Origin of the sequence: Blautia sp. AM28-27, from assembly GCF_003480905.1 — a bacterium.
GTDB lineage: Bacteria > Bacillota > Clostridia > Lachnospirales > Lachnospiraceae > Fusicatenibacter > Fusicatenibacter saccharivorans.
This window is the reverse complement of sequence record NZ_QUJK01000012.1, coordinates 1-57,671: the sequence shown is the minus strand read 5'-3', so window position 1 is coordinate 57,671 and position 57,671 is coordinate 1. Positions and strand designations below refer to the sequence as shown.

Sequence of the window (57,671 nt, the reverse complement as noted above, 5' to 3'; positions counted from 1 at the left end):
GGTACAATCGGAAAGAATAAGATACGAACGTAATAAACACAATGAGGAAAGGGGAATTTGCCATGAGAGCGCAGAACCTTACACTGTTAACCGATTTATATGAACTTACCATGATGCAGGGCTACTACGAGAACCCGTCCGATCAGATCGTGGTATTTGATGCATTTTACAGAAAGAATCCATGTGGCGGCGCATACGCCGTATGTGCAGGACTTGAGCAGGTAATCGAGTATGTCCGCGATCTTCACTTTTCACCGGATGACATCGACTATCTCCGTTCCCTCCATATTTTCAACGATGATTTCCTGGAGTATTTAAGAGGCTTCCATTTCACCGGAGATATCTATGCGATCCCGGAAGGAACCGTCGTATTCCCAAGAGAGCCGCTCTTAAAAGTTGTCGCTCCGATCATGGAGGCACAGCTTGTAGAGACCGCGATTCTGAACATGATCAACCATCAGAGCCTGATCGCGACGAAAGCATCCCGCGTTGTTTACGCGGCAAAGGGCGACGGCATCATGGAGTTTGGACTCCGCCGTGCGCAGGGACCGGATGCCGGCATTTACGGCGCGCGTGCTGCCATGATCGGCGGCTGCATCGGAACCTCCAATGTCCTGACAGGACAGATGTTTGATGTTCCGGTCAAGGGAACCCACGCACACAGCTGGATCATGAGTTTCCCTGATGAATACACCGCATTTAAAACGTATGCGAAACTGTATCCGGAAGCATGCATTCTTCTTGTAGATACGTACGATGTTCTCGAATCCGGCGTTCCGAACGCCATCCGCGTTTTCAAAGAGATGAGAGAAGCGGGCCTGCCGATGAAAGGCTACGGCATCCGTATCGACAGTGGTGACCTGGCTTACCTGTCGAAAAAAGCATATCAGATGCTCGAGGCAGAAGGTTTCGGCGATGCCATCATTTCCGCATCCAGCGATCTCGACGAGTACCTGATCGACAGCCTCAAAACCCAGGGCGCGAAGATTAATTCCTGGGGTGTCGGCACAAATCTGATTACCTCCGGTGACTGGCCGGCATTCGGCGGCGTTTACAAGCTGGCAGCAGCAAAAGATAAAGATGATGCAGAATTCATACCGAAGATCAAGCTGTCCGAGAACTCCGAGAAAGTAACAAACCCGGGCAATAAGACGATTTATCGTATTTATGATAAAGAAACCGGAAAGATCCGTGCCGACCTGATCTGCCTTGCAGACGAGACCTTCGACGAGAGCAAAGATATGATCATCTTCGACCCGATCGAGACCTGGAAAAAGACGAAGATCAAAGGCGGAACCTACACCTTACGCGAGCTCCTCGTTCCGATTTTCCAGAAGGGCGCATGCGTCTACACTTCTCCATCCGTCATGGAGATCCGCGACATCTGCACCAGAGAGAAAGATACCCTCTGGGAGGAGTCCAAACGTCTGGTCAATCCGCATGAGGTTTACGTGGATCTGTCCGACAAGCTGTACCACATCAAGAGCGACCTGCTCGAGGAGATGAGCATGAAGGCTCTCGGCGAGCAGTAAGAAAGGAAGTCAAATGTTAAATATAGGAAGAAAGCAAAAGCTGGTAGTAGTAAAGAAAGTAGAATTCGGTATTTATCTTGGGGAGACCCGGGAAGCAGGCGAGAAGGAACGTGTTCTTCTGCCGATCAAACAGGTGCCGGAAGGAACAAAAGAGGGAGATGAGCTGGAAGTATTTCTGTACCGCGATTCCAGCGACCGTCTGATTGCGACAACCAGAGAGCCGAAGCTGGTGCTTGGAGAGCTGGCTGTCTTAAACGTAGCTGCTACCGGAAAGATCGGAGCATTTCTGGACTGGGGTCTGGAAAAAGATCTGTTTCTTCCGTTTAAACAGCAGACCCGCCGCCTCCATCCAGGTGATGAGGTTCTGGTTTCCCTCTACATCGACAAGAGCGACCGTCTCTGCGCAACGATGAAGGTTTACCATTTCCTGAAAACCAATTCTCCGTACGTCATAGGCGATATCGTAAAGGGAAGAATCTACGAGATCAGCGGAAACTTCGGCGTTTTCGTTGCTGTTGATGACCGCTACTCCGGCCTGATTCCAAAGAGAGAAGCACAGGCAGACTATCATGTCGGCCAGGAACTTGAGTGCCGCGTTACAGAAGTCAAAGAGGACGGAAAACTCTCCCTGTCCGCACGCGGAAAAGCGTACGAGCAGATCGCAATCGATGCAGAGAGCGTTCTTTCTGTGATCGAGGAATTTGCAGGTGTCCTTCCATTTGATGACAAAGCATCACCGGAAGTGATTCAGAGAGAATTCGGCCTCAGCAAAGCAGCATTTAAGCGCGCGGTCGGCCATCTGATGAAAGAAAAACAGGTTGTCATCCGCGACGGTAAAATCTGGACGGCAGAAAAAGCAAAATAAGAAAAAATCGGGCACTGGACAGGAAACGCATCCTCTCCGGTGTCCGTTTTTTTGTGTCAGACAGCAGATAAAATTTTGAAGTTTTTTCTGCGCCCGGTTTGCGGTTGCGCGAAGAGAGGATTGCGCTTATAATATGATCTATATGACAAAAAATGACACAGGATCTGATGGAGAGCGATGAAGAAAAAGAAAAGTAAGAAAAAAACATCTTTTATTTCCAAAACCGCAATGACGGTTTTGACGATCATTCTGATTATTCTGTTTTTCTGCATTATGTCGATGGTCGAGAAAATACAGGGAACGGCCCGCGTTGTCAACTATGCCGGTCTGGTGCGCGGAAAAACGCAGCGGATTATCAAGCTGGAGGATGCGGGAGAACCGCAGGATACGATGATTGCAGACATCAACGCTTATATCGACGGTCTGCGGAACGGAAGCAGCGAGCTGGATCTGGTGCGCCTGGATGACCGGGATTTTCAGGATAAGATGACTGAGCTGGCATCGTATTTTGAAGAGCTGAAGGCAGAGATTCTGCTGGTGCGTGAAAAAGGATATGAGAATACCGCGATTATCGAAAAGAGTGAGACCTTTTTCAAAATCTGTGACGAGGCGACGGGCCTTGCGGAAGCGTATTCGCAGAGAATGGCGTCTTCGCTGAAGAAGCTGGAGCAGGTGGTAGTAGGAGATATCATCGGTCTGGTGTTTGTCATCGGCATGGAGCTGATCAAGGCCGTCCGCTATGCGGCGGTGAACCGTATTCTGCAGAAGAAAGTCTATCTCGATGAGGCGACGGGCCTGCCAAATAAAAATAAATGCGAAGAGATTCTGGAGGGAAGCGACGGAGGAGAAGAAAATTCCGGCGTGTATGCGGTCTGCGTGTTTGACCTCAACAATCTGCGCACGATCAACAACAGTCTGGGTCACGACAAGGGAGACGAATATATCCGTTCCTTTGCCGTTCAGCTTCGAAAAGCAGTCCCGGAGGAGTATTTCGTCGGAAGAAACGGCGGAGATGAGTTTCTTGCCATTCTGCGCGGACTGAACCGCGAAGAAGTGGAAGCGTGCATGAATCACATCCGCACGCAGACGGCAGAATATTCCCGCCAGCACCCGGAGATGCCGATCAGCTACGCCGGAGGCTATGCACTGTCCACGGAATTTGAAGACTGTGATATCCGGGAACTGTTCCGCCATGCGGACCAGAACATGTATATCGACAAAAACCGCGCGAAGATGGAAGAAGCCGCCGCAGAGCGGAAGATCAGCCTGGAAGCGCTGGACGTCGTAAAGAAAAAGGGATACCATTTTTCCAACTGTATTTACTGCAATGCAAGACAGGACCAGTACCGGATTCTGCGTGCCGTTTCGGGCTTTTTCCTTGCCGAGGACGGCAGCTATACCGGTGCGGCCGAGCATATTGTGCAGGGCATCACGGATGAGGAAAAGAGAAAGGAAACGCGTAGAATGCTGGATCTTACCCATCTGAAGGAGTGCTATCAGAAGGGAGAAGAGAGCGTAGAAATTCTGTGCGAGTATCGGGAGGGCAGCGAAGGGGAAGCGCTCTGCCGGGGAAAAGTCACCATTCTGTTCTACGACGCGGCCGAGGATGGCGGACTGCACCATTTTCTGATGGGCTTTGAGCGGTTCCGCTCCAATGGGGAAGCTGCTCGGAATGAAAAAGAACAGCTCGACCAATACTATGAACAGATGAAACAGTCGATCATTGAAAACAGCCACTACGCCGAGGCACTTCTCGAGACGGCCGAGGCCGTGTTCGCCGTTGATCTGACGAATGATTCGCTGGAGCAGATTTTTTACCACAGCGGGCAGAAGAAATTTGACCTCAATATAGATCTGCCGTGTTCCTACGAGAAATACTGCGGGGAATGCAGTGCGTTTGTCGCGGAGGAGACATTGGAATCATACCGCATTGTGGATTCCTCGAAGAAACTGCTGCAGCGCTTTGAAAACGGAGATAAGCAGGTAGTCGTGGAGTATCAGGAAACAGATGAGTCCGGCAGAAGAATATGGCTGCAGAAGACGGTTCTTATGTCACAGGATACCGTCTACGACCGAAAGACAAAGCGGGAGAGCGTTGTGGTACACGGCATGATCCTTTTCCGTGATACGTCAGAGTTCCACAGCCGGGAAGAGAGGGAGAAGATACAGCTTCAGGATGCCTTTAGAGCTGCAGACAGTGCAAGTCGTGCAAAAACAGAATTTATGAACCGCATGAGCCACGATGTGCGCACGCCGATCAATGGCATTATGGGCATGCTGGATATCATCCGCAAAAACCGGCAGGATGAGGCAAAAGTGGACGACTGCCTCGATAAAATCAATCTTTCCGCAAGCCATCTGCTGGCACTCGTCAACGATGTGCTCGATATGAATAAGCTGGAGTCCGGAAAAGAGACGATCGAGAGCGCTTCTTTTGATCTGACGCATCTGATGGATGATGTGGCATCCCTTGTCAATGCGCAGATTACGGAGATGGGCATTACCCACCGTATGCACCGCGGTGAGCTGACGCACACGAGACTGATCGGCAGTCCGCTGCGCCTGCGGCAGATTATGCTGAATCTCTTCAGCAATGCAATCAAGTACAACAAGCCGGGCGGAACGATCGATACGTATGCGGGCGAAGTCTCCTGCGACGGAACCCGGGTCGTCTACGAGTTCCGCATCATGGACAGCGGCATCGGAATGAGCAGCAAATTTATCGAAAAAGAGCTGTTCCATCCGTTCACACAGGAGAAGTCCGGTGCGAGAACGCAGTACAAGGGAACGGGCCTTGGCATGTCGATCGTCAAAGAACTGATCGAAAAAATGCAGGGCACGATCGAGGTAACGAGCCAGCAGGGCGTCGGAACGACGTATGTATTCCGGCTTCCGTTTTACATTGACTGCGAGGGACAGCGGATTCAGGAAGTAAAGACACGGATCGCAGGAAAAGAGCTTGTCCGTTTCCACGTTCTGCTTGTCGAGGATAATGAGATCAACATGGAAATCGCCGAGTTTTACCTGACCGATCACGGTGCGACGGTGGAAGAGGCATGGAACGGCCGCGAGGCGGTCGAAAAGTATGCGGCGAATCCGCAGAAATTTGATGTGATTTTAATGGATCTGATGATGCCTGTGATGGGCGGTCTTGAGGCAGCGCGGCAGATCCGCACCATGGAGCTTCCGGAAGCAAAACAAGTCCCGATCATCCCGATGACGGCGCAGTCTTCCGAAGAGAGCAAAGAGGGATGCCGCGCGGCGGGCATGAACAGCCATCTGACCAAGCCGATCGAGCCGGACAGCCTGGTGCAGACGATCTTGGAGACAACGGAACATGCCTTTGGAAAATAGAGGAGAAAACGATGAGTTTTACGCATTTACATGTACATACCGAATACAGCCTTCTGGACGGATCGAACAAGATCAAAGAGTACGTTGCCAGAGTCAAGGAGCTTGGCATGAACAGCGCCGCGATCACCGATCACGGCGTCATGTTCGGCTGTATCGATTTTTATAAAGAAGCCCGCGCGCAGGGCATCAAGCCGATCCTCGGCTGTGAGGTTTACGTGGCGCCGGGTTCCCGTTTCGACCGCGAAACCAGCCGCGGAGAGGACCGGTACTACCATCTGGTTCTGCTGGCGGAAAATAATACGGGCTATTCCAATCTGATGAAGATTGTTTCGGCGGGCTTTATCGATGGATTTTACTATAAGCCGCGTGTCGACATGGAGATTCTGGAAAAGTATCACGAGGGCATTATCGCGCTTTCCGCCTGCCTTGCAGGTGAGGTGGCGCGTGCGATGGTGCGGAACCAGTACGAGATGGGAAAAGAGGCCGCACTGCGGTATGAGAAGATTTTCGGAAAAGGCAATTTCTTCCTGGAACTGCAGGATCACGGCATCTCGGAGCAGCGGATGGTCAATCAGCAGCTGATGCGCCTCTCGGCAGAAACCGGCATCGAGCTGGTGGCGACGAATGATATTCACTACACGTACGCAGAAGATGCGGATTCCCACGATATTCTTCTGTGCCTGCAGACCGGAAAGAAGATCACGGATGAGGACCGCATGCGCTACGAGGGCGGACAGTATTTCGTGAAATCCGAGGCGGAGATGGCATCGCTCTTCCCGTATGCACCGCAGGCAATCGAAAATACACAGAAAATTGCAGACCGGTGTAATGTGGAGATCGAATTTGGTGTCACAAAACTTCCGAAATTCGATGTGCCGGAGGGATACACTTCCTGGGAATACTTAAATAAGCTCTGCTACGACGGCCTCGAGGAACGGTATCACCCGGCGACAGATGAACTGAAGGCGCGGCTGAAATATGAGCTTGATACGATCAAAACGATGGGTTACGTCGATTACTTCCTGATCGTGTGGGATTTCATCAAATTTGCGCGCGACCACGACATCATGGTCGGACCGGGACGAGGATCGGCGGCCGGAAGTATTGTTTCCTACACCCTTGGCATCACACAGCTGGACCCGATGCGGTACCAGCTCCTGTTCGAGCGTTTCCTGAACCCGGAACGAGTTACCATGCCTGATATCGATGTGGATTTCTGCTTCGAACGCCGCCCGGAGGTCATCGACTATGTAACGAGAAAATACGGCAAGGACCGCGTTGTACAGATCGTCACATTCGGTACACTGGCGGCGCGCGGTGTCATCCGCGATGTCGGCCGTGTGCTGGATATGCCGTATGCACAGGTCGATTCGATTGCGAAGATGATTCCGAATGAACTGAATATCACGATCGACAAGGCACTGCAGATGAACCATGAGCTGCGGGAGCTGTATCAGGGCAATGAAGAGGTTGCACATCTGATCGACATGTCACGGAGACTTGAAGGTCTGCCGCGCCACACGTCGATGCACGCCGCCGGTGTTGTCATCGGCTCGCGTCCGCTGGTGGAATTTGTGCCGCTCTCGCGAGGAAGCGACGGAACGATCGTCACGCAGTTCACGATGACGACGCTCGAGGAACTGGGACTTCTGAAAATGGACTTCTTAGGACTTCGGACCCTGACCGTCATTCAGAATGCGACAAAGCTCGCAGAGCGTTACAGCAATAAGAAAATTGATCTGCTTCACATCAATTACAACGATCCGAAAGTGCTCGGTATGATCGGCGCATCGAAAACGGTCGGTGTGTTCCAGCTCGAGAGTGCGGGAATGAAAAACTTCATGAAGGAGTTAAAACCGCAGAGCCTCGAGGATATCATCGCCGGAATTTCCCTGTACCGTCCGGGCCCGATGGATTTTATTCCGCAGTACATCAAAGGAAAAAACAACCCGGAATCCGTTACGTACGATACACCGCTCTTAAAACCGATTCTGGAGCCGACGTACGGCTGTATCGTCTACCAGGAACAGGTTATGCAGATCGTACAGGCACTGGCGGGCTATTCGCTTGGACGGGCCGATCTGGTGCGCCGTGCGATGTCGAAGAAAAAGGCATCTGTCATGGAAAAAGAGCGCCAGAATTTCGTTTATGGAAACGAGGCCGAGGGCGTGCCGGGCTGTATCAAAAACGGCATTGATGAGAAGACAGCGAACAAGATCTACGACGAGATGATCGACTTCGCGAAATACGCCTTCAACAAATCCCATGCGGCGGCGTACGCGTTCGTATCGTACCAGACGGCATGGCTGAAATACTATTACCCGGTTGAGTTCATGGCGGCTCTGATGACCTCCTGCATCGATAACCCGGGAAAAGTCGCAGAGTATATCTTGAGTTCCCGCCAGATGGGCATTTCCATTCTGCCGCCGGACATCAACCGAAGCGAAGGAAAATTCACGGTGGACGGCCAGGCGATCCGCTATGGCATGGCGGCGGTCAAAGGCATCGGAAAGCCGGTCATGGAGGCGATCGTGGAGGAGCGGAGTGCAAACGGACCGTTCCGCTCGTTAAAGGATTTCGCGGAGCGTCTGAGCGGAAAAGAAGTCAACAAGCGGACCGTCGAGAACTTTATCAAGGCGGGCGCATTCGACTGCTTCGGCGTGACGAGAAAGCAGCTCATGTTCGTCTACGCCAATGTGCTCGATGATGTGGCGCGCGAGAAAAAAGATTCGTTAAGCGGCCAGATGAGTCTGTTTGACTTCGTAGATGAGACGACCAAACGGTCGTATGAAACGGTGTACCCGGATGTCGGAGAATACGAAAAGAGTGATCTTTTGGCGCTCGAAAAAGAGGTGCTCGGCATCTACGTCAGCGGTCATCCGCTAGAGGAGCAGGAGGAGTGCTGGCGGAAGAACATTTCCGCGGTAACGACAGACTTCCAGCCGGATGAGGAGACGGGTTTCCCATCCGTCACCGACGGCGCGAAAGAGATTGTCGGCGGCATTATCACGGATAAAAAAATCAAATATACAAAGAATAACAAGACAATGGCATTTCTCACACTCGAGGACCTCGTCGGCAGTATGGAAATCGTCGTATTCCCGCGCGATTACGAGAAAAACGCAGCGATGATGCAGACCGATGCGCGTGTCTTCATCCAGGGCCGTGTTTCCGCGGAGGATGATAAGCCGAGCAAGCTGATCTGCGAGAAAATTTTCCCGTTTGCAGGCATCCCGAAAGAGCTCTGGATCCAGTTCCCGGACAAGGAAACGTACGAGAGAGAAGTGGCGGATCTGTACCAGATGCTGCATGAATCCGACGGCAAGGACAGCGTGATTCTCTACATCAAATCGATCAAAGCGATGAAAAAACTGCCGCCGAGCCGCAATGTGCAGGCAGATGCCCGTCTGGTGGCGTCACTTCAGGCAAAATTCGGTACCGGAAACGTGAAAGTTGTAGAAAAGAGTATTGAAAAAAGGGCCTGAATGCTTTAAAATAAAACTGTGTGTGATTAATAAATAAAACTACTCGTTTATTAATGTGTGTGATGAGATGGAGGAATTCATATGGCAACGACTAACAAGGTAAAGACAATCGGAGTGCTTACCAGCGGTGGTGATGCACCAGGTATGAACGCAGCGATCCGTGCAGCCGTAAGAAGAGGTCTGCAGAAGGGCGTTCAGATGAAAGGTATCCTGAAAGGCTACGACGGACTGATGAACGAAGAAATCATCGACATGACAGCCCGCGATGTATCCGACACCATCGAGCGCGGAGGTACCATCCTTTATACCGCCCGCTGCGCAGAGATGCGTACACTGGAAGGCCAGAAACGTGCTGCAGATGTCTGCAGAAAACACGGCATCGACGGACTGGTAGTTATCGGCGGAGACGGATCTTTTGCAGGAGCGCAGAAACTGGCAGCTCTTGGAATTAACACCGTAGGTGTACCGGGAACCATCGACCTGGATATCGCCTGCACAGAATATACCATCGGTTTTGATACCGCGGTAAACACTGCAATGGAAGCCATTGATAAAGTAAGAGATACTTCCACTTCCCATGAGAGATGCTCGATCATCGAGGTTATGGGACGTAATGCCGGATATATCGCTCTGTGGTGCGGTATCGCAAACGGCGCAGAGGATATTCTTCTTCCGGAGAAATACGATTACGATGAGCAGAAGATCATCAACAACATCATCGAGAACCGTAGAAAAGGCAAAAAACATCATATCATCGTAAATGCTGAGGGCATCGGCCATTCCACCAGCATGGCGCGCAGAATCGAAGCTGCAACCGGCATCGAGACCCGTGCAACGATCCTTGGACATATGCAGCGTGGAGGAAGCCCGACATGTAAAGACCGTGTATATGCGTCCATCATGGGTGCTTACGCAGTTGACCTTCTTCTGGAAGGCAAAACAGACCGCGTTGTTGCATACAAGAACGGTGAGTATGTAGATTACGATATCGATGAGGCACTGTCCATGACAAAGACTCTGCCGGAATATCAGTGGGAGATCGCAAGAGCTCTTTCTTATAACTATACGAAATAAAAAAATATCACGAAACAGACTGTTTTTAGCAAGCAGTCTGTTTCATTGGTATAATAGCGGGAATAAAAATGTTTCCGCGGACGGAATAGAGAGACAAAATAAAAAAACAGGAGGAACTTAACAATGGTTACCTGGAACAATCTTGATAAACTGGCTTCTTTTGAGGAGTTGAAAAAAGTGGAGCGTGTCAATCTTGCCGAGGTGATGTCCGGCGAAAACGGAGCAGAGCGCGTAAAATCTTACAGCGTTCCGATGGCAGAAGGACTTGCGTATAACTACGCAGCAAAACAGGTGAATGAGGATGTCCTTGCCGCACTCGTAAAACTGGCAGAAGAGGCACAGCTTTCTGAAAAATTTGAGGAGCTTTACAACGGTGCTGTCATCAACACCGGAGAGAACCGTCTCGTGCTTCATCAGCTGACCCGCGGCCAGCTCGGAAACACCGTTACGGCAGACGGCGTAGACAAACGTGCTTTCTACGTAGAGCAGCAGAACCGCATCGCAGAGTTTGCGAACAAAGTACATGCAGGTGAGATCACCAACGCAGCAGGTGAAAAATTCACCACCGTTGTGCAGATCGGTATCGGCGGAAGCGACCTTGGCCCGCGTGCGATGTATCTGGCTCTGGAAAACTGGGCAAAGAAAAACGGCTGCTTCAAAATGGAAGCAAAATTCATCAGCAACGTTGACCCGGATGACGCAGCAGCTGTTCTGAATTCGATCGACGTAGCACATTCCATCTTCGTTCTGGTATCCAAATCCGGAACCACACTGGAGACTCTGACCAATGAGTCCTTCGTAAAAGACGCTCTGAAAAATGCAGGCCTGGATGCATCCAAGCATATGATCGCCGTTACCAGTGAGACTTCTCCGCTGGCAAAGAGCGACGACTATCTGGCAGCATTCTTCATGGATGACTACATCGGAGGCCGTTATTCTTCCACATCCGCAGTCGGCGGCGCTGTTCTGTCCCTGGCTTTCGGACCGGAAGTATTCGCAGCATTCCTCGAGGGCGCTGCAGCAGAAGATAAACTTTCTGCAAACAAAGACGTATTACAGAACCCGGAGATGCTCGATGCGCTGATCGGTGTTTACGAGAGAAACGTTCTTGGCTATCCGAGCACTGCAGTTCTTCCGTACTCCCAGGCACTGAACCGTTTCCCGGCTCACTTACAGCAGGTAGATATGGAGTCCAACGGTAAATCGGTCAACCGCTTCGGCGAGCCGGTCAATTACCCGACCGGTCCGGTTCTCTTCGGCGAGCCAGGTACCAACGGACAGCATTCCTTCTATCAGCTGCTGCATCAGGGAACTGATATCGTTCCGCTGCAGTTTGTAGGCTTCCGCAATAACCAGATGGAGACCGATGTCGACATCCAGGGCAGCACCAGCCAGCAGAAACTCTGCGCAAACGTAGCAGCTCAGATCGTTGCATTTGCCTGCGGTAAAGCAGATGAGAATAAAAACAAAAACTTCGAAGGCGGCCGTCCGTCCAGCATCATCATCGGAGATCAGGTAAATCCGAAGACGCTGGGAGCACTGCTTGCACACTTCGAGAATAAGATCATGTTCCAGGGATTCCTGTGGAACGTAAACAGCTTCGACCAGGAAGGCGTCCAGCTTGGTAAAGTCCTTGCAAAACGCGTTCTGGCTCATGAGACAGACGGAGCACTGAAGGTATTCAGTGATCTGCTCAATATCTAAAAGCGTTATTTTCTGATCAGAAAAGGCGTCCTGTGAAAAAAATCTCCCGGAAAAACTCCGGGAGATTTCAGACTATAGACAAAGCCCTGCTTTTGCAGGGTTTTTTCATTTTCAGATTATCCCAGCTTCGCCGGGAGAGACGAGGAAACCGTGGTCTGGTGCTTTTGACGGAATTGCCGCGGGGTGATCTGGTACCGCTTTTTAAAGGTGCGGATCAGATGACTGCAGTCCGCAAAGCCGGTCTCGGCTGCAATATAGTTCAGGTCATAGTCGGTAAAAAGAAGCAGGTTTTCAACCTTGTTCAGGCGGATAAACTCGATATACTGCTTACAGCTCTGCCCGTAATGCTTCAGAAAAAGTTTGGCAAAATAGGAGTAGCTCATGTTGTATTTATGTGCCAGTGCCTCGATATTGATGTTTTCCTGGGAATGGCGGTCGAGATAGACGAGGATATCCTGCATACTCTGTTCCTCACTCTCGGAAATCGATTCGGGATTGAAACAGATTCCCTGGCAGTGCCAGATACGCAGAAGCCGGAGAAACAGTGTGGAAAAGAGAGAATAGATATAGGCATCATAACCGTATTTCTTTTCAAGAGCCTCCCTCTCAAGGGTTACAAAAAAATCATGGAGATTCAGCTCTGAGAGATCTTCCTGCGTAAACAAAAGCGAAGGATAGGTCATCGTGGCGATTTTATGGAAAGCAAAGCTCAGGTTCGGAAGGTAGCTTCCGGTGAGCTGGATGCGGTTCAGGTTGAATTTGATACAGAAATAGCGGAATGGCCGATCCTGGTCTGCGGCAAGTGCGTGGACCGTCTGTGGAGGAAACAGGATGAAAGAGCCCGGTTTTATGTGGTAGACGGAATCGTTGCAGCTCACGAGAAGAGAACCTTCCTGCAGATAAAGAACCTCCGTAAAATAGTGCCAGTGGGATTTGACCGGCATGGAAAAACTGTCGGAGCAGCAGGAAAAGGCTTCAATCGGCGAGTGCAGGATGTCACTGTATTCAAAAAGATTCTTCAACGGAAAAGTCCCCCTTCAGGTAAAAAATATTCAGTATTTTTCTGGGAATATCAGTTTCGGAAAAATAGAAACATTCTATTTTTGTACAGTCGCATTATATCATATCCAAATGAAAATTGATACAATGGCGAAAGCATTTGAAAGAAAATTAATGCTGAATTTGGTAACTCAATTTCCTAAGATAAGGGGGGATATGAAAACATGAAAAGCAACACGAAACAATTCCCGAAAAACAAAATTGCGTGGCTGTGGGAAAACATGGAGGGAAAACGGGCGCTGTACTTTGTCGGTATTCTCGGAACCGTTTTGTACAATATTCTGCAGCTTACGATTCCCTATTTTTCGGGAAAAATTGTGGATCTGTTTTTAACTGGGGAGAACGCGGCGACAAATCTTCAGGTACACCGTGACCTGCTTTACCGCTTGCTGTTTGCGATGGTCGGCTTTACGTTCCTGCGTGTTATCGTTGTTTATGGCAGCTGTATGATCTATGAGACGGTGTCGCAGAGTGTTCTGTACCGGGTGCGGAATTATCTGTACGACAAGCTTCAGCGTCAGGATATGACGTTTTACAGTACCTATCGGACAGGAGATCTGATGACACGGCAGACAGGAGACCTGGATGCGGTGCGTCACATGGTTGCATGGGTTGTACGAATGGTGGTTGAGTCATTTTCTCTGTTTGCTGCAGCGGCCGTTTTCTTCCTGTATACGAACTGGAAGCTGGCACTGTGCGTTCTTGTGATTTCACCGTTTGTATTCTGGATTATCTATCTGTTCCGGAACCGCGTTGCCCCGATGCATGCGGCGCTGCGTGAAAAACTGGCACAGATGAATACATGCGCACAGGAGAATATTTCCGGAAACCGCGTTGTCAAAGCGTTTGCAAGAGAAGATTACGAAATCGAGAAATTCGACCGTGCCAATACCGACTATGCGGAGACGAATAAGGCAACCGGAATGGTATGGCTGAAATTTTTCCCGATTGTCGAGAGTATTGCGAACCTGATGCCGGTTGTCCTGCTCGCAGTCGGCGGTGTTTTTATGATCAGAGGACAGCTTACTATGGGAGACTATGTGGCATTTTCAGGCCTCATCTGGGCAATCGCCAATCCGATGCGTCAGATGGGAAATATCATGAACGAATTTCAGCGGTTCTCAGCAGCGTCGAAAAAGGTCATGGAGCTGTATTACTCCGAACCGAAAATCAGGGACGAAGAAAATGCCGTTTCCCATCCGGAGCGGTTTGAAGGCAAAATCGAGTTTGATAACGTTTCCTTCCAATACGAGGATGGTGATTTGCCGGTTCTGCACAATATTTCCTTCACGGCCCATCCGAACGAGACGGTTGCGATCATGGGCGAGACCGGCTGCGGCAAGACATCGCTGATCAATCTGATCCCGCGGTTTTATGAGCCGACAGAAGGACAGATCCGGATTGACGGAATTCCTGTAGAACAGCTGAAGCTGTATGATCTCCGAAAACAGATCGGACTTGCCACGCAGGATGTTCTGCTGTATTCTGACACGATCGAGGGAAACATTGCCTACGGCGATGATTCGATCAAGATGAACGAGGTTGTCAAGTTTGCAAGGTATTCCGCTGCGGCAGATTTCATTTCAAAGATGCCGGAGGGCTACGATACCCTGGTCGGAGAGCGCGGTGTTGGTCTTTCCGGAGGCCAGAAGCAGAGAATTTCTCTGGCAAGAGCACTGGCGATCCGTCCATCGGTTCTGATTCTTGACGATACAACATCGGCGGTTGATATGGAAACAGAGAAACAGATTCAGCAGTCCTTACGGGAGCTTGATTTTCCATGTACCAAGATTGTGATTGCACAGCGAATTTCGACAACGAAAACAGCGGACAAGATTATTGTTCTGCAAAATGGCTATATTGAAGAAATGGGAACACATGAGGAACTGATGGAGAAGAAGGGTTACTATTATGAACTGGTGAAGCTGCAGACCGGTGTGGATGAACTGTAGGAGGGGAAGCAATGGCAAAAAATACATACAAGCAGGATGAAGTGCTCGAAGAGCCGTTTGACATCAAGCATCTGCTCAGAGCTTCATCCTATATCAAAAAATATGCAAAACGGATGGTTTTTGCGATCCTTTTGAGTGGCATCGGCGGTGCGTCCGGCTATGTGGCGCCGATGGTTATCCAGCGGGCGCTGGACCTTGCAATTCCGGAGAAAAACGAGAGGCTTTTATTTTCTCTTGTGGGAATGCTGGTCGGCATCTATCTGGTGAGCGTGATCTTCACAACAATCCGAAGCCGCATTATGGTGGATGTCAGTCAGAGTATCATCTATGATATCCGAAAAGATTTGTTTGCACATCTGCAGGAGCTGCCGTTCCAGTATTACGATGACCGCCCGCACGGCAAGATCCTGATTCGGGTTGTCAACTACGTCAACTCGGTATCGGATATGCTGTCAAATGGTCTGATCAACATCGTTCTGGAGAGCTTCAACCTTCTGTTTATCGTGATTTTCATGTTTCTGGTTGATGTGCAGATGGCATTTGTCGTGCTCTGCGGCGTGCCGGTGCTGTGCGTTTTCATGGTCTGGATCAAGAATAAACAGAGACGTGCATGGCAGGCAGTTTCGAACAAGAACTCAAACCTGAATGCCTATCTGCAGGAGAATATTGTCGGAGCCCGCATTACGCAGATCTTTGCACGAGAGGATGAGAATGCGGAGATTTTCAAAGATCTTTCCAAGGATTGCCGCAGAACATGGAATACAGCAGTTCGCTATTCCAACCTGGTATGGCCGGGTATCGATTCAATTTCCGTCTGCGTGCGTGCTGCCATTTTTCTGTCCGGTCTGATCCTTTTCGGGCAGGGAAATAAGTCGGTTGGTACGATTGTAGCGATTTCGAGCTATGCATCGTATTTCTGGCAGCCGATCATGAACCTTGGAAACATCTTCAATAACTTTATCAACAACATTGCGTATCTGGAACGTATCTTTGAGACGATGGATGAGCCGGTGACGGTAAAGGATGCAAAAGATGCCGTTGAAATGCCAAAAATCCGCGGTGAGGTGACCTTCGATCACGTAAATTTCTCGTACGATGCGTCAAAACAGATCTTAAACGATGTTTCGTTTACGGTAAAACCGGGTGAGAGTGTGGCGCTTGTCGGACCGACCGGAGCCGGAAAGAGTACGATTGTCAATCTGATTTCACGGTTTTACAATGTCAATGGCGGTCGCGTCCTGATCGATGGACAGGATATCTCGCAGGTGACCATTCATTCCCTGCGTGAGCAGATGGGTATTATGATGCAGGACAGCTTTATTTTCTCGGGAGATATTGAGGATAATATCCGTTACGGAAAGCTTGACGCAACGCATGAGGAGATTGTGAAGGCGAGCAGAACTGTCTGTGCGGACGAGTTTATCAGCAAAATGCCGGATCGCTATCAGACGGAGGTAAGGGAGCGTGGTTCCATGCTGAGCCAGGGACAAAAGCAGCTCATTTCGTTTGCGCGTACCCTGCTTTCCGATCCGGCCATTCTGATTCTCGATGAGGCGACCTCAAGCATTGACGTACAGACCGAAAAAGCACTGCAGACGGGACTCAATGCCATGCTGAAGGGCAGAACCTCATTTATCATTGCGCATCGTCTGTCTACGATCCGCAACTGCGATAAGATTATGTATATCGATAACGGCGGTATTATGGAGAGCGGAACACATGATGAGCTGATGGCAAAGAAAGGCCATTATTATAAACTGTATACAGCACAGCTTGATGAAGTACAGAAAGCGGGCTGATCAAAAAAAGATCATAAAAAAGATTATAAAAAAGGCTTCTGCCAGCGGATAAAAATCCGTGGCAGAAGCCTTTTGCCGTTTCTTGTTCGTGTCGCTTTTTGCGCGTGTCGCCGAAGCGACCCGCCGCAGGCGGAAAATTCGGCAAAGCAGGAGTTCTTCTTATTTTCCGGAGAAGTATTTCTCTTTGATGATCTCAACCGGCATATCCTCGCCAGTCCACAGTTTGAAGGAAGCAGCTCCCTGGTATAACAGCATGTACATACCGTTTCCGGTCTTGCATCCAGCCTCTTTTGCCTCACGCAGCAGGCGGGTTTCCTGCGGATTGTAGATCACATCGAAAACGAAGAGGTCTTTGTGGAACATCGTTGTGTCGGTGATGATGGTGTTCTCGGTTTTTGGAGCCATTCCGACGGAAGTTCCATTGACAAGAATGGCGCTGTCTGCGATGGATGCGCGAAGGACTTCCGGATCGGAGAAGTCGTGCAGGGTAACCCTGCAGGAAGTACGCTCATTGAGTTTTGCAACGATTTCCTCGGCTCTTCCGAAGAAATTGTCTCTGACGTTGAATACATTGATCTCAGCCACGCCGTCGAGGGCTGCCTGTACCAGGATTGCAGTAGCAGCGCCGCCGGCACCGAGCAGAGTCATCTTTTTGCCGATGATGTCTACGCCGTTTTCTGCAACTGCTCTCATGAAGCCGACACCGTCGGTGGTGTAAGCGGTGAGAACGCCGTTGTCGTTGACGATGGTATTACATGCGCCGGAGATCTCCGAAGCAGGAGAAACCTTGTCTGCCAATTTGCACATAATATTTTTGCCAGGCATGGTGATGTTCCAGCCTCTTGCACCCATGGTGCGGAGTCCTTCGACTGCCTGCGGCATTTTGTCTTCCGGTACATCAAAGGCAAGGTAGCTATAATCAAGGCCGAGCTGGTCGCATGCTTCGTTGTGCATTTCCGGAGAAACACTGTGTGCAACCGGGCTTCCGAGTAAACATAATAATCCGGTGTGTCCTGTGATGTGTTTTGACATAATTTGAAATCCTCTCTCTCCTCGTATTTCCGCATGATGATAAATCGTGCTGTAGCACTTTAAACTGCTACTATATGAAGTGAATTATACTCCAGATGCCGAAAGAAAGCAAGAAAAAAAGAGGAAATAACGCAAAGTTCATTTCCTCTTTTCGTGTTGGTTTTTGATTAAGGTTTAAGATGGAAAAGATTCGCCCGGAAATCAGATTCCAAGTTTCTCTTTCATGTAGTCAACCGGAGTATCTTTTCCGGTGTACAGCTTGATTGCGATGAGTGCCTGGAACAGCATCATGCCCATGCCGTTGAATACTTTCTCACATCCTGCTTCTTTTGCCTGTTTCATCATAACGGTTTCGCGCGGAGCGTAAACGGTATCCGTTACGATGAGATCTTTTTTAAAGAAGGAAGGATCAGGAATGTTGGAAAGGTCTTCGAGTGGATGCATTCCTACGCCGGTAGCATCGCAGAACAGGTCAGCTGCGTGCATTTTTTCTTTCAGGAGGTCTTTGTCTGCCAGGTCGTTCATGGTAGCCTTGCAGTTGGTGTTCTTATTGATCAGATCAACAATTTCCTCTCCACGGCTGTAGAATTTGTCTTTGATGTTGAAGATTTCAATTTCTGCAACGCCATCCAGAGCACCGCGCACTGCAATTGCAGTAGCAGCACCGCCGGTTCCGATCAGGACCATCTTCATTCCCTTGAAATCGATGCCTTCTTCGGTCAGTGCCTGCCAGTATCCCATACCATCGGTGTTGTAGCCTTTCAGTTTGCCGGTTACCTGACCGTTTTCGTCGCGGAGGTTGACTACGGTGTTGATAGCGCCGCATAACTTAGCTGCTTCATCTACCTCGTCCAGATATTTGTGGACAACAGTTTTGTTTGGCATGGAAATATTGGAACCGAGCATTTTCAGCGCGCGGATACTCTGCACAGCATCTTTTAAAGAATCGTTATCAACTTCGAAAGCAAGCTGAATGACGTCATCTCCGTTTTTGTCGTATGCAAGGTTGTGGGTTGTCGGAGACTGGGTGTGACGGATCGGGTAAGCCATTAATCCAACTAATTCGGTATGTCCTGTAATATTTGGCATGATATTTTCCTCTTTTCTGTTTTTTTATATTGTGTAAGAAAGTGATTCAGTGATTACTCAAGCGGCTCCAGATGCAGGTAGCCCTGGGACTCCAGTACATTCAGGATCGCGCGGCCTTCCATGGTACCTTCCATGATGCGGCGTGCGCGGACGGAATCGCCGATGGTATAAATATAAGTATGGGTATCAGCGAATGCTTCCTGAAGCTCCGGCAGAATCGGGTTATTGGAGCGCATTCCAAGACAGTTGAATCCGTAATCGAAGGTGAGATCCTGGATGGTTCCGTCCGGAAGCTTTACAGTGAATGCGTTTTCTTTTACTTCCTGAAGAGCAGTGTTGACATATTCTTTTACACCATATTTGTCGTGTGTCTCACGCATGGAGCATTTGGTGATCGGGTCTGCAAGCATACCGATCTGCGGCAGCATATCGATGATGGTACACTCGGCGCCTCTCGGTGCAAAGTATTCAATAACGTCAAGTCCTACGGAACCGCCGCCGACTACAACGACTTTCTTGCCCTGACAGGCTTCTTCCGGATATTTTCCGGCGTTTACATTGTTGATCATACCAAAGATGGTATTTACGTTTCCGGCATCGATGTTCTCTTTCAGGCCTTTGATCGGCGGAACAAGCGGAACGGAACCGGTGGAGTTTACAATGATGTCCGGTTTGAACTGTTTGATCTTATCCACCGTAGCTTCGGTGTTGAGGAAAATATACAGGTTTTTCAGTCTGGCGGCTCTTGCCTCAAGGTATTTCGGGAAGTCTTTCATACGGCTCTTGCTTGGAAGATCAGAGATGAAAGTGGAAAGACCGCCGATGTGGTCGTTTTTCTCGAGTACGAAAACGTTGCATCCGACTTCTGCAGCGGTGCAGGCTGCTTCCATACCGGCAGTACCGGCGCCGACAACAACAACGTTACAGTTTTTGTTCACTTTCAGTGCTTTGTAAACATCGCCTTCCGGAACAGCCGGGTTTACGGTACAGCGGATCGGGCGGTTGACACCGATACGATTTCCGGCACATCCGACGTTACAGGAGATGCATTTTCGAAGGATATCTTCCTCGCCGTTTTCCACCTTCTTTACCCAGTTCGGCTCAGCGATCAGGCCGCGTCCCATGCCGACGATATCAACATCGCCGCTTTCCAGAACTTTTTCAACGACCTTCGGATCACGGTAGTTACCAGCGTTGATGACCGGTTTTTTGAATTTGTCTTTTACGGCTCTTGCCATGTAGGAACGCCATCCATCCGGCAGGAAGTTGGAATCGATCTGATACTGCAGGGATGGGTTGAGACCGCAGGATACGTCGTACATATCTACGAACTCATCCAGGTACTCCAGGTATTCCAGGGTATCTTCCAGTGTGTTTCCGCCCGGAACACGCTCCTCGGCAGAGATACGAACGATGATCGGGAACCACGGTCCGACGTTTTTACGTACTTCTTCGAGGACCATACGCGGGAAGCGCAGGCGGTTTTCTACAGAACCACCGAATTCATCGGTTCTTTTATTGTAATACGGGGAGATGAACTGGCTCATCAGGTAGGAGTGGCCGCAGTGGATTTCAATGGCATCAAAGCCGATGGCCTGCACACGTTTTGCAGCTTCGCCGTATTTTTTCACGGTTGTCATGATTTCTTCTTTTGTCATCGGGCGAGGGGTTTCTCCGCCGGCTTTTGTCGGGATGTTGGAAGAAGAAACGGTTTCCATACCGGTTCTTGCGGAAGATGCGGAAGCTCCGGCGTGGTTGATCTGGATCGCTACGGTAGCACCGTTTTTATGAAGGTTTTCGACTAACTGATAGTAGCGCGGCATAAAGCTGTCGTGGTCGATACGGATCTGGCTGGTTCCGTTGGAACCGACCGGGTACTCGATGTTGGCGTTCTCCAGAATAATAAGACCAACGCCGCCTTTTGCGCGGAGAGAGTAGTAGTTCATATGACGGTTACTCATTTCACCGCTTGTCTCACCGTAGTTGGTTCCCATCGGGGTCATTGCAATACGGTTTTTAATCGTTGTTCGTTTGATGGTAATTGGCTCGAAAATTTTTGGGTAAGCACTCTTCATGAAAATTTCTCCTTATTCATTACATGAGCGGTAATCCTCTGTTTGTGACAAATCCATCATAACTCTTTCGACTAAAAATTAACAATATCTTTCAGATAAACTTTTGATACGTTTTCGCTATCGTTTCTGGACTTTTCGATAATGTCAGCGTGCTGTTTCATGTATTCGGTAAACCGTTCGACAGCCGGAAGCCGGTAGCGGTTCTTCATCCAGAACATAAAAGTCTGATGATAAATCTCGAGACCTTTCAGTGTGTGGATGCGGATACCGTCTGCCTGTTCCAGAATATCGGTTCGCGGCATGAGCGCGATGCCGAAGTTTTCGCGTACCAGTGCCACAATCGAATATTCATCCGGGCATTCCATGATAATATTCGGATGAAGCTGATATTTGCGGTAGAGATGACCGGTGTAGGCCCCCATCCAGGATGCGCGGTCGTAGCCGATCACCGGATAACGGGTAAGCTTTACAAGCGGAACCTCCGGTTCATCGGCAATCGGATGCTGTTCCGGGGACACGATGACAAGCGGCTGCTGGATCAACGGAAAAAACTCCATGTCGTCGCGCTTTAAAAAGCCGCCAAACCCAAGATCGAGTTCGCCGGATTTCACCTTCTGTGCAATGGCCGGGGTATGGTTCTGCCAGAAGCTAAAGGCAACATTTTTGTTTTCTTCTTGGTCCAGAAAGGTGCGGACATTGTGCGGAATATAATGTCCGGCAAGTGGAAAAATATAACCGATGTTGATTTTTCCGCCACCGGAGGCGAGCTCTTTCATCTTGCCTGCCGCAATGTCACAGTCGCCTGCGATCCGGTCTGCATGCTCCAGGAAAAGACGGCCGGCATTGGTAAGGACAACACCGCGCCCTTTCTTTTCAAACAGCGTGATTCCAAGCTCACTTTCAAGGGCGGCCATCGAACGGCTCAGGGATGGCTGGGAAATATAAAGCTCCTCTGCCGCCTGGTGATAATTTTCCAGCCGGGCGACCTTTCGGAAATAGAGAATCTGATTCAGTGTCATGTGGTTTTTCCTCCTGAAAAAATGGTTCCGTAAGAAAGTCTTTGCTTCCTCTTATTATGATAACTCAAGTATACCATATCAATGCATTCAATGCATTGATTTTTTCCTTTAAAAGCATTAGACCGCACACACTTTCACTGTTAAAATAAAGGCAAATGTTATTTTTTTAACATTCACGAAACTGGTAATCTGTTGTTTGTGACAAAACAAAAGGATGAACCGAACAGAGGAAAAAGACAATTTGACCTCAACACATGATCTATTTAAAAAGGAGAGAAACCATGAACAAGAAATACCTGCCAAGTGCATTAATTTTGTACTTGAACTACTTTATCCACGGTGTTGGATGCTCTATTCTGGGCCAGGCAGTCATCAAAGAGGCTCTGGCAGCAGCATGGGGAGTGGAAGCAATGGCAATTACCGCAATTTCCGCAGCACTCGGTCTTGGCCGTCTGATCGCACTGCCATTTGCAGGTCCTCTGTCCGACAAACTCGGACGCCGCATTTCCACTGCAATCGGAAGTGCTTCCTATGCAATTTACCTGATCGGCCTTGCTCTTGCATTTCATGCAGGAACACACGGCGGTTACACCATCGCTTACGTATGCGCCATCATCGGCGGTATCGCAAACTCCTTCCTGGATACCGGTATTTACCCGGCAGTATCCGAGATTATTTACAAAGCTCCTGGCGTTGCTACCATGGGAATCAAATTCTTCATCGCAATCGCTCAGATGCTGCTTCCATTTGTTCTTGGTGTAGCTGTTACTTCTACAGCAGCAGGCCTTACCTCCTACAATCCGTTATTCTACGGATGCGGAATCGCTTATATCGTACTTTTCGTACTGGTATTCCTGTTCCCGTTGCCAGATGCTGACCAGAAAGCATCCGGCAAAAAAGAGGGTCTGATCGACAGTCTGAAACATACTCATTTCTCCTTCGAGTCCATCGCTATGATCCTGATCGGATTCACCTGCACCGGTACTTTCCAGCTGTGGCTGAACTGTGCACAGAACTTTGCAAAAGAGAATGTAGGCTGGGCTGATCCGTCCATCATGCAGACCTACTATTCTGCAGGAACCATGCTGGCACTGATCGTAACAGCATTCCTGACCAGAAAAATCAAAGACGTTCGTTTCATCGTTGTTTACCCGGCAATCTGCCTTGTAACCATGATCGCAGTCCTGATGGGACAGAGTAAACCGCTGATGATCGCCGGTGCTTTCATTATCGGATGGGCAGGCGCAGGCGGATTGCTTCAGATCGCAACTTCCGTTTGCAACATGCTGTTCCCGAAAATCAAAGGAACCGTAACCGCACTGGTTATGATTGCATCTTCTCTTTGCAACTACACGATCCTGACCGCAGCATCTAAAATGCAGCCGTCCGGCGTTATGACTATGAACATCGTTCTGACCGCAGTTGGTGTTGCGCTTGGACTGTTTGTAAACATTCGCTATAAAAAAATGGTTGAACTTGCACAGCAGGACAACTAAAATGAGATTGAGGATTGCAGGCGTACGAAGTACCAGGTAATCCGGGCGTGAAAAAGAAAAGCCTGCAAAGAAAAGTCAGGATTAATATTGAAGAAAGAAGGAAAAACACATGAATACAGTAAAAGTTCGTGATATTGAAATCGGTGCCGGTGCACCGAAGATCATCGTTCCGATCGTAGGCGTTACCAAAAACGATATCATCGAAGAAGCAAAAACTTTCCATTCGATTCCGGTTGACGTTGTAGAATGGCGTGTAGACTGGTTCGAGGGTGTATTCGACTTTGCACAGGTAGAGGACGTGTTAAAAGACCTCCGCGAAGCACTCGGCAATATTCCGATTCTGATGACGTTCCGTACCTCCAAAGAGGGCGGCGAGAAAGCTATCGAGCCGGAAGCATACGCTGAGCTGAACATCAAGGCAGCACAGACCGGATACGTTGATCTGATCGACGTTGAGATCTTCACCGGAGATGAGATCGTAAAGAAAATCATCGACGGCGCACACGCTGCAGGCGTAAAGGTTGTTGCTTCTAACCATGATTTCTTCAAAACTCCTGCAAAAGCAGACATCATCTACAGACTGCGCAAGATGCAGGATATGAACGCAGACATTCCGAAGATCGCTGTTATGCCGCAGAATAAGAAAGACGTTCTGACCCTGCTTGCAGCAACAGAGGAAATGACCACCAATTATGCGGACAGACCGATCATCACCATGTCTATGGCAGGCACCGGTGTAATCAGCCGTCTCTGCGGTGAGGTGTTTGGTTCTTCCATGACCTTCGGCGCGGCGAAGAAAGCATCCGCACCGGGTCAGATGGGTGTGAATGATCTGAGCACCGTTCTGGATCTGCTTCACAAAGCCATGTAACCGTTTTTTCTTTGGGGGACACCGGTATTTTTAGCTTTGCTGTTGATGCCGATGTCCCTTTTGTATTATTGTTCTGTTATAAATTTAACGGAGGTATGCCTTTTATGAAGAGAGTATTTCACTGGCTGGATGAAAACTTGGAAGAATTTCTTCTTGTGATCGGTCTGATCGCCATGACGCTGATCATGGGAATTCAGGTTTTCTGCCGCTACGTCCTTGGCATGTCGCTGTCGTGGTCGGAAGAGCTGACCAGATATATTTTTATCTGGTGCGGTTTTTTAAGCGTCAGCTACTGCAGCAAAAAATGCCTTTCCATCAAGATCGAGCAGTTTGTTGCGATTTTTCCGCGGAGAGGAAAAGCCGTTTTCAAAATTGTGAATCATACGTTTGAACTGATTTTTTTCATCTATATGATTCCGTTTGCTTTTTCTTATATGATGTCGTCAGTTAAAAGCGGCCAGCTTTCCCCGGCCTGCAAAATCCCGATGTACTTTATCCAGGCAGCACCGCTTGTCTCCTTTGTACTGGTTGCATTCCGTGTTTTGCAGCGGTGGATGATCGAGTTCCGTGTGGCACGCGGTGAGAACGTTTTCGACCCGGCCCATCCGGAGCGAAATACGCCGGAATCCTTCATTGAGGCAAATGCCGGAGCAGATAACACCACAGAAAATGCTCTGAACGCGGGTATCGACAACCGCATCCATACGATTAAAAATTCGAATGAGGAGGAACGCTAATGCCGGTCGTAGTATTATTTCTGATTTTTGTTGCATTGCTGGTCATCGCTGTTCCGGTATCGATTACCCTTGGAATCACATCTGTGCTTCCGTCGGTGTTTGACCCGTCTTTTACGGTAGGAGCCAAATATCTGATCCGTGCCATGTTCGGAGGACTCGATTCCTTCCCTCTGCTGGCAGTTCCGATGTTCGTCCTCTCCGGTATCATCATGGCTAAGGGGGGCATCTCCAAAAAACTGTTTGATGTCTTTGCCTATTTTCTCGGAAAATTCACCGCAGGTATGCCGTGCGCCGTTATCGTCACCTGCCTTTTTTACGGTGCGATTTCCGGTTCCGCTCCGGCGACCGTTGCCGCTGTCGGAAGCATGACAATCCCGATTCTGACTACCCTTGGTTATGATCTGACATTCTCCACAGCGATTGTGGCAGTTGCCGGCGGCCTTGGCGTTATCATTCCCCCGAGTATTCCGTTCATCATGTACGGTATGGCTTCCGGCGCTTCGGTCAGTGACCTGTTCCTTGCCGGAATTGTACCGGGTCTGATGATCGGTCTGCTGCTGATGGTTTATGCCGTTTATCACTGCAAACGGTATGGGGAGGACAAAGAGAAGATCCATGCAGAAGTCAAAGTGCTGCATGACAAAGGCCTGCTTCGCGTTTTAAAAGAGAGCTTTTTTGCACTGCTCAGTCCGGTGATCATCCTTGGCTGTATCTACAGCGGTGTCGCTTCCCCGACTGAGGCGGCTGTTATCTCCGTATTCTATGCATTGATCATCAGCCTTTTTGTGTACAGGAGTATCCGCATCCGCGACATCTGGTCCATTCTGGTTGAGGCGATTCGTACCTTCACCCCGATCCTGTTTATTCTGGCGGCATCGACGGCATTTTCCCGTGTGCTGACGCTGATGCAGGTACCGCAGACGGTCAGCGAGTTTATCCTGAACAACTTCCACAGCCCGGTTGCGATCCTTCTGATCATCAATGTATTCCTGCTGATTGTCGGAATGGTTATGGATACGACACCGGCGATTCTGATTCTGACGCCGATCCTTCTGCCGATTGTACAGGCGATCGGCATGAATCCGATTCAGTTTGGTGTCATCATGGTTGTCAACCTTGCGATTGGTTTCGTAACACCGCCGATCGGCGTCAACCTGTTCGTGGCAAGCTCCCTGACCGAGGTTCCGGTCATGCAGATCGCAAAGAAGGCTATGCCGATGATCGGTTTCTTCCTCGCGGCACTGCTGTTGATTACATTTATTCCGGCAATTTCGATTGGAATTTTATAGGGAGGAGCGAAGGACGATGAAAAAGATGACAAAAAAGAAAAAGCTTTTCCGAAAAGTGACGGCACTTGCCGCTGTCATTGCGCTTGGCGCATCGCTTGCCGGCTGCGGCTCTTCCGATGGAGAGACGACACAGCGCTATTCCTGGCCGCTGGCAACGGCGAGCCCGGAGGACACGGTAACGCAGATCTTCGCTGAGAAGTTTGCGGAAGAGATTTCAGAGCTGAGCGATGGAAGGATGAAAATTCAGGTTTACGCAAACTCAACGCTCGGCGGCGACCGCGATCTGCTTGAAACGTGTGCCGATGGTGATATTCCGTTTGTCGTACAGAATACGGCACCGCAGGTTTCCTTTATGGGTGATCTTGCTGTGTTTGATTTGCCGTGTGTGTTTGATTCTCTTGATGAATGCCGTGAGAAGATTGATAATCCGGAGTTTTACGAGCTGATCAGCAATGTTTACACAGAGGGCGGCTATCACCTGCTCGGTATGGCGGATCAGGGATTTCGTGTCATGAGTACGAATAAGCCGGTTTACAGCTTTTCGGATTTCAAGGGCCAGAAGATCCGTACCATGGAGAACAGCTACCATCTGGCATTCTGGAAAGCCATCGGTGCCAACCCGACGCCGATGAGCTTCAGTGAGGTTTACATCGGCCTGCAGCAGCACACGATTGATGCGCAGGAGAACCCGTATGAGGTCATCGTTTCGAATAATCTGTATGAGCAGCAGGATTACGTAGTGGAAACGAACCATCTGCCGCATCTGATTTCCCTGATTGTCAACGACGATTTCTTCAAGGATCTGCCTGCAGACGAGCAGGAGATCATGACAGAGGCCGCAAAGATTGCGACCGAGTACGCAAGAGAGCAGTCCGATGCCCGTATCGCCGACAAGATCGCGACAATCGAGGAGAGCGGAACGAAGATTCTGACACTCGATGACCAGACAAGAGCGGAGATCCGAGAGGCATCGAAGAGCGTGTATAAGTCGATTGAGGAGAATATTGATCCGGCAATTTACAATGCTTATATGGATGGCATTGAGTAAGAAAAAGAAAGATGAAATTCCCGACAGCAAGGCACAAAAAACGACGCTTTGCCGCCGGGAATTTTTGCGTCCGCCAAGTGGGGGGGGATTCGCAAAGATTGCCTTGCACAGTCGAAACGGCAAGACTATAATGGGGCTCAGAAGATTTAAAAAATTAGGACCAGAGGAGGTACAGAAATGATTTTTGAACACATGGACCGGATTGTATTTGCAGGAGATTCCGTAACGGATATGGAGAGCGCACAGCCGGTGGGGGAAGGTTTATTTGAAAATGTTGGAAAGAGTTATGTCAGAATCGTCGAGAATATGCTTGCGGCATTTTACCCGGAGGTGTATCTGCGTGTGACAAACTCCGGTATTGGCGGAAACACAAGCCGCGATCTGCTGCAGAGATTTGACCGCGATGTGGTATCTCTGAAACCGGACTGGGTTTCCATCTGCATCGGTATCAACGATGTCTGGAGACAGTTCGACAGCCCGGCTATCCCGGACGAGCAGGTATCCCCGGAGGAGTACCGTTTCAACGTCGAAAAGATGATTCTTTCCGTAAAAGACAACGTAAAAGGTATTTTCCTTATGACCCCATACTACATGGAGCCAAATGGAGAGGACTGGATGAGAAAACGCATGGACACCTACGGGGCCATCTGCAGTGAGCTGGCTGAAAAATACGGCTGCCGCTTCATCGACCTGCAGGCCGTATTCAATGATTATTTCCAGTACCGCCATTCTTCCTACATCGCCTGGGACAGAATCCATCCGAACCAGATCGGTGCGACGGTAATCGCTCGGGCATTTCTGGAAAAATGTGGATTTGATTATCATCACAGACCGGGAGAGGAATAAAAAGGCTGATAAATCTGTTTTGCTCCTGTTCTGTCTGAAAACAGCCGATACAGTCGAAAAAAAGAGAAAAAGAACGGTAAAATTCTGCTTAAATGACCAAATTTAATTGCTGTTTTGGGCTGGCTATGGTATATTATGACTATAGTGTACTTATGCTTGCATTAGGATGGACATTACATAGCAGGACATAAAATAAAAGAGAACAGGAGAGATAAACACATGTATCTGGAAGAGTATAAGAGATGGCTGGAAGCTGACCTGGAAGACGCAGACCTGAACCCGGAGCTGGCACGGATTGAAGGAAACGATGAGGAGATCAAGGACCGTTTTGCTGTATCTCTGAAATTCGGAACCGCAGGACTTCGTGGTGTACTTGGCGCAGGAACAAACCGTATGAATATCTATGTAGTGCGTCAGGCAACACAGGGCCTTGCAAACTGGGTAAAAACACAGGGCGGAAACCAGACCGTAGCCATTAGCTATGACAGCCGTATCAAGAGCGATGTTTTCGCAAAAACAGCAGCAGGCGTTCTGGCTGCAAACGGAATCAAAGTTAGAATTTACGATGCACTGATGCCGGTACCGGCACTTTCCTTTGCAACCCGTTACTATAACTGCAATGCAGGTATCATGGTAACTGCATCCCACAACCCGGCAAAATACAACGGCTACAAAGCCTACGGCCCGGACGGATGCCAGATGACCGATGATGCTGCAGCAATCGTATACGCAGAGATTCAGAAAACCGATATCCTGACCGGCGTAAAATATATGCCGTTTGCACAGGGAGTAGAAGAGGGACTGATCCGTTTCGTCGGCGATGACTGCAAGAATGCACTGTACGAAGCCATCGAATCCCGTCAGGTTCGTCCAGGCCTCTGCAAGACCGCTGGACTGAAACTCGTTTACAGCCCGCTGAACGGATCTGGTCTTGTACCGGTCACCCGTGTATTAAAAGACATCGGCATCACTGATATCACCATCGTTCCGGAGCAGGAGTATCCGAACGGATACTTCACCACCTGCAGCTATCCGAACCCGGAAATCTTTGCTGCACTGGAAAAAGGCCTGGATCTTGCAAAAGAGACCGGCGCAGACCTGATGCTGGCAACCGACCCGGATGCAGACCGCGTTGGTATCGCCATGAAATGCCCGGATGGAAGTTATGAGCTGGTAACCGGAAATGAAGTCGGCGTTCTGCTTCTCGACTACATCTGCGCAGGCCGCATCGAGAAAGGCACCATGCCGGAGAAACCAGTTGCTGTAAAATCCATCGTGTCCACACCGTTGGCAGATGCAGTTGCAGAACACTATGGCGTAGAGCTCCGCAGCGTTCTGACCGGATTCAAATGGATCGGCGATCAGATTGCAAACCTTGAGGCAGGCGGCGAAGTAGACCGCTTCATCTTCGGATTCGAGGAGAGCTACGGATACCTGGCAGGACCGTACGTAAGAGATAAAGACGCAGTCATCGGCTCCATGCTGATCTGCGAGATGGCAGCTTACTACAGAAGCATCGGAAGTTCCCTGAAACAGAGACTGGAAGAGATCTATGCTGAGTATGGCCGTTATCTGAACAAAGTAGACAGCTTCGAGTTCCCGGGCCTGAGCGGCATGGACAAGATGGCCGGCATCATGGATGGCCTCAGAAAACAGCCGCTGACCGAGATCGCAGGTTCCACTGTTGTCAAAGTAACCGATTACGAGAAACCAGAAGAGACCGGACTCCCATCCGCAAACGTTCTGATCTACAAACTGGCAAACGGTGAAACCGTCATCGTCCGCCCGTCCGGAACAGAGCCGAAGATCAAAGTATACTACACAACACTTGGTAAGGATCTGGCAGAGGCAGAAGCTGAGAAAGAAAAACTCGCAGAGGCTTTAAAACCGATTCTGGCATAAAGAAAACAAAAAAGAATAGAAGGGCGTGGCTTCGGCTGCGCCCTTTTTCGAACCTGAATTTTTTTTCGAAAAGTGTAAGATTTTCTGCAGAACAGCGTGATGATAGATGAAAGGGGGAAGTTCCATATGGAAGATGAAAGAATTGTCCTGCTGTATTGGGACAGAGATGAAGCCGCGATCAGCGAATCCTCGATGAAATATGGTGCATACTGTACATCTATTGCACAGAATATTCTGAAGAATCCGGCGGATGCAGAAGAATGTGTCAATGACACCTGGCTTCATGCGTGGAATGCCATGCCGCCGCACCGGCCGTCTCTGTTATCGACATTTCTTGGAAAGATAACAAGAAATCTTTCATTTGATCTGTATAGAAAAATGCATCGCAAAAAACGCGGAGGAAGTCAGATGGATGCAGTATTGGACGAGCTGGAAGAATGTGTTTCGGGGAAAGATGATATTGAGCGGCAGTGGGAGATGAAAGAACTGATCGCGGAGATCAATCAGTTTCTGCAGAAGCTGCCGGAGGAGAAACGATGCATGTTTGTCCTGCGGTACTGGTATGTAGACAGTATCGGTGAAATCGCGGATCGTCTGGGCAGAAGCGAAAACTATGTTTCAGTTACGCTGAACCGGATCCGTGGGAAACTGCACACACACTTGACGGAAAGGGGGTTCGAAGTATGAAGAAAGAAGAACTGTTTGAAACACTGAGTGACCTGGATCCTGCTATGGTGAAAAAGGCGCGGGACTATCAGCGTTCCCAAGGGGCTGCATGGAAAAAATGGACGGCCGCGGCAGCCTGCGCGGTGATCATCGGCGGGGCTGTGCTGGGGGTTACGACATGGAGAAATGGACAGGAGAGTTCGGCAGTCCGTTACCCGTCGGGGCTAAAGACGGTTATGGCAGCTTATCCGGCATCTGTGGCGCAGACGATGGATGCACAGGAATTTATGGAAAGTGATGCGCACTGGGACTGGTGGAATTCCTACAGGGAACTGACGACAAAATCAGCGGAACTGCAGTCGGGAATGGATGCGTATTATCAGAAACTGATGGAACAGATGCTGGTTTCCGATAATGAAAATACCGTCTGCTCGCCGATCAATCTGTATATCGCGTTTGCGATGCTGGCGGAAACTTCGGATGGAAATACGCGGCAGCAGATTCTGGATATGCTTGGTGCGCAGGATATGGACACCTTACGGAAAAATATTTCTTCGCTCTGGAAAAGCAATTATGCAGACACGCCCGCGCTGAAAAGTGTGTTGGCAAATTCGCTGTGGCTGGATGGTGAGGAAACATACAATGACACAACGCTGCAGCGGCTGGCGGAACAGTACTATGCATCGACATTCAGAGGAACACCTGGATCGGAAGAGATGAATCAGGCATTGCGGACGTGGACGGATGATAATACCGGCGGACTTTTGAGGGAATATACGAAAGACATGGCGATTGCCCCGGAAACGGTATTTGAACTGGTATCAACCATCTATTATAAGGCGATGTGGAGGGAAAATTTCTGGGAAGTAGATACAGAGAAGGAAACCTTCCACGGAGCTGCGGGAGATACCACTGTGGACATGATGAAAAAAACGGAATGGATGGATGTCTACCAGGGCGAACATTTCCGTGCAGTCAGCCTTAGCCTTCAGGACAGCGGCTCCATGTATTTCCTGCTTCCGGATGAAAATACCGATGTCAATGAACTGGTATCATCGCCGGATCTGATGAAGGTTATACGGCGGGATGAAAGCAGTGATAACTGGTATTCCCCTATGGTGAACCTGTCTGTTCCTAAATTTAAAGTATCGGAAAAAACAGACCTGATCGAAACGGTGCGCGCACTAGGTGTAACGGATGCGCTGGATACGGATCTGGCAGATTTCAGTCCATTAACAGGGGACAAAGAGAATTTATACCTGAGCAAAGCAGATCATGCCGCCACGCTTGAAATCGACGAAAACGGAGTAACCGGAGCAGCGTATACAGAACTCGGCATTTCAGAAACCGCAGCAGAAATACCGGACGACGAAATCGACTTCGTACTGGATCGTCCATTTCTGTTTCTTGTCACGGGGCAGGACGGATCGATTCTGTTTTCGGGAGTTGTGAGAAATATTGCAGAGACATGAAAAAAAGGAGTCGGACTGTCCGGCTCCTGTGTCTGAGACACGTTACGGTATCTCTTTTGTGCTTATTTTTGCTCTGCGTTCCTTTGTCGGAGCAGAAAAACAGATAAAATCAGTACAGCAGGGAAAATGCAGCCGGCCAGCATACCTGCCTTCAGATCGTCGCCGGTGTTTTGTGTGACAAATCCAATAACAAATGGGCCAATGGAACCACCCATATCTCCGGCCATGGCGAGAAGTGCGAACAGTGCAGTTCCGCCGAGTGGAATTTTAGAGGATGAAATACTGATGGTTCCCGGCCACATAATTCCTACGGAGAAACCACACACAACGCAGCCTATAAGATTTAAAAGAGGATATGGTGCGAGAGCTGCAGCCAGATAACAGATCAGGCAAAGTGTACCGGATGCGATCATGAATTTTGTTAAGTCAATTTTTTCCCCGTATTTACCATAGAAGGTTCTGCTGATGCCCATCATCACAGCAAACAGGCACGGTCCTGCAATGTCTCCAATGCTTTTTGAGAGACCTAATGCAGACTCGGCATAAGCGGAAGCCCATTGCGCCATCGAAATCTCGCTTGCTCCGGCGCAGACCATAAGAACAAGGGAAATCCAGAAAATGGGAAGACGGCACAGCTGACGAATGGTAAGTCCTTCTTCGCTTCCGGTCAGTGATTCAATCGGGCAGGAAAGAAAATTAAACGTATTGTACAGTGGAAGTACAGCCCAGATACATGCGAGGATCGGCCAGCGTTCCATACCAAAAACTGCCAAAAAAGCAGTGGAGAGTAAGATGACGCCTACAGACCCCCAGCAGTAAAAGGAATGAAGCAGACTCATAACGCTGTCCTTATTGTCAAACGGACAAGCTTCTACGATTGGGCTGACAAGAACCTCAATCAGTCCGCTTCCGGCGGCATAGATCATGGCACTGAGCAAAATTCCTGCATAGGCATTTGGCAGAATATTGGGCAGAAAGGCAAGTCCAATCAGGCCGCAGGCGGAAAGAATCTCAGAAGCAACGACACACCTGCGATAACCGATTTTATCGACATATCTGGCACAGAACAAATCGACAAGAAGTTGTGTGAAAAAGAATATTGTCGAGATAAACGCAATTTTTCCAAGAGAAATATGGTAAGTTCTGTGAAAGGTAAGAAATAGTAAAGGTGCAAAATTTGCAGAAATTGCCTGCGTGATAAATCCAAGATAACAGGCAATTAAGGTTTTGTGGTAGTTCTTTTTCATAGTGATATACTCCGTTTTTAAAAATGGCAGAACTGCTGCGGCCGTAGTGTTCGTTTCGTTGCCGTTCACCGTGTTCCATGGAGCGACAACGATTCTTTTTGTATAATAACGTAAAATAGTGTCGCTTTCACTGGAATATATCGTCTGTTTATTGTATAATATCGTAAAATAGAGAGGGGCGTGCCTGAAAAACGGAGGCGGGGAAAGATGGAATTTAATACATTTTATAACAAGATCCAAACGGATGAAAGCATGATGGAAACGATACAGCATGGAAACAGTGAGTATCCGTTTCAATTGTATTACGACGATCTTGCGTTGTTTGATTTTCATTGTGTAGAATGGCACTGGCATGTGGAGTTTGAGTTTGTTTTTGTACAGGAGGGAACAGCAACCTTCTGGGTTGGCGAAAAGCAGTTTTCACTGGGACAGGGAACGGGCATTTTTATTAACTCAAAGATTTTGCATCGCTATTTTTCTGAAGGCCATGCGATTGTGCCAAATTTCGTTCTGAAACCGACATTTCTCGCTCCGGCAGGCAGCCTGATTTACAAAAAATACATTGCACCGATACAGGCGTGTAAGGTGGACTGCATTGTCTTTTGCAGGGAAATAAAATGGCAGGCAGAAGCACTGGAGCTCATGCAGAAAATTCTCAAAGCGCAGGAATCAGACAAAGACCGGGAACTGGTTACTTTATTTCTGACGCAGGAATTGTGGCACTTGCTTTATTTGCACATGGATTCGGAAGTGCTGCAGAAAAAAAGAGAAAATACGGCATCCTCACAGGGAAGAACACAGCTGATGATGCAATATATTCATCAAAATTTCCGACAGAATCTTACCTTGGAGGATATTGCCGGGCAGGCTATGGTGAGCAAGAGTACGGCATTGAATCTGTTCCGAAGATATCTTCACGATACGCCGGTGCATTATCTGGTGAAGTATCGTCTGCAGGAGGCTGCAAAGCTTCTGGCCACGACGGAGAAAAAGATAACTGTAATTTCCGGCGAGACGGGATTTGAAAATATGGATTATTTTTGCAAGACATTTAAGAAATATTATGGGAGGACACCAACGGAATATCGAAGAAAAAAACAAATGGATACGGATGACAGAGAATGGATCGTTCAAGATGTAGTGTAAGAGGAAACGGAAAAATTACATTCTGAAAAAGGAGCGGAATCTGGTGTGGGTTCTGCTCCTTTTTAAATGGAAAATTATGGAATATACTTATTCGGCACAGCCAAAAACTCTTCTACATATTGTTCCAATGCCGCAAGCAGTTCTTCAAGCGGAAAGACCTTCAAATCTTGCGCAGCCTCCGGCGGGACGGAGAGGAAGCGGTGCAGGAGATCGAGTACCTGCTGGACATCCTCGTACTGAATTTCTGCGATTCCAGGGTTCGTGACGTTAGGATCGAGATCGAGTGGGATGCAATAGCGGTTGACAAGATAGGTATTCATTTTGGTATAGTCCCCGTAATAATACTCCTCCGTGAGATATCTGGAAAAAGGAATGGATGTCCGCGATTTTTTGATATAAACCGTTGCAATCTCATCTCTCATATCTGTAATTTCCCCATCCGCATTATAAAATTCCACAATCTGCGGAATGAAATCCTTAAAAAATTTCCGGTCAATATAAAGATGAAAATAATATCCCAGTGCGCTCGAATCTGGCAGAAGTGAACGGTATTTCGCTGTAAACCGTGTAAGATCCGGGAATACCATCATTTTTTCGCGGTAAAGCGGATCGCGGAAATGGGAGGATTCTTTCTGCTGCGTCGCATCCGGCAGAAGATTTCCGATTAGAAAATCATTTACCGATGAAATCGGATATGGAAAATCCGGGTGGGACGGGAGGTGCTTTAACAGCATTTGGGCTGCGGTAAGATGTAAAATAAAACCTGGCATGGGAATGAAGGTGTCCTTTCGTATTTGCTTCTAATCTAAACAAAATGGCAGCGTTTGTCAAATTCTATTTGAGTGGCGTAAATTCTAAAAAAAACATAAACACCGGCAGATTTCTTGACATAGAAATTTGCCGGTGTTATTATTTAACACGCGTAAATAAATAACACTGTTAAGCATTTGCGGCAAAAGGAGGGGGAAAACATGAAAGATGCATTTGAAAAACTGTTTCGTGCGGTGCACCAGTTTAAAAAACTGAACGTATCAGACCTGATTCCGGGACTCAGCAGTTCCGAATTTTCCGTTATGGGTGCGATTTTGCAAATGGGAGAAAACGGAAAAATTACAAGCTCAGAGCTGGCGGCGAAGACCAAAACACTTCCGCCGGCTGTGTCGCGCACACTGCGCGGATTGGAGGAAAAAGGATATGTAGAGCGGAGCGTTGACAAAAAAGACCGCAGGAATACATATATCAGTCTGACAGAGAAGGGCTGGAAAAAGGGGGAAGAGGTACGGGACAGAATGCAGGACTTTGGCTGCTCTGTGATGTCACAGTTAAAGGAAGAGGATATAGATCAGCTGGTTGCTTATCTGGATCGTATCTATGAGATCGCAGAAAAAGAAATTGACACCCGAAAACGACAGAATTAGTGTGCCGGCAAGCTGGTACACAAAAAAGACAGAAAGGGGAAAAAATGAGTAAGATTTTCAAGAACATGATCCCGTACTGGAAATCGATTCTCGTGATTCTTGTGCTTCTGTTTGTCCAGGCGTGGTGCGACCTGTCGCTCCCGTCGTACACATCTGATATCATCGATGTGGGCATTCAGAACAGCGGTGTTGAGCACGTTACACCGAAACGAATCACAGAGGAAGAATTTCAGACGGCCGAGTTTATCATGACGGATGATGAGGTGGATTTATGGGAAAGCCTCTATACGAAAAAGGACGGCTATTATGAACGGAACAAAGCTTCTGAAAAAGAACTTGATGAAGCAGACGATACACTGACCGTTGCACTGCTGATGAATTACCAGATGGGTGCGATGGAGGAGGATACCTTTAAACAACTCATGGCACAGCAGACCGGTCAGGATGCGTCGGTGTTTGAAAACATGACGATTGAGCAGATCGGCGAGATGATGCATGTGGAGCTGAAGAGTTTCCAGCAGGAAAAAGAGGATGACGATGGAAACAAAGTCAAAGTCACCTGTGTGGATGTCCGTCCAATCTTTGCAGCGATGCTCGAGAGCGGACAGATGGATAAAGACACCGTGCTCTCGATGCGCGACAGCATGGAAAAAACGCTTGATACGATGGGAAGCTCCCTGGTAAAATCGATGGGCATTGCGTATGCAGTTTCCGCAGACAAAGCGGCGGGCCTCGATGTAGACCAGATTCAGAAAACGTACCTTCTGACCGCAGGCCTCAAGATGGTCGGCATGGCACTCCTGATGGGTGTGGTAACTGTTCTCGTCGGACTGTTTGCCTCCCGCGTCGGCGCCGGAATCGGCCGCGATCTGCGCGAAAAAGTATTCAAACGGGTTGTCGGATTCTCCAATGCGGAGATGGATCAGTTCTCCACCGCATCGCTGATTACCCGAAGCACGAACGATATCCAGCAGATCCAGATGGTCTCCGTCATGGTGCTGCGAATGATTGCCTACGCTCCGATCCTTGGCATCGGCGGTGTGCTGAAAGTCATGAAAACGGGAGCCGGTATGGAATGGATCATTGTTCTTGCGATCATCGTCATTCTCGGCTACGTGATGCTGCTTGTCTCCCTTGCGATGCCGAAATTCAAGCTGATGCAGAAACTGGTCGACAACATCAACCTCGTATCGCGTGAAATCCTGACCGGACTCTCTGTCATCCGTGCGTTCGGAAGAGAGGACAAAGAGGAAGAGCGCTTCGACGGTGCGAATAAGGAACTGACCAAAACAACCCTGTTCACCAACCGCGTCATGACCTTTATGATGCCTGGTATGATGATGATTATGAACGTGCTGACCGTCGGAATCGTATGGGTCGGTGCACATAAAATCGATGCCGGCACGATGCAGGTCGGTGCAATGACTGCATTTATTACCTACGCCATGATGATCGTCATGTCTTTCCTGATGCTGACAATGATGTCAATCATGCTGCCGCGTGCCGCTGTTGCCGCCGGCCGTATCGATGAAGTCATTCAGACAGAATCCTCCATTCAGGATGTCAAAAATCCGGAGCAGCTGGAGGTTCACAACGGAGTTGTCCGCTTCGATCACGTCAACTTCCGTTATCCGGGCGCCGAGGAGGATGTGCTGCATGACATCGACTTCGTTGCCGAGCCTGGCAAGACGACGGCGATCATCGGAAGCACCGGCTGCGGTAAATCGACGCTGGTCAACCTGATCCCACGTCTCTATGATGTGACGGGCGGAAAGATTACGCTCGACGGAAAAGATATTCGAAACATTACGATGAAGGATCTGCGCGATGAGATCGGTTTCGTGCCGCAGAAAGGTGTGCTGTTCTCGGGAACGATCGCATCCAACCTGCGCTTCGGAAAAGACGATGCGACGGATGCGGAGATCGAAAAGGCAGCCGCAATTGCGCAGGCAACCGAGTTTATCGAGGCAAAAGATGACAAATACGAAACCGCGATTGCACAGGGCGGAACGAACGTATCCGGCGGACAGAAACAGCGTCTGGCGATTGCGCGTGCGATTGCAAAAGACCCGAAAATCTTTATTTTCGACGACAGTTTTTCTGCACTTGACCTGAAAACGGATGCGGCGCTTCGAAAAGCACTGGCGGAGAATGTCAAAGACAGCACCGTGATCATCGTGGCACAGCGGATCAGCACGATTCTCCATGCGGAGCAGATTCTGGTGCTCGATGACGGAAAAGTAGTCGGAAAAGGTACGCATGAGGAACTGCTGAGAAGCTGCGAGGTTTACCAGGAGATTGCGAAATCCCAGCTGTCAGAGAAAGAGCTTGGACTGAAGGAAAGTGAGGTGGCTGACCATGAGTAATGAAATGAACCAGCAGCCGCGCAAAAGAGGACCGATGGGACGGATGGGCCGCGGCATGCAGCCGGGCGAGAAGCCGAAAGATCTGAAAAAATCGATCAAACAGCTCGCCCAGTACATCGGAAAATATAAAATTGCGATTTTTATCGTTATGATCTGTGCCGCATGCTCAACGGTGTTCAACGTTGCCGGACCAAAGATTCTCGGAAAAGCTACGACCGCACTGTCCGAGGGACTGATGGAGAAAATCAGAGGGACAGGCAGCATTGACTTTACAAAAATCGGAAAAATTCTGCTGTTTACCCTTGGCCTGTATCTGATGAGCGCCCTGTTCAGCTTCATCCAGGGCTGGATTATGACCGGCGCTACCCAGAAGGTATGCTATCGTCTCCGGAAGGAAATCTCGGAGAAAATCAACCGCATGCCGATGAAATATTTTGAGAGCCGCACCTATGGCGAAGTGCTCTCACGTATTACCAACGATGTCGACACACTGGGTCAGGGACTGAACCAGAGCATTACCACAATCATCACATCCGTGGCAACGCTGGTCGGCGTTCTGATCATGATGCTGAGTATCTCTCCGCTGATGACGCTGATCGCACTTGTGATCCTGCCAATTTCTATGGGGCTGATCGGACTGGTGACGAAGAAATCCCAGAAATTCTTCCGTGACCAGCAGGAATATCTGGGTCACATCAATGGACAGGTTGAGGAGGTTTACGGCGGCCATCTCGTCATCAAGGCATTCAACCGCGAGAAGGATACGATCGAAGAGTTTGAAAAAACCAACAATATTCTTTACGATTCCGCATGGAAATCCCAGTTTTTATCCGGTATGATGCAGCCGATTATGATGTTTGTCGGAAATTTAGGCTACGCCTGCGTGGCATTGACCGGCGGACTTCTGGCGATCAAAAACGTGATCACGATCGGTGATATCCAGGCATTTATCCAGTATGTGAAAAACTTTACCCAGCCGATCCAGCAGATTGCGCAGGTTATCAACATGGTACAGTCGATGTCGGCGGCATCCGAGCGTGTCTTTGAATTCCTGAACGAAGAGGAAGAGGATCAGACCACGGAAAATCCGGCGGACATTGAGACGGTAACAGGAGCAGTAACCTTTGACCATGTACAGTTCGGATACAATCCGGATCAGATCATCATCCATGATTTCTGTGCGAAGGTAAAACCGGGTCAGAAAATTGCCATTGTCGGCCCGACTGGAGCAGGAAAAACGACAATGGTTAAGCTGCTGATGCGTTATTATGATGTAAACAGCGGAGCCATTCTTCTGGATGACCACAATATCAGGGATTTCAACCGCAGAGAGCTTCGCGATGCCTTTGGTATGGTGCTGCAGGATACGTGGCTGTTCAAGGGCAGTATCATGGAAAATATCCGCTACGGCCGGCTCGATGCCACGGATGAGGAGGTTATTGCAGCGGCGAAGGCTGCGCGGGCACACCATTTCATTCAGACCCTGCCGGGCGGCTACCAGATGGAGCTGAATGAGGATGCAAGCAATGTATCCCAGGGACAGAAACAGCTTCTGACGATCGCAAGAGCAATTCTTGCAGACAATAAGATCCTGATTCTCGATGAGGCGACCTCATCCGTTGATACCAGAACAGAGATCGAGATCCAGAAAGCAATGGATAACCTGATGAAGGGTAGAACAAGCTTTGTCATTGCCCATCGGCTGTCCACGATTCGTGATGCGGATCTGATTCTTGTCATGAAGGACGGAGATATCATCGAGCAGGGCAACCATGAAGAACTGCTTGCGAAGAATGGGTTCTATGCAAACCTTTACAATTCGCAGTTTGAGGATATAGTTGCGTAACAGCCTTTGCGGGCGATATAAATTTATTGTAACAACACCTGAGTTGGCAAAACGGTTCAGGTGTTGTTTTTTTTCGAGGGAAAATCTCGTTACATTTTCCCGTCAGGCAAAAAAGCTCTCAGAGCAGAATGATCTGATGTTTGTCCCAGATCATTCATGTTATCCCAGGTTACTTGAGAGAAAAGAAAAAATTTGGTATGCTATTGAGAAGTAGAATCTTCGATAAGAAGCACGGGGGAAAATAATGAATTTAATTTTATGTGATGATGATAAAGTGTTTTTAAATAAACTGGAAATCAGAATTCGAGGTTTATGTCAGAAACATAAGATTGCAGTGAAAATGGAGTGCTACGTATCTGCGAAGGAGATGCTGGAAGGAATCAAAAATCTTGATGAGATTTCTGTTTTTTTTATTGATATCGATATGCCGGAAGTGAATGGATTTGAGGTTGCATCGTATCTGAAAAAGTGGAACAGAGAATGTTGTATTGTGTTTGTATCGAATAAGGATGATCTGGTGTTTCAGTCATTGGTGTATCATCCATTCTTTTTTATCCGCAAGGCACATCTGGATGAGGAACTGGAGCCGCAGTTGCTGGAACTGCAGAAAAAGGCAGGAAAGAAAGTTCCCCAAATAGAACTGCAGACAGGGCGTCAGAGTGTAAAACTTGCATTGCGTGATATCTGGTTTGTGGAGAGCGAGAAGAACTATCTGCTTTTCTATCGGGAAAAAGATACGAGGGATGAGGCGATTCGTGTAAGAATGAAAATGTCAGAAGCGGAGAAAAAACTAGAAGCGCATAAATTTGTAAGGACACATAAAGGATATTTGGTTAACATGAACTATGTATATCGGTTGCGCGAAAAAGAACTTCTGCTATTGAACGGGAAAAGCATTCCTGTCAGCAGAAATTATCTGAATCAGGTTCGAATGAAAATTATGGGAGTGGTGATGGAATGAGTGCAACATTTTGGAAGGTTTTTGAACTTGCAATTTCTGTTTGGGAAAACATACTTTTGTTGGAATTCTGCATGGATTTTATGCAGCAGAAACCCAAAGGGAAAAAAGGTAAAATTTTGTGGGGAATTGCAGTGCTATTTGGGCTAATCTTTCCTGCGTTGGAAAAGTATCCTGCGTTATATGACAGGTGGGAAATGTGGATCACATTGATTTGGCTTTTTGTCTATTTGATGGTGGGTACACAGGGAAGTGTTCTGAGAAAGGTTACTGCAGCGGTAGTTGCGAGAGCAGTATTGATGATGGTAAACACAGCGATCCTTTTCGGCGGCAGTTTTATCCTTCAAGAAAGTGTTGCATCGTTTATTCAAGATCAGGATACAGTAAGAATTGCGATCATGCTATTATCAAAAATTTCTTATTTTTTTGTTGGTAAATTACTAAATAGTCTTTTGTTTGAACGAGAGAATCTGATAAGCTGGCAATGGATTGTCATGGGATGCAACCTTGTTTTCTCAATTATTGCGGGAAATACTATTATTTTGGTAGTAAGAGATCTGCCAAGTGTGCAGATGCAGGAACAGAAATGGATTTTGCTGTGCGTATGCTGTATCTGGCTGATGTGCCTGATTATGTACTTTATAGTACAGCAAATGAGCAAGGATAATCAAACAAAGCTAGAATATGAACTGATGAAAGAAAAAGAGAAATATTCAAAGGAAAGTATGGAAATTATTAAGAGAAGTAATGAAGAATTACGAGAATTTAAACATGATTTGAAAAATTATCTTTTACCTCTGCAAGAGGCAATGGAGACCATGCCGCAGTCGGAAATGGTAAAGGTATGGGAAAAAATTAATCAGAAAATTGAAGATGTGCAGACACTAATTCAGACAGGAAACAGTTATGTGGATTCTATGATTAATACAAAAATTACTCTTGCGAGAAGTGAAAAAGTAGATGTGAAGTGTACGATTCTGAGCAAAATGGAAGGAATTGATGATTTGGAATTTTGCTCTGTGTTTGGAAATCTCATGGATAATGCGATTGAAGCAGAGCGGAAAGTTACAGAGAAGAAAGAAATTATAATTTTTGTAGAGGAAAAAATGGGATATCTTCGGTTGGAGATTCAAAACAAAATAGAAAAATCTGTTTTAAATGAAAATTCAAGTTTGAATACGACGAAGAAAGATACAAGCAGCCACGGGATTGGGCACAAAAGTGTAAAACGGACGATGCAAAAGGTAGGTGGCGCGTTAAAGTATTATGAGACAGGAGATTTGTTTTGCGCAGAGGCAGTATTTCCGATAAAATAAGATAAAACGTAATAAAAAAGACTTTATTTGTATGAAGGAAGCAAAAAGAATGCGGATTTCAAAGAACAAAGTTTTATTTTTTGCTATCTGTACTGATTATCCCAGATAGAGCATGATATCCCAGATCCGTTGACGATGGAGAAAAATTTCGCTATGCTTCGAGTAACAGAAGAGAAAGAACGAAATTTTGAAAAGAGGGGATATATGGGAAAGAAAGTATTGGGAATTATGGTAATATTACTGTTCTTTACAGGTTGTCAGAATATGGGAAATGAGTCAGAAAATTTGCAGCAGGTAGAAAAACAGGAAAATGGAGAAGAACGGAATAGTTCTATCAGCAATGATGAAACGGAAACAAATGTGACACCTGAAAATGATCAGGAATTAAGCAATGGTGAGCACATCCGTTTTCAGCTTGGCAGTCAGGCCAAAATTGATGCGATTGTTGACATGCCGGACAAAAAATGGAATGAGTTTGAAAAATGTGTGATAGAAGTGGATGGATTTCAAGGAGAAAGTGTGTTCAATAAAATACTTGGGAAAATTCCGGAAAGTGGATTGGAAACAAGAAAAGGAGACACAGGAGAGCCGGACGTTTGTTATTCGTATGAGGGAATACTTGGCGAACAATTAAAAAATCAAAATGGAACGGTGTCTGTCAGCAATATATTAGGAGTGGAAACGGAAGAAGGAAAAAAAGTTTATTATAATTTGCCTGTTGAATATATTACATCAGCCTATGGTGAAGGGATTTTGGTCAGAGACAATGAGCAGGAAATTTCATTGGAAGACGAAGAAAAGCTGATAGAGGAAGGAAAAGAGTTTGTTAGATGGATTGGAGACTGGGAAAAAGTTGAATTGACCAGTAAATACAGTTTTTCGTATGAACAGATGGAAAAACAGCAGGAATTAATGGAACAGGCAATCGAGAATGGAGAATTGCTAAAGCCTCAGAAGATTCAGAAATATGAGTGGTCAAAAGCAGATGATTGTTTCCTGTTGTTTTTTCAGGGTTATCTGAATGGGGTTCCTGTATTATGCAATGAAATTAACCGGCAGGATGATCTTTATATTCCGTCATCTAAAATACAGGCTGTTATAACGGAGGGCGGAATTCAATATCTTCAAGCAGTTAATCACTATGCTATTCGGGAAAAGGAACCGGTATCTCTTGCGGAAAAAGATATTATTTTGGAAACGCTGAGAAATAAGTATGATTTGGCAATTGCAGAGCCGATTACGCTGAATCAGATGAAACTGATTTATTACCCGATGACAACGGGAAGAAATGAAACAGGGCATTGGATGTGTGATATGATTCCTGCGTGGCAGTTTCGATTTATAGAAGATGAGATCGAACAGTATGTTTACATCAATGCACTGGATGGACGGGAAATTGCAGGGTGAGTTTGTCTGAGATTTACGAGTTACTCAAAGAATAAATTGTTTTGCGGAAGATGTGACTCCGGGCTAAGCGGGTCACATCTTTTTAAAAGACGAAGAGGATAAGAGATTGTTGCGGAAGGACAAGAAGGTGATCTTTCATGAATTTTTTTCGAATGATAAAAATGGATTTTAAAAGAATGTTTTTATCAGGAAAATTTTATTTTGCCATCGCAGATGCGATGCTGGTTACCGTGTTAAACATCAGTCAGGAAGCAATGCAGAGCCGGTGGAATGCATCGGTATATTACCTGGTTGTCAGCAGTCATGGTGTGGGGGCATTTTTTGAAGTGTTTTCTGTGCTGGCTGTGCTGCCGTTTGCGCTGAGCTATTGGGAAGACAGCAGAAATGGCTATCTTAGATGCATTGAGACACGCATAGGGAGAACAGCATATTGCTGGTCGCATCTGGTGGTTGCCTTTTTCGGTTCTGTGATCAGTATTTTTCTGGGAATGGCAGTTGTTTATGGCGTTTTGGCATTAAAAATACCGTGGATAAAAAAAGAAGAGCTTGAAACATTAACAGGCAGTTTAAGCTATGGAAATGGACTCGTTCTGCCGTTTTACCTTGCCGCAAGATTTGGAGTTGAGGCTGTCAAGTATGCATTTATGGCAGTTTTTGCGCTTATGATATCGGGAAAAATAAAAAATCTGTTTGTGCTGGTCAGCACACCGGCTCTTTTTTATTATGCAAGCCAGCTTGTAGCAGAAGCGCTGCAGCTGCCGGGCCAGATGAGATGGTACCAGCTCCATGGGGGAAGTATCCGGAATTTTAAGGATTTTTTTGTGATAGCTGGTTATTTCCTTATTCTGACAGGAATGGAAGGTGTAATTTTCGTGCGAGTGGTAAAGAGGAGGGCGCAGAATGGATAGAATACGGATGAGCCTTCGGGTATGTCAGATACGTTTGCGGAAAACATTCACAACACCACGGTTTTATGTTGCGCTGTTGTGGATTGCGATCCTTTTTCATGTAATGACGGTGGGTATTCGAGGCTTCTGCGAGCAGACCGGAGTTGATGTGACTTTTTGGATGCTGCCGTTTATGACCAGATATAATGGAGACCAGATTATCATTGTTCTTGGGGCTCTGCTGCTTTTCTGTGATGCTCCGTTTCTGGAACCGAACAGCGGGTGGCAGATTTTGCGGGCCGGGCGGAAAAGCTGGTTTTGGGGAAACATGCTGTACATTGTGGTTGTTTCCTTTTTTTACACCATATGCTTAAGTATGATTCCGGTACTGCTTGTGTTTCCGAATGTAGGGTGGGAAACCGGATGGGGGAAGGTGATCAGTACGCTGGCTCAGACGAATGCGGCATATACCTTTGACCAGGAACCGTTGGATTATCTGATCCTTTCGAGATTTTCGCCGCAGGAGGCAATGGGACTCACAATGCTTGCGATCTGGTGCCTGTCGGTTATGACAGGCGTTGTGAGTTATGCCGGAAATTTTCTGGTACACAGGGGATTTGGAATCGTCATCAACTGCGGCATCGCACTCACTGCGCTTCTGCTCAGCAAATTTTCCAGCATCACAATCGGCTATTACTGCGCGCCGCCGCTTTGGATGAATATTGCGAGCTACAAGTGGCAGGGATATGGAAACGGGCCGTCGATGGCATATGTTTACAGTGTCTTTGCGATTGTCATCGGCGCATGCACGATCCTTTCGTATCTCGGGATCCGGAAAAAGGATCTGAACTTTGTGGAGGAAATCTGAAAGAATGGAAGAAAAGATAAGAATAGAAAACGTGACAAAAAAGTTTGGCAGCTACGCGGCGTTGGACGGGATCAGCCTGAGCTTCGAAAAAGGAAAAATTCACGGAATGATCGGAAGAAACGGAAGTGGGAAGACGGTACTGTTCAAATGCATCTGCGGATTTCTCCGGGTGGACGATGGCGCGGTTTTTGTGGATGGAAAACAGATTGGGAAAGAGATCGAAGCGCCGGAGAGTATTGGCGCCATCATCGAGACACCGGGCTTTCTTCCGGGCTACAGTGCCAGACAGAATCTGCAGTTTCTCGCCGGCATCCGCAGGAAGATCGGAAAAAAGGAGATCGATGCGGCCATCCGAAAAGTCGGACTGGATCCGGAAGCGAAAAAGCATGTCGGCAAGTATTCGCTCGGCATGCGCCAGCGTCTCGGTATTGCACAGGCGATTATGGAGGAACCTTCCCTTCTGATTCTGGATGAACCGATGAACGGTCTCGACAACCAGGGCGTGCAGGAGATGCGGCAGCTGTTTTTGAAACTGAAAGACGAAGGAAAAACCATTCTTCTTGCCAGCCACAACCGGGAAGACATTGCAGCACTGTGCGATACGACGGTGGAGATTGACAGAGGAAAGATTGTAGGCTGACGGAAAAAAGTTGCTCGTTTTTGGTGAATCTCATTGTCTTCCGGTGAAGCAGAGAATATAATAAAAACACAGAGAAGATCGAATCTTACGCTATTTGGTGTAGGATGGAGACAGGGAAAACAAAAAAAGATTACGAAAACGAGGACATGAACAATGGCAGACAGACACACAACAGAAAAATTGCTGGAGGGCGAACGCCTTTCCGGAAAGGTGACACTCTTTGCAAAAGTAACGATTTTACCGGGTGATGAGCTTCCGTATCATGAGCATCATGGGGAGACAGAAGCGTATCACATCCTGTCCGGTGCGGGTATGTATCAGGATAACGACAAAACCTACCCGGTGCAGGCGGGCATGACGACGTTCTGCGAGGACGGCAGCGGCCATGCGGTTTCCTGCGCAGGGGAAGAACCGCTCGTGTTTCTGGCGATGATTCAGAAAAAAGTAGAATAAGCAGGTACGGATATGAGCAGAAAGAAAAAGCCCAGAATGGAATACCGCTATTACGAAGTGCCGGAAAAATGCCCGGTGCTGGTGCTGCAGGGAGAAAAATGGTTGCAGAATTATGGGTACCAGATTGATTATCTGCATTTTCATAACCTGATGGAGATCGGTTTCTGCTATTACGGTGAGGGAACGATTGTTTTGGAAGATGAGGAACTGCCGTATCATGGCGGTATGTTTACGGTGGTGCCGAAAAACTTTCCGCATACAACAAACTCAAAAGAAAACAGTGTATGTTCCTGGGCATGGGTGTTTGTGGATGTGGAAGGATTTATTACAGAGCTGTATAAGGGCAATATGCGCATGGCACAAAAGCTGATTGCGCGTATTAACCAGAAGGCCCATTTTGTGAAAAATGAGGAAAGGCCGGAGGTCGCGGAGATGATCAAACTGATCATTAAATGCATGGGTGAAAAACGGGAATTTTATCTCGAGGAAGTGAAAGGACTGACCAGAGCGCTTCTGATGCAGATTGCCAGATGGAATGAAAGGGACGAGGAGCAGGAAAAGAATTCTATTGTAGATGATGCCAGTATCGCTCTGATTCTGCCTGCGCTGGATTATATTGGAGAAAATTATAAAGAGATTCTTCGAATTGAGGAGCTGGCAGAGGTATGTCATATCAGCGAAACACATCTGCGCCGTATTTTTCAGGAATCCATGCGGATGACGCCGGTTGAGTACATTAACTGGGTCCGGATCCGGGCGGCATGTAAGGAACTGCGGAAAACAAATATTTCTGTAAATGAGATTGCAATGCGAAGCGGATTCACAACAATTTCTACATTTAACCGTAATTTCCGCCGGATTCTTGGTGTATCTCCACAGCAGTGGCGAAGTGCACCGGAACATTATGAACGAAAATTGTTGAATTTTGATATAAAAACACAGGAAGGATGGTGATGTCCGTCAAAATGCATATAAATGGTTGAAAATGCATAGTATAGAGTTAAAAATGCGCACAAACGACGGGAAAATATGTTATACTTTGTACATGTTGAGGGAATAAAAACATAAAAAATGTACAAAACAACCAAAAAATTTCTGCGCTGTAAAAAGTGCGGAGGTTCCGGTTGTAAAATAACATCTTAAGGAGGATGTGCAATATGAAAAGAAAAATTGTATCAATCGTAATGGCATCAGCAATGGTATTTGGACTGGCTGCATGTGGTTCCAGCGGAGGAACTACAACAAGTTCCAGCAACGGCGGAAACGATGCATCAGCAGCAAGTGAAACCACTGCAAAATCAGAGAGCAGCGACGTAGTAGAGGGCAGCTCTGATGATGACAACACCTTAACCGTATGGACCTGGGACCCGAACTTCAACGTTTACGCGATCAAGAAAGCAGCTGAAATTTATGCACAGGATCACGAAGGATTCAAAGTAGAAGTCAGCGAAGTACAGTCCGACGACATTGAAACCCGTCTGACCACAGCAGTTTCCGCAGGAGACTTAAGCACTCTGCCGGATATCTTCCTGATGCAGGATAACTCCTTCCAGAAATATGCAACCAACTATCCGGACATCTTCACCGATCTGACCGATTCCGGAATTGATTTCAGCGAATTCTCATCCGCAAAAGTTGCTTACTCTACTCTGGATGGGAAGAACTACGGAATTCCGTTCGACAATGGTGCCGTTATCGAGTGCCTGCGTACTGATATGCTGGAGCAGGCAGGCTTCACCGTAGATGATTTCACAGATATCACCTGGAATGACTTTATGGAGAAAGCAAAAGTTGTCAAAGAGAAAACAGGCCAGCCGATCCTGACATCTCAGGCCGGATCTCCGGACCTTGTTATGGAAATGCTGCAGTCCTGCGGTGAGTCCCTTTTCAACGAAGATGGATCTGTCAACATCGTAGACAACAAAGCACTGAAACCAATCCTTGAGATTTACAGCCAGATGGTAAAAGATGGCACTCTTGTAGAGGTTACTGACTGGGATCAGTACATCGCATCCATCAACAACGGAACTACAGCAGGCGTTATCAACGGATGCTGGATCATGGCTTCCATCACAGCAAATGAAGATCAGTCCGGCAAATGGGCAATCACCAATATGCCGAAACTGGACGGCGTTGACGGAGCAACCAACTACTCCAACAACGGTGGTTCTTCCTGGGCAATTTCTTCCAACTGCAAAAAACAGGATCTTGCCATTGACTTTATGAAATCTACCTTCGCAGGCAGCACAGCTCTTTACGATGATATCATCGCAAAAGGCGCTCTGGCAACCTGGGCACCGGCAGGAGATTCCGAAGCATATGCACAGCCAGTTGCATTCTTCAGCGATGACCCGGTTTACGCAAAGATCGTTGATTTCGCAACCAAGACTCCATCCAACATCACTGGAGCATTCTACTACGATGCACGTGATGCTGTCGGAACCGCACTTTCCAATATCATCCAGACAGGAGCAGATATGGACAGCGAACTTCAGACCGCACAGGAAACTGTAGAGTTCAACATGGGTGGCTGATATCCTGCAATACATAAAAAAGTAGGACGATAAGAAACGGGTCTGCTTCCTGGACAGACAGAAGCAGGCCCGTTCTGTATCTATGCGGTGTGTGTTTGAAAAATGATTTCTGCAGGAGAACATGAAATGTTGTCTGCAAAAAGATTTTTTCAAACACACGCCAGGTAAAAAAAGAAAGGAAGATTCCATGAGCAGTCAGAAGAAAAAAGGAATGAACTTGGAAAGAAAACAGAATCTTACCGGCTGGGCTTTCCTGATGCCGGCAACGATCCTGATCGCATGGATGAGCTTTTATCCGATGATTCAGGCATTCATCCTGTCTTTACAGACAGGTATGGGCATCAACCTAAAATTCAACGGATTTGCAAACTATGCCCGTATTTTAAAAGACCCGACCTTTAAACAGACCTTAAGCAACACCTTCTTTTATCTGATTATTCAGGTGCCGATCATGCTGATCCTCGGCCTGATGTTTGCTTCCATGCTGAACAACAAAGATCTGCGTTTTAAGGGACTGTTCCGTACCTGCATTTTCCTGCCGTGCGCAACATCTCTCGTATCTTACGCGATGATCTTCCGTTCCCTGTTTGCAAATGACGGTTTTATCAACACCGTTCTCCGCGGCCTCGGCATGAACCCGATCATGTGGTTCTCCAATGCGTGGACAGCCCGTGCGGTTATCATCATCGCCCTGATCTGGAGATGGACCGGATACAACATGGTCTTCTATCTCTCCGGTATGCAGAACATTGAATATTCGATCTACGAAGCAGCCAAAATCGACGGCGCAAGCCCGCTGCAGACTTTCTTCAAGATCACCGTTCCACTGTTAAAACCGATGATTCTGCTGACCACAATTACTTCTACCAACGGTACTCTGCAGCTGTTCGATGAGTCCCTGAACCTGACAAACGGAGGTCCTGGAAAATCAACCATGACCATGTCTCATTATATTTACAATATGTCCTTTGTACAGAGCCCGAACTTTGGCTATGCGGCAGCAATGTCCATCCTGATCCTGATCATGGTAGCCATTCTGGCACTGCTTCAGATGAAAGTAGGTGACGAGCGATAATGGGAAAAGCAAAGAAATTTTTCATGTATCTGATTTTAACGGTAGCGTCGATCCTTTCTGTTTTTCCGCTGTACTATATGTTCTGCGCGTCTACAAACAGAAGTATTGATGTCATTGCCGGAAAACTGATTCCGGGTACGTATCTGATTGACAACTTTAAAGCGCTGATTGCGCAGCAGAACCTGCGCCTTGCACTGTGCAACTCCTTCCGGAATGCGACGGTGCTGACCATTCTCTGTCTTCTGGTCTGCTCGATCGCCGGTTATGGATTTGAGATCTATCATGATAAAGCAAAAGATGCGGTATTTACCGTACTTCTGACTGCGATGATGATTCCGTTCGCAGCCATCATGATCCCAATGTTCCGTATGTTTTCCCAGCTAAAGATGGTCAACACGATGGCAGCTTTCATGCTTCCTTCGATTTCAACACCGTTCATGATCATGATGTTCCGCCAGGCTTCCCGTTCCTTCCCGCACGATATCATCGAAGCGGCAAGACTCGATGGCTTAAGCGAGACAGGAATTTTCTTTCGTATGTATATGCCGACCATGAAATCGACGTATGCGGCAGCAACAATCATCACCTTTATGAACGCATGGAACAACTACCTGTGGCCGAAGGTTATCTTACAGAACAATGAATCCATCACCATGCCGATGCTGGTAGCGAACCTGCTCGGCGGCTACACTGTAGATTATGGTGTGCTGATGCTCGGCGTATTTATCTGTACGATCCCGACAGCAATTATTTTCTTCTGCTTCCAGAAGAGCTTCACAGAAGGTATCACAGGTGCCGTAAAATAAGAAAAAGAATCGAACAGAAAAGGTGGATATTTGGATGAATATCCACCTTTTTTTCAAAAGATCAAAAAGAACAAAATTCCAGAAGGAGGAAAATAAAAATGGGTGTATTTCAGTATGAAAAAGTGAAGGACCCGACGTACTATGGAGAAAACCGGGTGGCGGCGCATTCCGATCACAGATATTATGGATCGGTGGAAGAAATGGAGCAGCATGTGGAAAACTTCCGTCACAGTCTGAACGGACTGTGGAAATTCCATTACGCAAAGAACTACGAGAGCACGATTCCGGGATTCGAGACACCGGAGTATGACTGCACAAAATGGGACGATATCCGCGTGCCGGCACATATCCAGATGGAGGGATATGACGCACCGCAGTATGCCAATGTGCAGTACCCATGGGAAGGAAGAGAAGAGATCCAGCCGGGCGAGATTCCGGAGCGGTTCAATCCGACGGCTTCCTATGTGAAATATTTTGAAGTGCCGGAGCAGATGAAAGGAAAACGGCTTTTTGTTTCCTTCCAGGGAGCAGAGAGCGGTATTGCCGTATGGCTGAACGGAACGTTCCTTGGCTACAGCGAGGATACGTTTACTCCGTCCGAGTTTGAACTGACCCCGTATCTGAAAGAGGGCGAAAATAAACTGGCTGCGCAGGTTTTCAAATGGACGAGCGGAAGCTGGTGCGAGGATCAGGATTTCTTCCGTTTCTCCGGTATTTACCGTGATGTGTATCTGTACACGATTCCGGAGGTTCACGTTTCGGATCTGAAAGTACAGACGCTGCTGGATGATACGTTTACGAAGGCAGATCTGGTCATTGATACGAAAATGATCGGAACAGGAAAGGTAAAAATTACCCTGTTAAAAGACGGAACGGCACTGCAGAGCACCGAAGGTGTGCTGGATGGGGAAACACAGTTTGTTCTGAAAGTCGATCACCCGGAACTGTGGTCCGCAGAGACACCGGTGCTGTATGATCTTCTGCTGGAAGTCACCGCAGAGGATGGAACGGTGCAGGAACTGATTCCGCAGAGAGTCGGATTCCGCCGCTTTGAGATGAAAGACCACATCATGATGCTGAATGGAAAGCGGGTTGTCTTTAAAGGCGTCAACCGCCACGAGTTCAGCTCCGTATCCGGCCGTGTCGTTTCGAGAGAAGAGCTGATCAAAGACCTGACGACGATGAAACAGAACAACATCAATGCAATCCGTACCTGCCATTACCCGGATGCGGTCGGCATTTATGATCTGTGCGATGAATACGGTCTTTACATGATCGCGGAGTGCAACATGGAGTCCCATGGAACGAGAGATACGGATGCGGTACGAAGCGGAGATTTCTCCGGTGTTGTACCATGCGACCGCCCGGAGTGGATGGACTGTATGCTCGACCGTGTCAATTCGATGTATCAGAGAGACAAAAACCATCCGGCGATTCTGATCTGGTCCTGCGGAAATGAATCGTTTGGCGGAAAAGTTATTTTTGAAATGTCCCAGTTATACCGGAAAATGGACCCGACCCGTCTCGTTCATTATGAAGGAGTTAATGACGACCGCAGATACAACGACACCAGCGATATGGAAAGCCGGATGTACACCACCGTCAATGAAATCCGTGAATTCTTGTCGAAAGACAGAAGAAAACCGTATGTCTGCTGTGAGTATGCACATGCGATGGGAAATTCCTGCGGCGCCATGAAGAAATATATGGATCTTGCCGAGGAAGAACCGCTGTTCCAGGGCGGCTTTATCTGGGATTATATCGACCAGTCAATCTACAAAAAAGACCGCTACGGAAAAGAGTTCCAGGCGTACGGCGGAGACTTTGATGATCATCCATGCGATTACAATTTCAGCGGAAATGGTATTGTATACGGCGGCGAGCGCGATGCTTCCCCGAAGATGCAGGAAGTAAAATTCTGCTATCAGAACATTGCTGTGGATGTACAGAAAGACAAAGCAGTTGTAAAAAATAAGAACCTGTTTGTGAATACCGATGCGTTTGACTGCGTGGTAATTCTCGAAAAAGAAGGAAAGAAACTGAAAGAAGTGCCGATGGAAATTTCCGTGGAGCCGCTTTCCGAAAAAACAGTGGAGCTTCCGATTGCCGTACAGACCCTTCCGGGCGAGTATGCGGTGACCGTTTCCTTCCGCCTGAAAGAAGATACCATATGGGGCAAGCGCGGCCATGAAGTTGCATTCGGACAGGGTGTTTATGAAGTGGAAGCACCGGCGAAAGCAGAAAAACCGGCGAAATTTGAAGTGATCCGTTCCAACCATGATTTTGGTGTGCGCGGCGAAAATTTTGATGTGATGTTCTCCGATCTGAACGGCGGACTCGTATCGTACCGTTACGGCGGCGTTGAGATGATCAAAATGATTCCGAAACCGAACTTCTGGCGTGCGCCGATCGACAATGACTGCGGAAGCCTGATGCCGATGCGTTACAGCCAGTGGAAGATTGCTTCAATGTATCTGTCCCACAAATATCCGAACGGCAGCCATTATCCGGGACTGTATGCGCCGGAAATCGAAGTACACGAGGACTGCGCAGAAGTCAGCTACCGCTATGTAATGCCGACCACACCGGCGAGCGAGTGCCGTCTGACCTACCGTGTCTTCGGCGATGGAAGCATTCAGACGACGCTGACGTATGATCCGGTGAAAGAGCTCGGCGATATGCCGGAATTCGGCATGATGTTCAAACTGGATGCCGATTATGACAACGTTACCTGGTACGGCATGGGACCGGAGGAGACGTATGTGGACCGCTGTGCCGGAGCAAAGCTCGGTGTTTATAAGAATAAAGTCGAAGATAATATGGCGAAATATCTCGTTCCGCAGGAGTGCGGCAACAAGGTTGGTGTACGCTGGGCAACCGTGACGAACCGCAAGGGCCGCGGTATGATGTTCAGCGGCGACAAGATGGAATTTTCCGCACTGCCGTACACACCGCACGAGCTGGAAAATGCGATGCATCCGTATGAACTGCCGCAGGTACATTACACCGTTGTGCGCGTGGCAAAACAGCAGATGGGTGTTGGCGGAGACGACAGCTGGGGTGCACAGACCCATCCGGAGTACCTGATTCCGATTGATAAAAAACTGGAGTTTACCTTTACGTTTAAGGGAATCTGATGCGTTCAGCCCATTCTGTCCGTGGACAGGATGGGCTGTCTGCGAAAGAAAAGGAGACAAAAGCAGATGGGGAAAGAAGTAAATTTTGGAAAGCTCCTGCACGGGGGCGATTATAACCCGGAACAGTGGCTGGATTACCCGGAGATTCTGGAACAGGATCTGGCGTATTTCAAGAAAGCCAGAATCAACGAGGTTTCGCTTGGCATGTTTTCCTGGGCATTTTTAGAGCCGGAGGAAGGAGTTTTCCGTCTGGAATGGTTAAAAGAGGTGATTGACCGCCTGTACGAAAACGAAATTGTGGTTATGCTTTCCACGCCGACGGCGGCAAGACCGCGCTGGATGGCGGAAAAATACCCGGAGGTGCTCCGTGTCAATGCAGCGGGAGAACGGAATCTGTACGGGGAGCGCCATAATCACTGCTATACCTCACCGGTTTACCGGGAAAAAACGAGAATCATCAATACGAAGCTGGCGGAAATGTTCAAAGATCACCCTGGCGTGATTGCATGGCATATTTCGAATGAATACGGCGGAGAGTGCCACTGCCCGCTGTGCCAGGAGGCATTCCGCGGCTGGGTGAAGAAAAAATACGGCACACTGGAACGGCTGAACCGTGCCTGGAATACCGGGTTCTGGAGTCATACTTACCAGAGTTTTGACCAGGTGGAGAGCCCGTCTCCGAAAGGAGATTCTTCGCTGCACGGACTGAATCTGGACTGGAAACGGTTTGTGACGGATCAGACCGCGGATTTTGTAAAATGGGAAATCAAAGCGCTGCGGGACGCTGGGGCAGAACAGCCGTCTACCATCAATATGATGTATAACTTTACCGGACTGAACTACTACAAGTTTGCCGATGTGATTGACTTTGTATCCTGGGACAATTATCCGACCTGGCATAAAGAGGCGGAGACGGTAACAGCGATGGATACAGGTATGCAGCATGACATTATGCGGAGCATTCAGAAAAAGCCGTTTTATCTGATGGAGAGCTGTCCTTCCGCAACGAACTGGCAGTCCGTCAGCAAGCTGAAAAAACCGGGCATGCTGCAGGCCGCGTCACTGCAGGCAGTTGCGCATGGGTCGGATAGTGTGCTGTATTTCCAGATGAGGCAGAGCCGCGGTGCATCCGAAAAATTCCATGGGGCCGTGATTGACCATTATGGCGGATCGGATACCAGGGTATTCCGTGAAGTGACGGAAGTCGGCGTAGCTCTGGAGCAACTGCAGGAAGTGAACGGTTCGCAGAACCCGGCGGAAGCAGCCGTGATTTATGATGTGGAAAACCGCTGGGCAGTGGAAGATGCGGCGGGTCCGCGGAATGCAGGTGTTTTTTATAAAGAAACCGTGGAAAAACCATATCAGGCATTCCGGAAACTGGGCATCAATGTGGATCTGATTGACGAGACGAGGAGTCTCGACGGATACCGTGTTGTGGCGGCACCGATGGTTTATCTGCTGCGGGAAGGATGGACGGAAAAGGTTCGGACGTTTGTGGAGAACGGCGGAATCTTCCTGCTGACCTACTGGTCCGGCATTGTGGATGAGACGGATCTCTGTTACTTAGGCGGAACACCGCATGACCTGATGGATGTGATGGGATTCCGGAGTATGGAGATTGACGGCTTATACGATGGCGAATGGAACGAAGGAATTCCGGAGCCGGAAAATCCGCTGCATCTGGAACGGGCATACCGCTGCAGTCATCTCTGCGAGCTGGTACAGCCATCGACGGCGGAAGTGCTGATGACATACGGAAAAGATTTCTATGACGGCATGCCGGCGATGACCCGGAATGTGTATGGAAAGGGAAAAGCGTATGCCGTTTGTGCGGACTTTGAACAGGGACTGTACGATGAAGTCTGCTTGAAACTGGCAGAAGAGGCCGGTGTGGAGCGGATCGTGGAAGAAGTTCCGGAAGGTGTGGAAGTGACAGTGCGCGAGCAGAAGGACGGAACACGGTACGTGTTTGTCCAGAACTTTAACCGGGAGGCCGTTGAAGTCAAACTGCCGATCGAGCGCTATCCGGTATGGCAGGGAACGTATGACGGAACGATCGGAAGCTGGAAGACGATTGTGCTGAAAGGAAGATAGAAGAGAAGAAAAGTCTGTTGAGAAAAACCGGAATGGGCTGTTTCTCAACAGACTTTTTTCGTTCATGCATTTGCGGCAGCGTCTTCTTCCTGCGCCAGCTTTTTCTTATACGCTTCGCCCCAGTCCCACATCGCATCCATGATCGGGCGGAGGCTGAAGCCGAGTTCCGTCAGGGAATATTCGACACGCGGCGGTACCTCGGCGTAAACTTTACGGTTGACCAGACCGCTCTGTTCCATCTGGCGGAGCTGGGAAGTTAAAACTTTTTGAGAGACGTGACCGATGGACTTTTTCAGCTCGCCGAACCGCATGGTGCCGTGGAGCAGCAGATCGCGCAAGATCAGAATTTTCCATTTATCACTGATCAGAGTCAGCGTAGTTTCCACCGGGCAGGGCGGAAGATCAGCAAGAGAAACGGGTGTTTTTTCTGCGGATGACATAAGAGAAAACCTCCTTTTTGAAGAAAATAATGATTTGAAAGATGGCGGAAACGTCTGATTTTACACAATAGTATCTTTTGGGTAACTACACCACAATATTGTGCTTACTTTACGAAAGAACTCTATGGACTTATTATAAAGCCATCGAAAGAAAAAAACAATTCAAAAAAACAAAATGGAGGAAAGTAAAATGAGCAAAGCAGTAGAATTTTTAAATGAGAATCCGGTACAGTATCTGGCAACGGTAGGTCGTGACGGAAAGGCAAAATGCCGCCCGTTCATGTTTGCAGGAGAGGTTGACGGAAAACTGTGGTTCTGCACCAACAACACAAAAGATGTTTACAAAGATATGCAGGAGAATCCGGAAATCGAAATCTCTGTTTCCAGCCCGTCCTACGCATGGATCCGTCTGCACGGAACCGCAGTGTTTGAAAATAACATGACTGTAAAAGAAGTGTGCATGCAGAACCCGATCGTAAAAGGCCAGTACCAGACCGCTGACAACCCGATTTTCGAGGTATTCTATCTGGACAATGCACACGGTGTAATCGCAGACTTTTCCGGAAACCCACCGTACGAGTTTTAATCTGTCACTATGAATTTGAAAACTGCGTGTCGCATTCTCGTTACTTTAGCCTGCAAATAAAAAGTCAATACTAAAATTGAA

The 57,671-nt window shown here is 48.0% G+C and carries 43 protein-coding genes; 35 read left to right on the top strand and 8 right to left on the bottom strand.

Features of this window, described 5'->3' with window-relative positions:
* Positions 1-62: 62 nt before the first annotated feature.
* The 6 genes from DW743_RS13620 (at position 63) to DW743_RS13595 (ending at position 12,014) form a co-directional block, all read left to right on the top strand.
* Positions 63-1,532: a nicotinate phosphoribosyltransferase gene (locus DW743_RS13620; protein ID WP_117761883.1), complete on the top strand. Its 1,470-nt coding sequence runs from the start codon at positions 63-65 to the stop codon at positions 1,530-1,532.
* 13 nt (positions 1,533-1,545) lie between these two features.
* The gene (locus DW743_RS13615; protein WP_117761882.1) at positions 1,546-2,397 is read left to right on the top strand and encodes a CvfB family protein; all 852 of its coding nucleotides are present in this window, start codon (positions 1,546-1,548) and stop codon (positions 2,395-2,397) included.
* Positions 2,398-2,574: 177 nt separating this feature from the next.
* Complete coding sequence (locus DW743_RS13610) at positions 2,575-5,751, top strand: ATP-binding protein (protein WP_117761881.1); 3,177 nt, start codon at positions 2,575-2,577, stop codon at positions 5,749-5,751.
* An 11-nt stretch (positions 5,752-5,762) separates the two neighbouring features.
* Complete coding sequence (locus DW743_RS13605) at positions 5,763-9,236, top strand: DNA polymerase III subunit alpha (RefSeq protein WP_117761880.1); 3,474 nt, start codon at positions 5,763-5,765, stop codon at positions 9,234-9,236.
* Between the two features lie 81 nt (positions 9,237-9,317).
* Positions 9,318-10,310, top strand: a complete 993-nt coding sequence (pfkA, locus tag DW743_RS13600; protein WP_055226266.1) for a 6-phosphofructokinase — start codon at positions 9,318-9,320, stop codon at positions 10,308-10,310.
* Positions 10,311-10,433: 123 nt separating this feature from the next.
* On the top strand, positions 10,434-12,014 hold the full coding sequence (locus tag DW743_RS13595; RefSeq protein WP_022462042.1) for a glucose-6-phosphate isomerase: 1,581 nt from the start codon (positions 10,434-10,436) through the stop codon (positions 12,012-12,014).
* A gap of 116 nt (positions 12,015-12,130) precedes the next feature.
* Here DW743_RS13595 and DW743_RS13590 read toward each other — a convergent pair whose 3' ends face one another.
* Positions 12,131-13,036, bottom strand: coding sequence for an AraC family transcriptional regulator (locus tag DW743_RS13590; RefSeq protein ID WP_055267788.1), 906 nt, complete (start codon positions 13,034-13,036; stop codon positions 12,131-12,133).
* Between the two features lie 201 nt (positions 13,037-13,237).
* Here DW743_RS13590 and DW743_RS13580 point away from each other — a divergent pair, with 201 nt between their 5' ends.
* Together DW743_RS13580 and DW743_RS13575 are read left to right on the top strand one after the other, a co-directional pair.
* Positions 13,238-15,025 (top strand): ABC transporter ATP-binding protein, encoded by a 1,788-nt coding sequence (locus DW743_RS13580; protein WP_055267790.1) that lies wholly within the window; start codon positions 13,238-13,240, stop codon positions 15,023-15,025.
* Positions 15,026-15,036: 11 nt separating this feature from the next.
* Positions 15,037-16,824 (top strand): ABC transporter ATP-binding protein, encoded by a 1,788-nt coding sequence (locus DW743_RS13575; RefSeq protein WP_117761878.1) that lies wholly within the window; start codon positions 15,037-15,039, stop codon positions 16,822-16,824.
* A gap of 159 nt (positions 16,825-16,983) precedes the next feature.
* Here the strand turns inward: DW743_RS13575 and aroE are convergent, their stop codons facing one another.
* The 4 genes from aroE to DW743_RS13555 form a co-directional block, all read right to left on the bottom strand.
* Positions 16,984-17,856, bottom strand: a complete 873-nt coding sequence (gene aroE, locus DW743_RS13570; protein ID WP_117510061.1) for a shikimate dehydrogenase — start codon at positions 17,854-17,856, stop codon at positions 16,984-16,986.
* A 201-nt stretch (positions 17,857-18,057) separates the two neighbouring features.
* Positions 18,058-18,948, bottom strand: coding sequence for a quinate/shikimate dehydrogenase (locus tag DW743_RS13565; RefSeq protein ID WP_334291836.1), 891 nt, complete (start codon positions 18,946-18,948; stop codon positions 18,058-18,060).
* A 50-nt stretch (positions 18,949-18,998) separates the two neighbouring features.
* Positions 18,999-21,020, bottom strand: a complete 2,022-nt coding sequence (locus DW743_RS13560) for an oxidoreductase (RefSeq protein ID WP_117761877.1) — start codon at positions 21,018-21,020, stop codon at positions 18,999-19,001.
* 71 nt (positions 21,021-21,091) lie between these two features.
* The gene (locus DW743_RS13555) at positions 21,092-22,039 is read right to left on the bottom strand and encodes a LysR family transcriptional regulator (RefSeq protein ID WP_117761876.1); all 948 of its coding nucleotides are present in this window, start codon (positions 22,037-22,039) and stop codon (positions 21,092-21,094) included.
* 281 nt (positions 22,040-22,320) lie between these two features.
* On the opposite strand from DW743_RS13555, the gene DW743_RS13550 reads away from it, so the two are divergent.
* From DW743_RS13550 to DW743_RS13505, 9 genes are all read left to right on the top strand, one after another.
* A complete protein-coding gene (locus tag DW743_RS13550; RefSeq protein ID WP_117510065.1) occupies positions 22,321-23,535 on the top strand; it encodes an MFS transporter in 1,215 nt (404 codons plus the stop codon).
* A 109-nt stretch (positions 23,536-23,644) separates the two neighbouring features.
* Positions 23,645-24,406, top strand: coding sequence for a type I 3-dehydroquinate dehydratase (gene aroD, locus DW743_RS13545; RefSeq protein WP_117761875.1), 762 nt, complete (start codon positions 23,645-23,647; stop codon positions 24,404-24,406).
* Between the two features lie 104 nt (positions 24,407-24,510).
* Positions 24,511-25,143 carry a TRAP transporter small permease gene (locus DW743_RS13540; protein WP_117761874.1) on the top strand — a complete coding sequence of 211 codons (633 nt, stop codon included), beginning with the start codon at positions 24,511-24,513 and terminating at the stop codon, positions 25,141-25,143.
* Positions 25,143-26,432 carry a TRAP transporter large permease gene (locus DW743_RS13535; RefSeq protein ID WP_117761873.1) on the top strand — a complete coding sequence of 430 codons (1,290 nt, stop codon included), beginning with the start codon at positions 25,143-25,145 and terminating at the stop codon, positions 26,430-26,432. Before DW743_RS13540 ends, DW743_RS13535 begins: the two co-directional genes overlap by 1 nt.
* 16 nt (positions 26,433-26,448) lie before the next feature.
* Positions 26,449-27,480 (top strand): TRAP transporter substrate-binding protein, encoded by a 1,032-nt coding sequence (locus tag DW743_RS13530; RefSeq protein WP_243004585.1) that lies wholly within the window; start codon positions 26,449-26,451, stop codon positions 27,478-27,480.
* Positions 27,481-27,657: 177 nt separating this feature from the next.
* Positions 27,658-28,326 carry an SGNH/GDSL hydrolase family protein gene (locus tag DW743_RS13520; RefSeq protein ID WP_117761871.1) on the top strand — a complete coding sequence of 223 codons (669 nt, stop codon included), beginning with the start codon at positions 27,658-27,660 and terminating at the stop codon, positions 28,324-28,326.
* A 219-nt stretch (positions 28,327-28,545) separates the two neighbouring features.
* Positions 28,546-30,228: a phospho-sugar mutase gene (locus tag DW743_RS13515; RefSeq protein WP_117761870.1), complete on the top strand. Its 1,683-nt coding sequence runs from the start codon at positions 28,546-28,548 to the stop codon at positions 30,226-30,228.
* Between the two features lie 126 nt (positions 30,229-30,354).
* A complete protein-coding gene (locus DW743_RS13510) occupies positions 30,355-30,915 on the top strand; it encodes an RNA polymerase sigma factor (RefSeq protein ID WP_117761869.1) in 561 nt (186 codons plus the stop codon).
* Positions 30,912-32,366, top strand: coding sequence for a serpin family protein (locus DW743_RS13505; RefSeq protein WP_117761868.1), 1,455 nt, complete (start codon positions 30,912-30,914; stop codon positions 32,364-32,366). The genes DW743_RS13510 and DW743_RS13505 overlap by 4 nt, the downstream gene beginning before the upstream one ends.
* Before the next feature lie 62 nt (positions 32,367-32,428).
* On the opposite strand, the gene DW743_RS13500 is transcribed toward DW743_RS13505, so the two are convergent.
* Positions 32,429-33,613, bottom strand: coding sequence for an MFS transporter (locus tag DW743_RS13500; protein WP_022461454.1), 1,185 nt, complete (start codon positions 33,611-33,613; stop codon positions 32,429-32,431).
* 207 nt (positions 33,614-33,820) lie between these two features.
* On the opposite strand from DW743_RS13500, the gene DW743_RS13495 reads away from it, so the two are divergent.
* Positions 33,821-34,759 (top strand): AraC family transcriptional regulator, encoded by a 939-nt coding sequence (locus DW743_RS13495; protein ID WP_117761867.1) that lies wholly within the window; start codon positions 33,821-33,823, stop codon positions 34,757-34,759.
* A 74-nt stretch (positions 34,760-34,833) separates the two neighbouring features.
* Here DW743_RS13495 and DW743_RS13490 read toward each other — a convergent pair whose 3' ends face one another.
* On the bottom strand, positions 34,834-35,529 hold the full coding sequence (locus tag DW743_RS13490; protein WP_117761866.1) for a hypothetical protein: 696 nt from the start codon (positions 35,527-35,529) through the stop codon (positions 34,834-34,836).
* Between the two features lie 201 nt (positions 35,530-35,730).
* Here DW743_RS13490 and DW743_RS13485 point away from each other — a divergent pair, with 201 nt between their 5' ends.
* The 16 genes from DW743_RS13485 (at position 35,731) to DW743_RS13410 (ending at position 56,564) form a co-directional block, all read left to right on the top strand.
* Positions 35,731-36,177 carry a MarR family winged helix-turn-helix transcriptional regulator gene (locus tag DW743_RS13485; RefSeq protein ID WP_022461451.1) on the top strand — a complete coding sequence of 149 codons (447 nt, stop codon included), beginning with the start codon at positions 35,731-35,733 and terminating at the stop codon, positions 36,175-36,177.
* 44 nt (positions 36,178-36,221) lie between these two features.
* A complete protein-coding gene (locus tag DW743_RS13480) occupies positions 36,222-38,543 on the top strand; it encodes an ABC transporter ATP-binding protein (protein ID WP_117761865.1) in 2,322 nt (773 codons plus the stop codon).
* Positions 38,536-40,389 (top strand): ABC transporter ATP-binding protein, encoded by a 1,854-nt coding sequence (locus DW743_RS13475; protein WP_117761864.1) that lies wholly within the window; start codon positions 38,536-38,538, stop codon positions 40,387-40,389. Before DW743_RS13480 ends, DW743_RS13475 begins: the two co-directional genes overlap by 8 nt.
* A gap of 244 nt (positions 40,390-40,633) precedes the next feature.
* Positions 40,634-41,350, top strand: a complete 717-nt coding sequence (locus tag DW743_RS13470) for a LytR/AlgR family response regulator transcription factor (protein ID WP_022461302.1) — start codon at positions 40,634-40,636, stop codon at positions 41,348-41,350.
* Complete coding sequence (locus DW743_RS13465; RefSeq protein ID WP_022461301.1) at positions 41,347-42,663, top strand: GHKL domain-containing protein; 1,317 nt, start codon at positions 41,347-41,349, stop codon at positions 42,661-42,663. The genes DW743_RS13470 and DW743_RS13465 overlap by 4 nt, the downstream gene beginning before the upstream one ends.
* A gap of 204 nt (positions 42,664-42,867) precedes the next feature.
* The gene (locus tag DW743_RS13460) at positions 42,868-44,070 is read left to right on the top strand and encodes a hypothetical protein (RefSeq protein ID WP_022461300.1); all 1,203 of its coding nucleotides are present in this window, start codon (positions 42,868-42,870) and stop codon (positions 44,068-44,070) included.
* Positions 44,071-44,207: 137 nt separating this feature from the next.
* Positions 44,208-44,978, top strand: coding sequence for a hypothetical protein (locus tag DW743_RS13455; RefSeq protein ID WP_117761863.1), 771 nt, complete (start codon positions 44,208-44,210; stop codon positions 44,976-44,978).
* A complete protein-coding gene (locus DW743_RS13450; protein WP_055226291.1) occupies positions 44,971-45,825 on the top strand; it encodes a hypothetical protein in 855 nt (284 codons plus the stop codon). Before DW743_RS13455 ends, DW743_RS13450 begins: the two co-directional genes overlap by 8 nt.
* Before the next feature lie 4 nt (positions 45,826-45,829).
* Positions 45,830-46,465, top strand: a complete 636-nt coding sequence (locus DW743_RS13445; RefSeq protein ID WP_022461297.1) for an ABC transporter ATP-binding protein — start codon at positions 45,830-45,832, stop codon at positions 46,463-46,465.
* 153 nt (positions 46,466-46,618) lie between these two features.
* Positions 46,619-46,918 (top strand): cupin domain-containing protein, encoded by a 300-nt coding sequence (locus tag DW743_RS13440; RefSeq protein WP_022461296.1) that lies wholly within the window; start codon positions 46,619-46,621, stop codon positions 46,916-46,918.
* 12 nt (positions 46,919-46,930) lie between these two features.
* A complete protein-coding gene (locus DW743_RS13435) occupies positions 46,931-47,872 on the top strand; it encodes an AraC family transcriptional regulator (protein WP_022461295.1) in 942 nt (313 codons plus the stop codon).
* A 203-nt stretch (positions 47,873-48,075) separates the two neighbouring features.
* The gene (locus DW743_RS13430) at positions 48,076-49,452 is read left to right on the top strand and encodes an ABC transporter substrate-binding protein (protein WP_022461294.1); all 1,377 of its coding nucleotides are present in this window, start codon (positions 48,076-48,078) and stop codon (positions 49,450-49,452) included.
* Between the two features lie 187 nt (positions 49,453-49,639).
* Positions 49,640-50,527 (top strand): carbohydrate ABC transporter permease, encoded by an 888-nt coding sequence (locus DW743_RS13425; RefSeq protein WP_022461293.1) that lies wholly within the window; start codon positions 49,640-49,642, stop codon positions 50,525-50,527.
* Positions 50,527-51,333: a carbohydrate ABC transporter permease gene (locus DW743_RS13420; protein WP_022461292.1), complete on the top strand. Its 807-nt coding sequence runs from the start codon at positions 50,527-50,529 to the stop codon at positions 51,331-51,333. Before DW743_RS13425 ends, DW743_RS13420 begins: the two co-directional genes overlap by 1 nt.
* Positions 51,334-51,431: 98 nt before the next feature.
* Positions 51,432-54,470, top strand: coding sequence for a glycoside hydrolase family 2 TIM barrel-domain containing protein (locus DW743_RS13415; protein WP_117761862.1), 3,039 nt, complete (start codon positions 51,432-51,434; stop codon positions 54,468-54,470).
* Between the two features lie 66 nt (positions 54,471-54,536).
* The gene (locus DW743_RS13410) at positions 54,537-56,564 is read left to right on the top strand and encodes a beta-galactosidase (RefSeq protein ID WP_117761861.1); all 2,028 of its coding nucleotides are present in this window, start codon (positions 54,537-54,539) and stop codon (positions 56,562-56,564) included.
* 62 nt (positions 56,565-56,626) lie between these two features.
* Here the strand turns inward: DW743_RS13410 and DW743_RS13405 are convergent, their stop codons facing one another.
* Complete coding sequence (locus DW743_RS13405; RefSeq protein WP_117761860.1) at positions 56,627-57,004, bottom strand: winged helix-turn-helix transcriptional regulator; 378 nt, start codon at positions 57,002-57,004, stop codon at positions 56,627-56,629.
* 190 nt (positions 57,005-57,194) lie between these two features.
* Here DW743_RS13405 and DW743_RS13400 point away from each other — a divergent pair, with 190 nt between their 5' ends.
* Complete coding sequence (locus DW743_RS13400; RefSeq protein ID WP_117761859.1) at positions 57,195-57,590, top strand: pyridoxamine 5'-phosphate oxidase family protein; 396 nt, start codon at positions 57,195-57,197, stop codon at positions 57,588-57,590.
* Positions 57,591-57,671 lie beyond the last annotated feature (81 nt).

Bases quoted from the DNA above. Each gene is read 5' to 3' on its own strand.
- DW743_RS13620 (WP_117761883.1), top strand. From the start codon at position 63: ATGAGAGCGCAGAACCTTACACTGTTAACCGATTTATATGAACTTACC.
- DW743_RS13615 (WP_117761882.1), top strand. From the start codon at position 1,546: ATGTTAAATATAGGAAGAAAGCAAAAGCTGGTAGTAGTAAAGAAAGTA.
- DW743_RS13610 (WP_117761881.1), top strand. From the start codon at position 2,575: ATGAAGAAAAAGAAAAGTAAGAAAAAAACATCTTTTATTTCCAAAACC.
- DW743_RS13605 (WP_117761880.1), top strand. From the start codon at position 5,763: ATGAGTTTTACGCATTTACATGTACATACCGAATACAGCCTTCTGGAC.
- pfkA (WP_055226266.1), top strand. From the start codon at position 9,318: ATGGCAACGACTAACAAGGTAAAGACAATCGGAGTGCTTACCAGCGGT.
- DW743_RS13595 (WP_022462042.1), top strand. From the start codon at position 10,434: ATGGTTACCTGGAACAATCTTGATAAACTGGCTTCTTTTGAGGAGTTG.
- DW743_RS13580 (WP_055267790.1), top strand. From the start codon at position 13,238: ATGAAAAGCAACACGAAACAATTCCCGAAAAACAAAATTGCGTGGCTG.
- DW743_RS13575 (WP_117761878.1), top strand. From the start codon at position 15,037: ATGGCAAAAAATACATACAAGCAGGATGAAGTGCTCGAAGAGCCGTTT.
- aroE (WP_117510061.1), bottom strand. From the start codon at position 17,856: ATGTCAAAACACATCACAGGACACACCGGATTATTATGTTTACTCGGA.
- DW743_RS13560 (WP_117761877.1), bottom strand. From the start codon at position 21,020: ATGAAGAGTGCTTACCCAAAAATTTTCGAGCCAATTACCATCAAACGA.
- DW743_RS13555 (WP_117761876.1), bottom strand. From the start codon at position 22,039: ATGACACTGAATCAGATTCTCTATTTCCGAAAGGTCGCCCGGCTGGAA.
- DW743_RS13550 (WP_117510065.1), top strand. From the start codon at position 22,321: ATGAACAAGAAATACCTGCCAAGTGCATTAATTTTGTACTTGAACTAC.
- aroD (WP_117761875.1), top strand. From the start codon at position 23,645: ATGAATACAGTAAAAGTTCGTGATATTGAAATCGGTGCCGGTGCACCG.
- DW743_RS13540 (WP_117761874.1), top strand. From the start codon at position 24,511: ATGAAGAGAGTATTTCACTGGCTGGATGAAAACTTGGAAGAATTTCTT.
- DW743_RS13535 (WP_117761873.1), top strand. From the start codon at position 25,143: ATGCCGGTCGTAGTATTATTTCTGATTTTTGTTGCATTGCTGGTCATC.
- DW743_RS13530 (WP_243004585.1), top strand. From the start codon at position 26,449: ATGAAAAAGATGACAAAAAAGAAAAAGCTTTTCCGAAAAGTGACGGCA.
- DW743_RS13520 (WP_117761871.1), top strand. From the start codon at position 27,658: ATGATTTTTGAACACATGGACCGGATTGTATTTGCAGGAGATTCCGTA.
- DW743_RS13515 (WP_117761870.1), top strand. From the start codon at position 28,546: ATGTATCTGGAAGAGTATAAGAGATGGCTGGAAGCTGACCTGGAAGAC.
- DW743_RS13510 (WP_117761869.1), top strand. From the start codon at position 30,355: ATGGAAGATGAAAGAATTGTCCTGCTGTATTGGGACAGAGATGAAGCC.
- DW743_RS13505 (WP_117761868.1), top strand. From the start codon at position 30,912: ATGAAGAAAGAAGAACTGTTTGAAACACTGAGTGACCTGGATCCTGCT.
- DW743_RS13500 (WP_022461454.1), bottom strand. From the start codon at position 33,613: ATGAAAAAGAACTACCACAAAACCTTAATTGCCTGTTATCTTGGATTT.
- DW743_RS13495 (WP_117761867.1), top strand. From the start codon at position 33,821: ATGGAATTTAATACATTTTATAACAAGATCCAAACGGATGAAAGCATG.
- DW743_RS13490 (WP_117761866.1), bottom strand. From the start codon at position 35,529: ATGCCAGGTTTTATTTTACATCTTACCGCAGCCCAAATGCTGTTAAAG.
- DW743_RS13485 (WP_022461451.1), top strand. From the start codon at position 35,731: ATGAAAGATGCATTTGAAAAACTGTTTCGTGCGGTGCACCAGTTTAAA.
- DW743_RS13480 (WP_117761865.1), top strand. From the start codon at position 36,222: ATGAGTAAGATTTTCAAGAACATGATCCCGTACTGGAAATCGATTCTC.
- DW743_RS13475 (WP_117761864.1), top strand. From the start codon at position 38,536: ATGAGTAATGAAATGAACCAGCAGCCGCGCAAAAGAGGACCGATGGGA.
- DW743_RS13470 (WP_022461302.1), top strand. From the start codon at position 40,634: ATGAATTTAATTTTATGTGATGATGATAAAGTGTTTTTAAATAAACTG.
- DW743_RS13465 (WP_022461301.1), top strand. From the start codon at position 41,347: ATGAGTGCAACATTTTGGAAGGTTTTTGAACTTGCAATTTCTGTTTGG.
- DW743_RS13460 (WP_022461300.1), top strand. From the start codon at position 42,868: ATGGGAAAGAAAGTATTGGGAATTATGGTAATATTACTGTTCTTTACA.
- DW743_RS13455 (WP_117761863.1), top strand. From the start codon at position 44,208: ATGAATTTTTTTCGAATGATAAAAATGGATTTTAAAAGAATGTTTTTA.
- DW743_RS13450 (WP_055226291.1), top strand. From the start codon at position 44,971: ATGGATAGAATACGGATGAGCCTTCGGGTATGTCAGATACGTTTGCGG.
- DW743_RS13445 (WP_022461297.1), top strand. From the start codon at position 45,830: ATGGAAGAAAAGATAAGAATAGAAAACGTGACAAAAAAGTTTGGCAGC.
- DW743_RS13440 (WP_022461296.1), top strand. From the start codon at position 46,619: ATGGCAGACAGACACACAACAGAAAAATTGCTGGAGGGCGAACGCCTT.
- DW743_RS13435 (WP_022461295.1), top strand. From the start codon at position 46,931: ATGAGCAGAAAGAAAAAGCCCAGAATGGAATACCGCTATTACGAAGTG.
- DW743_RS13430 (WP_022461294.1), top strand. From the start codon at position 48,076: ATGAAAAGAAAAATTGTATCAATCGTAATGGCATCAGCAATGGTATTT.
- DW743_RS13425 (WP_022461293.1), top strand. From the start codon at position 49,640: ATGAGCAGTCAGAAGAAAAAAGGAATGAACTTGGAAAGAAAACAGAAT.
- DW743_RS13420 (WP_022461292.1), top strand. From the start codon at position 50,527: ATGGGAAAAGCAAAGAAATTTTTCATGTATCTGATTTTAACGGTAGCG.
- DW743_RS13415 (WP_117761862.1), top strand. From the start codon at position 51,432: ATGGGTGTATTTCAGTATGAAAAAGTGAAGGACCCGACGTACTATGGA.
- DW743_RS13410 (WP_117761861.1), top strand. From the start codon at position 54,537: ATGGGGAAAGAAGTAAATTTTGGAAAGCTCCTGCACGGGGGCGATTAT.
- DW743_RS13405 (WP_117761860.1), bottom strand. From the start codon at position 57,004: ATGTCATCCGCAGAAAAAACACCCGTTTCTCTTGCTGATCTTCCGCCC.
- DW743_RS13400 (WP_117761859.1), top strand. From the start codon at position 57,195: ATGAGCAAAGCAGTAGAATTTTTAAATGAGAATCCGGTACAGTATCTG.